The organism is Myxococcus sp. RHSTA-1-4, assembly GCF_020037125.1.
Taxonomy (GTDB): Bacteria; Myxococcota; Myxococcia; order Myxococcales; family Myxococcaceae; genus Myxococcus.
The window spans coordinates 55,814-111,887 of sequence record NZ_JAIQDG010000009.1 but is presented as its reverse complement, the minus strand read 5'-3'; the positions used below and the strand labels follow the sequence as shown (position 1 = coordinate 111,887).

At 71.4% G+C, this 56,074-nt stretch carries 54 protein-coding genes and 1 tRNA gene (1 of these 55 only partly in view); 9 read left to right on the top strand and 46 right to left on the bottom strand.

All coding sequences use genetic code 11. The features are described from left to right. Positions 1-247 precede the first annotated feature (247 nt). The 4 genes from K8638_RS14920 to K8638_RS14905 all read right to left on the bottom strand — a co-directional run bounded on the left by K8638_RS14920 (position 248) and on the right by K8638_RS14905 (position 3,574). Positions 248-322 (bottom strand) — tRNA-Gly (locus K8638_RS14920). A gap of 84 nt (positions 323-406) precedes the next feature. After that, entirely contained in the window at positions 407-1,096 is a 690-nt protein-coding gene (pgsA, locus tag K8638_RS14915) for a CDP-diacylglycerol--glycerol-3-phosphate 3-phosphatidyltransferase (protein ID WP_223755183.1), read from the bottom strand. 11 nt (positions 1,097-1,107) lie between these two features. After that, a complete protein-coding gene (locus tag K8638_RS14910) occupies positions 1,108-2,928 on the bottom strand; it encodes a tetratricopeptide repeat protein (RefSeq protein WP_223755182.1) in 1,821 nt (606 codons plus the stop codon). Further along, entirely contained in the window at positions 2,885-3,574 is a 690-nt protein-coding gene (locus tag K8638_RS14905; protein ID WP_223755181.1) for a transglycosylase SLT domain-containing protein, read from the bottom strand. The genes K8638_RS14910 and K8638_RS14905 overlap by 44 nt, the downstream gene beginning before the upstream one ends. Positions 3,575-3,663: 89 nt before the next feature. Between K8638_RS14905 and nadB the strand changes: the two genes are divergently transcribed. The 3 genes from nadB to K8638_RS14890 are packed head-to-tail and all read left to right on the top strand — an operon-like array spanning position 3,664 to position 6,592. Further along, positions 3,664-5,253, top strand: coding sequence for an L-aspartate oxidase (gene nadB / locus K8638_RS14900; protein WP_223755180.1), 1,590 nt, complete (start codon positions 3,664-3,666; stop codon positions 5,251-5,253). 6 nt (positions 5,254-5,259) lie between these two features. Then, positions 5,260-5,997 carry a rhomboid family intramembrane serine protease gene (locus K8638_RS14895; RefSeq protein ID WP_223755179.1) on the top strand — a complete coding sequence of 246 codons (738 nt, stop codon included), beginning with the start codon at positions 5,260-5,262 and terminating at the stop codon, positions 5,995-5,997. Between the two features lies 1 nt (position 5,998). Then, positions 5,999-6,592 carry a TIGR00730 family Rossman fold protein gene (locus tag K8638_RS14890; protein ID WP_223755178.1) on the top strand — a complete coding sequence of 198 codons (594 nt, stop codon included), beginning with the start codon at positions 5,999-6,001 and terminating at the stop codon, positions 6,590-6,592. Between the two features lie 31 nt (positions 6,593-6,623). On the opposite strand, the gene K8638_RS14885 is transcribed toward K8638_RS14890, so the two are convergent. The 9 genes from K8638_RS14885 to K8638_RS14845 form a co-directional block, all read right to left on the bottom strand. Then, positions 6,624-7,253 carry a hypothetical protein gene (locus K8638_RS14885; protein WP_223755177.1) on the bottom strand — a complete coding sequence of 210 codons (630 nt, stop codon included), beginning with the start codon at positions 7,251-7,253 and terminating at the stop codon, positions 6,624-6,626. After that, positions 7,250-7,816, bottom strand: coding sequence for an orotate phosphoribosyltransferase (gene pyrE / locus K8638_RS14880; protein ID WP_223755176.1), 567 nt, complete (start codon positions 7,814-7,816; stop codon positions 7,250-7,252). Before pyrE ends, K8638_RS14885 begins: the two co-directional genes overlap by 4 nt. A gap of 3 nt (positions 7,817-7,819) precedes the next feature. Continuing rightward, positions 7,820-8,890, bottom strand: coding sequence for a ParB/RepB/Spo0J family partition protein (locus K8638_RS14875; protein WP_223755175.1), 1,071 nt, complete (start codon positions 8,888-8,890; stop codon positions 7,820-7,822). A gap of 61 nt (positions 8,891-8,951) precedes the next feature. Continuing rightward, the gene (gene bacP / locus K8638_RS14870) at positions 8,952-9,638 is read right to left on the bottom strand and encodes a bactofilin BacP (protein ID WP_223755174.1); all 687 of its coding nucleotides are present in this window, start codon (positions 9,636-9,638) and stop codon (positions 8,952-8,954) included. Positions 9,639-9,641: 3 nt separating this feature from the next. Further along, positions 9,642-9,965, bottom strand: coding sequence for a polymer-forming cytoskeletal protein (locus K8638_RS14865; protein ID WP_370643985.1), 324 nt, complete (start codon positions 9,963-9,965; stop codon positions 9,642-9,644). A 55-nt stretch (positions 9,966-10,020) separates the two neighbouring features. After that, entirely contained in the window at positions 10,021-10,362 is a 342-nt protein-coding gene (bacN, locus tag K8638_RS14860; protein ID WP_223755173.1) for a bactofilin BacN, read from the bottom strand. A 58-nt stretch (positions 10,363-10,420) separates the two neighbouring features. Beyond that, positions 10,421-11,260: an alpha/beta hydrolase gene (locus K8638_RS14855; protein ID WP_223755172.1), complete on the bottom strand. Its 840-nt coding sequence runs from the start codon at positions 11,258-11,260 to the stop codon at positions 10,421-10,423. Positions 11,261-11,272: 12 nt separating this feature from the next. After that, positions 11,273-13,144, bottom strand: coding sequence for a tetratricopeptide repeat protein (locus tag K8638_RS14850; protein WP_223755171.1), 1,872 nt, complete (start codon positions 13,142-13,144; stop codon positions 11,273-11,275). 64 nt (positions 13,145-13,208) lie between these two features. Then, entirely contained in the window at positions 13,209-15,716 is a 2,508-nt protein-coding gene (locus K8638_RS14845; RefSeq protein ID WP_223755277.1) for an ATP-binding protein, read from the bottom strand. A gap of 505 nt (positions 15,717-16,221) precedes the next feature. Between K8638_RS14845 and K8638_RS14840 the strand changes: the two genes are divergently transcribed. Then, positions 16,222-17,799 carry a hypothetical protein gene (locus K8638_RS14840; RefSeq protein ID WP_223755170.1) on the top strand — a complete coding sequence of 526 codons (1,578 nt, stop codon included), beginning with the start codon at positions 16,222-16,224 and terminating at the stop codon, positions 17,797-17,799. A 57-nt stretch (positions 17,800-17,856) separates the two neighbouring features. On the opposite strand, the gene K8638_RS14835 is transcribed toward K8638_RS14840, so the two are convergent. The 28 genes from K8638_RS14835 to K8638_RS14695 form a co-directional block, all read right to left on the bottom strand. Continuing rightward, complete coding sequence (locus K8638_RS14835; protein ID WP_223755169.1) at positions 17,857-18,597, bottom strand: TlyA family RNA methyltransferase; 741 nt, start codon at positions 18,595-18,597, stop codon at positions 17,857-17,859. Then, on the bottom strand, positions 18,594-20,345 hold the full coding sequence (locus tag K8638_RS14830; RefSeq protein WP_223755168.1) for a 1-deoxy-D-xylulose-5-phosphate synthase: 1,752 nt from the start codon (positions 20,343-20,345) through the stop codon (positions 18,594-18,596). The genes K8638_RS14835 and K8638_RS14830 overlap by 4 nt, the downstream gene beginning before the upstream one ends. Continuing rightward, positions 20,345-21,238, bottom strand: coding sequence for a polyprenyl synthetase family protein (locus K8638_RS14825; protein ID WP_223755167.1), 894 nt, complete (start codon positions 21,236-21,238; stop codon positions 20,345-20,347). The genes K8638_RS14830 and K8638_RS14825 overlap by 1 nt, the downstream gene beginning before the upstream one ends. A 14-nt stretch (positions 21,239-21,252) precedes the next feature. Then, positions 21,253-21,633 carry a PleD family two-component system response regulator gene (locus K8638_RS14820; protein ID WP_223755166.1) on the bottom strand — a complete coding sequence of 127 codons (381 nt, stop codon included), beginning with the start codon at positions 21,631-21,633 and terminating at the stop codon, positions 21,253-21,255. A gap of 22 nt (positions 21,634-21,655) precedes the next feature. Next, on the bottom strand, positions 21,656-22,003 hold the full coding sequence (xseB, locus tag K8638_RS14815; RefSeq protein WP_223755165.1) for an exodeoxyribonuclease VII small subunit: 348 nt from the start codon (positions 22,001-22,003) through the stop codon (positions 21,656-21,658). A 48-nt stretch (positions 22,004-22,051) separates the two neighbouring features. Further along, entirely contained in the window at positions 22,052-23,806 is a 1,755-nt protein-coding gene (gene xseA, locus K8638_RS14810; RefSeq protein WP_223755164.1) for an exodeoxyribonuclease VII large subunit, read from the bottom strand. Beyond that, positions 23,803-25,554 carry an FHA domain-containing protein gene (locus K8638_RS14805; RefSeq protein ID WP_223755163.1) on the bottom strand — a complete coding sequence of 584 codons (1,752 nt, stop codon included), beginning with the start codon at positions 25,552-25,554 and terminating at the stop codon, positions 23,803-23,805. Before K8638_RS14805 ends, xseA begins: the two co-directional genes overlap by 4 nt. A gap of 36 nt (positions 25,555-25,590) precedes the next feature. Next, positions 25,591-27,045: an FHA domain-containing protein gene (locus tag K8638_RS44875; RefSeq protein ID WP_305071165.1), complete on the bottom strand. Its 1,455-nt coding sequence runs from the start codon at positions 27,043-27,045 to the stop codon at positions 25,591-25,593. 21 nt (positions 27,046-27,066) lie between these two features. After that, positions 27,067-27,951 (bottom strand): type II secretion system F family protein, encoded by an 885-nt coding sequence (locus K8638_RS14790; protein ID WP_223755162.1) that lies wholly within the window; start codon positions 27,949-27,951, stop codon positions 27,067-27,069. 10 nt (positions 27,952-27,961) lie between these two features. Further along, positions 27,962-28,807 (bottom strand): type II secretion system F family protein, encoded by an 846-nt coding sequence (locus tag K8638_RS14785; protein WP_223755161.1) that lies wholly within the window; start codon positions 28,805-28,807, stop codon positions 27,962-27,964. Positions 28,808-28,855: 48 nt separating this feature from the next. Continuing rightward, the gene (gene cpaB, locus K8638_RS14780) at positions 28,856-29,671 is read right to left on the bottom strand and encodes a Flp pilus assembly protein CpaB (RefSeq protein ID WP_223755160.1); all 816 of its coding nucleotides are present in this window, start codon (positions 29,669-29,671) and stop codon (positions 28,856-28,858) included. 188 nt (positions 29,672-29,859) lie between these two features. Beyond that, on the bottom strand, positions 29,860-30,567 hold the full coding sequence (locus K8638_RS14775; protein ID WP_223755159.1) for a hypothetical protein: 708 nt from the start codon (positions 30,565-30,567) through the stop codon (positions 29,860-29,862). Positions 30,568-30,733: 166 nt separating this feature from the next. After that, the gene (locus tag K8638_RS14770; RefSeq protein WP_223755158.1) at positions 30,734-31,447 is read right to left on the bottom strand and encodes a hypothetical protein; all 714 of its coding nucleotides are present in this window, start codon (positions 31,445-31,447) and stop codon (positions 30,734-30,736) included. 117 nt (positions 31,448-31,564) lie between these two features. After that, positions 31,565-32,296, bottom strand: coding sequence for a hypothetical protein (locus K8638_RS14765; RefSeq protein ID WP_223755157.1), 732 nt, complete (start codon positions 32,294-32,296; stop codon positions 31,565-31,567). 8 nt (positions 32,297-32,304) lie between these two features. Next, the gene (locus K8638_RS14760; RefSeq protein WP_223755156.1) at positions 32,305-32,541 is read right to left on the bottom strand and encodes a hypothetical protein; all 237 of its coding nucleotides are present in this window, start codon (positions 32,539-32,541) and stop codon (positions 32,305-32,307) included. Next, positions 32,538-33,353, bottom strand: coding sequence for a hypothetical protein (locus K8638_RS14755; protein WP_223755155.1), 816 nt, complete (start codon positions 33,351-33,353; stop codon positions 32,538-32,540). The genes K8638_RS14760 and K8638_RS14755 overlap by 4 nt, the downstream gene beginning before the upstream one ends. Further along, entirely contained in the window at positions 33,350-34,096 is a 747-nt protein-coding gene (locus K8638_RS14750; RefSeq protein WP_223755154.1) for a hypothetical protein, read from the bottom strand. The genes K8638_RS14755 and K8638_RS14750 overlap by 4 nt, the downstream gene beginning before the upstream one ends. Positions 34,097-34,121: 25 nt before the next feature. Then, positions 34,122-35,288, bottom strand: a complete 1,167-nt coding sequence (locus K8638_RS14745) for a TadE/TadG family type IV pilus assembly protein (protein WP_223755153.1) — start codon at positions 35,286-35,288, stop codon at positions 34,122-34,124. A 15-nt stretch (positions 35,289-35,303) separates the two neighbouring features. Continuing rightward, entirely contained in the window at positions 35,304-37,394 is a 2,091-nt protein-coding gene (locus K8638_RS14740) for a TadE/TadG family type IV pilus assembly protein (protein ID WP_223755152.1), read from the bottom strand. Positions 37,395-37,409: 15 nt separating this feature from the next. Next, on the bottom strand, positions 37,410-38,399 hold the full coding sequence (locus tag K8638_RS14735) for a TadE/TadG family type IV pilus assembly protein (RefSeq protein ID WP_223755151.1): 990 nt from the start codon (positions 38,397-38,399) through the stop codon (positions 37,410-37,412). Between the two features lie 103 nt (positions 38,400-38,502). After that, entirely contained in the window at positions 38,503-40,029 is a 1,527-nt protein-coding gene (locus tag K8638_RS14730) for a zf-HC2 domain-containing protein (RefSeq protein ID WP_223755150.1), read from the bottom strand. Beyond that, entirely contained in the window at positions 40,026-40,658 is a 633-nt protein-coding gene (locus tag K8638_RS14725) for an RNA polymerase sigma factor (RefSeq protein ID WP_223755149.1), read from the bottom strand. The genes K8638_RS14730 and K8638_RS14725 overlap by 4 nt, the downstream gene beginning before the upstream one ends. A gap of 80 nt (positions 40,659-40,738) precedes the next feature. After that, the gene (locus K8638_RS14720; RefSeq protein WP_223755148.1) at positions 40,739-41,146 is read right to left on the bottom strand and encodes a DUF2085 domain-containing protein; all 408 of its coding nucleotides are present in this window, start codon (positions 41,144-41,146) and stop codon (positions 40,739-40,741) included. Further along, positions 41,115-42,167 carry an ABC transporter ATP-binding protein gene (locus K8638_RS14715; RefSeq protein ID WP_223755147.1) on the bottom strand — a complete coding sequence of 351 codons (1,053 nt, stop codon included), beginning with the start codon at positions 42,165-42,167 and terminating at the stop codon, positions 41,115-41,117. Before K8638_RS14715 ends, K8638_RS14720 begins: the two co-directional genes overlap by 32 nt. Further along, positions 42,164-43,192, bottom strand: a complete 1,029-nt coding sequence (locus tag K8638_RS14710) for an ABC transporter ATP-binding protein (protein ID WP_223755146.1) — start codon at positions 43,190-43,192, stop codon at positions 42,164-42,166. The genes K8638_RS14715 and K8638_RS14710 overlap by 4 nt, the downstream gene beginning before the upstream one ends. Next, entirely contained in the window at positions 43,189-44,205 is a 1,017-nt protein-coding gene (locus tag K8638_RS14705; RefSeq protein ID WP_223755145.1) for a general secretion pathway protein GspE, read from the bottom strand. Before K8638_RS14705 ends, K8638_RS14710 begins: the two co-directional genes overlap by 4 nt. Before the next feature lie 9 nt (positions 44,206-44,214). Next, the gene (locus K8638_RS14700) at positions 44,215-44,967 is read right to left on the bottom strand and encodes a general secretion pathway protein GspE (protein ID WP_223755144.1); all 753 of its coding nucleotides are present in this window, start codon (positions 44,965-44,967) and stop codon (positions 44,215-44,217) included. Positions 44,968-45,028: 61 nt separating this feature from the next. Next, on the bottom strand, positions 45,029-45,880 hold the full coding sequence (locus K8638_RS14695) for a DUF4292 domain-containing protein (RefSeq protein ID WP_223755143.1): 852 nt from the start codon (positions 45,878-45,880) through the stop codon (positions 45,029-45,031). A gap of 43 nt (positions 45,881-45,923) precedes the next feature. Here K8638_RS14695 and K8638_RS14690 point away from each other — a divergent pair, with 43 nt between their 5' ends. Both K8638_RS14690 and K8638_RS14685 read left to right on the top strand, forming a co-directional pair. Then, positions 45,924-46,652, top strand: coding sequence for a MotA/TolQ/ExbB proton channel family protein (locus K8638_RS14690; RefSeq protein ID WP_223755142.1), 729 nt, complete (start codon positions 45,924-45,926; stop codon positions 46,650-46,652). Positions 46,653-46,670: 18 nt separating this feature from the next. Further along, positions 46,671-47,120, top strand: a complete 450-nt coding sequence (locus K8638_RS14685) for a biopolymer transporter ExbD (RefSeq protein ID WP_223755141.1) — start codon at positions 46,671-46,673, stop codon at positions 47,118-47,120. 110 nt (positions 47,121-47,230) lie between these two features. On the opposite strand, the gene K8638_RS14680 is transcribed toward K8638_RS14685, so the two are convergent. The 4 genes from K8638_RS14680 to K8638_RS14665 all read right to left on the bottom strand — a co-directional run bounded on the left by K8638_RS14680 (position 47,231) and on the right by K8638_RS14665 (position 51,368). Continuing rightward, entirely contained in the window at positions 47,231-49,075 is a 1,845-nt protein-coding gene (locus K8638_RS14680) for an acyl-CoA dehydrogenase (RefSeq protein ID WP_223755140.1), read from the bottom strand. 167 nt (positions 49,076-49,242) lie between these two features. Beyond that, positions 49,243-49,902 (bottom strand): MaoC family dehydratase, encoded by a 660-nt coding sequence (locus K8638_RS14675; protein WP_223755139.1) that lies wholly within the window; start codon positions 49,900-49,902, stop codon positions 49,243-49,245. After that, on the bottom strand, positions 49,902-50,351 hold the full coding sequence (locus K8638_RS14670) for a MaoC family dehydratase N-terminal domain-containing protein (protein WP_169349756.1): 450 nt from the start codon (positions 50,349-50,351) through the stop codon (positions 49,902-49,904). Before K8638_RS14670 ends, K8638_RS14675 begins: the two co-directional genes overlap by 1 nt. A gap of 15 nt (positions 50,352-50,366) precedes the next feature. Further along, a complete protein-coding gene (locus tag K8638_RS14665; RefSeq protein WP_223755138.1) occupies positions 50,367-51,368 on the bottom strand; it encodes a dihydrodipicolinate reductase in 1,002 nt (333 codons plus the stop codon). 240 nt (positions 51,369-51,608) lie between these two features. On the opposite strand from K8638_RS14665, the gene K8638_RS14660 reads away from it, so the two are divergent. After that, entirely contained in the window at positions 51,609-52,724 is a 1,116-nt protein-coding gene (locus K8638_RS14660; protein WP_223755137.1) for an HD domain-containing phosphohydrolase, read from the top strand. Position 52,725: 1 nt separating this feature from the next. On the opposite strand, the gene K8638_RS14655 is transcribed toward K8638_RS14660, so the two are convergent. Continuing rightward, a complete protein-coding gene (locus K8638_RS14655) occupies positions 52,726-54,888 on the bottom strand; it encodes a peptidylprolyl isomerase (protein ID WP_223755136.1) in 2,163 nt (720 codons plus the stop codon). Positions 54,889-54,972: 84 nt separating this feature from the next. Between K8638_RS14655 and K8638_RS14650 the strand changes: the two genes are divergently transcribed. Further along, entirely contained in the window at positions 54,973-55,896 is a 924-nt protein-coding gene (locus K8638_RS14650; protein ID WP_223755135.1) for a hypothetical protein, read from the top strand. A 62-nt stretch (positions 55,897-55,958) separates the two neighbouring features. Further along, positions 55,959-56,074 carry the 5' end (the start) of a MoxR family ATPase gene (locus K8638_RS14645; RefSeq protein WP_223755134.1) on the top strand. The gene runs 820 nt beyond the window's last position, so the window shows 116 of its 936 coding nt (coding positions 1-116); the start codon lies at positions 55,959-55,961; its stop codon lies off the right edge, out of view.

Below are 56,074 nucleotides of genomic sequence, written 5' to 3'. Positions count from 1 at the left end.
GGTAGCCCGGAGTCACGGGGGCCCACTTCGGGTGCGCCCGGATGACCGCCCGCCCTCGGGCCGGCCTTCCTCCCCCAGCTCCGTTTCGACGTGTTTCATCGCGCCCATGAACCGCGAGCCGTAAGCCGAATCTCCAACAGGCCCTCGAGCTCCACGGGCCCTTCGTGATGACCCGGGCACCCGCGACGGAGCGAATCGAGCGCCGGAAAACAAAAAGGCCCCCTGGTTTCCCAGGGGGCCTTCGTTCTGGAGCGGGAAAAGGGATTTGAACCCTCGACCCTCGCCTTGGCAAGGCGATGCTCTACCACTGAGCTATTCCCGCATCAGGTACCGCTGCTTCGTTTCCGCCGCCGCTTCAGCGCCGCGCCGAAAGTGAGGCTGTGTATACAGAGCCCTTCCGGACCCGTCAAACACTTTTCGCACTGCCCTGCTCGCCCCCACGCTTCGCGAGCATCGCGAGGAACGCACGGAAGTACACGACGGCGCTCCACACCGAGAAAGCGCCCGACAGGTAGACGAGCACCTTGCCCACGAGGTTGTAGTCCACGGGCACGGACGTGGACCCGATTTGCAGCGGGTGAACATAGTGGACGCAGAGTGAAATGATGCCCACGAGCTGGAGGGACGTCTTCCACTTCCCCTCCTGGCCGGCGGCGATGACCATGCCCTCGCTGGCGGCGATGGTGCGCAGGCCGCTGACGATGAGCTCGCGCGCCAGCAGGACGATGACGACCCAGGCGGCGATGCGCCCCAGCCGCACCATCATCACCAGGGCGGCCATGGCGATGAGCTTGTCGGCCAGCGGGTCCATGAACTTGCCGACCACGGTGATGAGGTTCCACTTGCGCGCCAGGTAGCCGTCAATCACGTCGGTGATGGAGGCCACGGCGAACACCAGCCCCGCCCACAGGGAGCTCAAGGGGTCCGCGTCGTACGTCAGCCAGACGAAGAGCGGGATGAGGAAGATGCGCCCCAACGTGAGCATGTTGGGCAGGTTCCAGAACTCCTGCACCAGCACGCTGGGCTGACGCGCGGCGCGCCGGCGCGCCCGCTCCTCCCGCTTCAGCTTCTTCCGGGTCGCTCGGTCCGAGGCCATGTGGGCACCTTCTAGCGGACCCCGAGGGCGATGAGGGCAAAACCTTCGCCACCCAGCTCCACCGCCGTGCGGAGCACCTCACCGGTGGGGGACTTGAGCAGGGGGACGACGCGGGGCGTGAGGTTGCCCTGCCAGCCCACCAGGTGTGTCAGGGGCACCGTCACCGCCTGCTCCGGGTGCACCGGCACCGAGCGCAGCGTCCCGGGCAGGCTCAAGAGGACCCTCCCCTGCCCCCGCAGGTGCACGAGGTCCAGGTCCGGGGCGATGTCGGACGGCACGCGTCCGTTCTCGAACATCACCGGCTCCTCGAAGGCGAAGACGCACTCGTCGCGGAAGTAGGCGGAGTCCTCGCCCAGGTCCACCGCCAGGAAGGTGCGCTTCTCGGACGGCTCCATATAGAGGATGCCGCGGCCCTTCGCGCGCACCATCCGCGCCGCGCCCTCGCCAAAGGCCTTGTCCGTGGCGCGGCCCCGGAAGCGCTTCATCTCCGGCTGGAAGGTGAGCGAGCCACTGAAGGCCACCATCCCCTCCAGCCGGGTGAGCAGCTCCCCATCCACCACCACCGAGAAGCTGCCATGTCCCAGCAGGAACGGGTGCGCGGCGTCCGCCCCCGACAGCGCCACCGCGGGCGCCAGCGAGGAAAGCGTCGGCACCGTCGTGCCCAGCGCCCACGCCGCGCCCTCGGGGGCCGCCGCCGGAGACGGAGGAGCCGCGATTGCAGGGCCCCCCTCCGGGACAGCCGGAGCCGCGGCGCCTGGACCGCCTTCCGGAGCGGCCGGAGCCGTGACGCCGGCGGCCGCGTCCGAAGGCGCCGGAGCCGCGGCACCCGCGCGCGCGAGAGCCTTGGCCTTCGCGAGCTGGGCGCGCGACAGCGGCACCGGCGTCAGCGGCACGCTGGAGGCGAGCGCCGCGGAGGTCTCCTCGAAGGCGGAGTCCGGAGACGGCCCGGCCGGAGGCTCGTGCTGGGCCTCCATGGCCAGTTCCTCCGCGTCCTCGGGCGTGGCGGTGAGCACCGGCATCTCTTCCCCACCTGCGGACAGGGCGCTGGGTCCCTCGTCCTCGGCGAGGCGGATCTCCTCCTCCTCGGGCTCCGGCTCCGCGCGGGCCGGAGCGGCGGCGGCCGCCGGGCGTCCCGTGTCGAGGCCGAACTGTGCGCCCCAGTCGCCCTCGGCGAGCCCGGCGGAGCGGGCCTGTGGGCGCGCGGGCTCGGCGGCCTTCGCGGGCGCCGGCGGAGTCGCGGGCGCTGCCACCAGCTCGCCGGCCTGCTCGCGCGCCTCGTCGCTGTCGTCCAGCTCGGCGAAGCCGCGGGCGCGGGCGGGCTGCGCGGGCGTGGGCCGGGAGAAGCCCTCGCCGGCGATGGCTCGCGACATCTTCTCCGCCATGGCGTCGCTGCCCGCCAGGAGGAAGTGCTCGCGCGCGCGGCCGTACTCGCCCATCTGCGCGAGCGTCAGGCCCAGGTAGTTCTGCGCCTTCTGGTGCTCGGGGGCCAGGTCGGTGGCCGTCTCGAACTCGCGGGCGGCGCGCTGGAGCGCGTTCGTCTTCAGGTAGACGAGGCCCAGGTTGACCCGCAGTGTCGGGTCCACCGGGTTGTCGCGCACCAGCATCTCGTACAGCTCCGCGGCCCGGTCGAACATGCCGAGCTTGAAGTAGCAGAGGCCCAGCAGGTTCTGCGCCTTCTCCTGGCGGGGCTGGAGCTGGTGGGCGCGCTCCAGGAACTCCCTCGCCTCCTTGACCTTCCCGGCGGCCAGCAGCTCGCCGCCGCGGTAGAGCTGTTGGAGGAACTCGTCGTCAGCGGGGCTCTTCTCCCCCCGCCCCTTCGCGCGCGTCGTCATTCTGGGATGTGGGCTCGCGGGGGCCGCTCTCGTCGGTCCGCTCGCGCTCCTTGTAGTGGAAGTAGAGCTGGAGCACCTTGCGCACGTACCCCTGCGTCTCCTCGTAGGGGGGCACCTTGCCGCCGTAGCGCTTCACCGCCTCGGGGCCGGCGTTGTACGCGGCAATCATCTTCACCATGTCGCCGTCGAACATGTTGGCGAGCACGCGCAGGTAGCGCACGCCGCCCTCGATGTTGTCGCGCTCGTCGAAGATGTCCTTCACGTACATGTCCGACGCGGTGGCCGGCATGAGCTGCATCAGCCCGCTGGCGCCCTTGTGGCTCAGCGCGTTCGGGTTGAAGTTGCTCTCGGTGTGCATGATGGCGCGCACCAGCGCCGTGGGGATGCGGTAGCGCTGCGCCGCGGCCTGGATGTGCGGGTCCAGCTCCGGCGGCGTCCGCTTGCGCCCCACCACCGGCGCCGTCTTCACCGGGGCATTGCTGAACGCGCCCTTCATCCGCTTCGCCCTCTTGGCGCCGGTGGGGGGGACATTCGTGTAGACGATGGTCCCGTCCTTCTCCACGTAGCGGTAGATGGACTCGGAGGCCCCCGCCGTCAGCGGCAGGGCCAGCAGGGCGGCTGCGAGGAGCGCGGGAATGGCACGCATATCGGCTGCCACCAACCTTAGACAACCGCCGGAAAGTCCTCAAGAAAACGCCTTGTTTCCGGCACTTACCACCATTAAGGCTGTCCACCATGCCCCATCGGTTCGATTTCCTCGTCCTCGGTAGCGGTGTGGCGGGTCTCTCGTTCGCCCTCCAGGCGGCCCGGCATGGCACCGTCGCGGTCCTCGCCAAGCGGGAGCGCGCGGAGAGCAACACCGCCTATGCCCAGGGCGGCATCGCCAGCGTACTCGCACCTACTGATACCTTTGATGCCCACATCGAGGACACCCTCGTGGCCGGCGCGGGGCTGTGCCACCGCGACGCGGTGGAAGTCACGGTGAAGGAGGGCCCCGAGCGCGTGCGCGAGCTGGTGGAGCTGGGCGCGGACTTCAACCGGCGCGCCAGCGGCGAGTTCGACCTGACGCGCGAGGGCGGCCACTCCGCCCGGCGCATCATCCACTCGGGGGACATCACCGGCCGCGAGGTGCAGCGCGCCATGCTGGCCGCCTGTGACGAGCAGCCCAACATCACCTTCTTCCCCCACACGGCCGCCATCGACCTCATCCTGGACCGGCGCACGCCCCACCCGGGCGCCCACCGGTGCCTGGGCGTGTACGCGCTCCTGGAGAACGGCGACATCGAGCGCTTCCTGGCGAAGGTGACGGTGCTGGCCACCGGCGGCGCGGGCAAGGTGTACCTGTACACCTCCAACCCGGACGTGGCCACGGGTGACGGCGTGGCCATGGCGTACCGCGCGGGCGCGCGGGTGGCGAACATGGAGTTCTACCAGTTCCACCCCACCTGCCTGTACCACCCCGAGGCCAAGAGCTTCCTCATCAGCGAGGCGCTGCGCGGCGAGGGCGGCAAGCTGCGGCTCAAGGGCGGCGCCACCTTCATGGAGCGCTACCATTCGATGGGCGCGCTCGCCCCGCGTGACGTGGTGGCGCGCGCCATCGACGCCGAGCTCAAGCGCACCGGCGACGAGTGCGTCTACCTGGACATGACGCACCTGGGCCGCGCCTTCCTCACCGAGCGCTTCCCCAACATCTACGCCACCTGCAAGGCCTTCAACATCGACATGGCCGTGCAGCCCATCCCCGTGGTGCCCGCGGCCCACTACATGTGCGGCGGCGTGGTGACGGACCTGGACGGACGCACCACCCTGCCCGGCCTCTACGCCATTGGCGAGGTGTCCTGCACCGGCCTGCACGGCGCCAACCGGCTGGCGTCCAACTCGCTGCTGGAGGGGCTGGTGTTCGGCCACCGCGCGGTGAGGAGGGCCGTCGAGGAGCTGCATGCCTGGTCCGCCCCGAAGGAGGACCCGCCGGCGTGGGACCCGGGCAGCGCGGTGGAGTCCGACGAGAGCGTCGTCGTCACCCACAACTGGGACGAGATTCGCCGGCTGATGTGGAACTACGTGGGCATCGTCCGCACGGACAAGCGGCTGATGCGCGCCCGGCGCCGGCTGGAGCTGCTGCGCGAGGAGATTCGCGACTACTACTGGCACTTCAAGGTGACTCGCGACGTCATCGAGCTGCGCAACATCGCCGAGGTGGCCTACCTCATCGTCGACTGCGCCAGCCGCCGCCGGGAGAGCCGCGGCCTGCACTTCACGCTGGACTACCCGCACACGGACGACCACCACTGGCTGCGCGACACCGTGCTCTCGCGGGAGCTCTGAGCCGCCATGACGTCCGGCCCGCGCCGCGGCATCCTGGATGAGCTTCCCCCCGGTCCTCCGGGGGCCCCGGGCGCGCAGCCTCCTCCCGGGCCCGGCGCTCCGCTGCCCCGGCCGTGGGTGTGCTACGTCCTCATCGCGGGCGCGGTGTTGTTGTTCGTGGTGGAGCGCAGCCTCCCCCTGTCGCGGCTCATCTTCGCGGACGGCAACGTGGTGGGCCGGCTTCCCCCGCTGGCGCTGTACGGGCCCGCCGTGCAGGCCGGCCAGTACTGGCGGCTGCTGGGCGCGGTGCTGGAGCACGGCAACCTCCTCCACCTCGTCTTCAACATGTCGGTGGTGGTGACGCTCGGCTTCACGCTGGAGCGGGGCATCGGCAGCCTGCGCTTCCTGGGGCTGTCGCTCGTCACCGCGCTGGGCGCGTCCACCCTGTCCCTCCTCTTCGACTTCGACGTGCCCACGGTGGGGGCGTCCGGAATGATTCTGGGGTGGGCGGGCGCCATGCTGCCCATCTCCACCAAACAGGGCCGGCAGGACCTGCTCATCTGGCTGGCGCAGGTGGCCGTCCTCAGCCTGCTGCCCTTCGTGAGCTGGTCCGGCCACCTGGGCGGCTTCCTCTTTGGCCTGCCCTGCGGGCTGGCCCTGCGGATGGGGCGCCAGGTGTACGCGCGCGCCCTGCCCATCCTCCTCTTCCTCAGCCTGGTGGTGGCGCTCTACGCGGCGCACCCCGAGCGGCGCGGGGGCCTGTGACATGGAAGTGAGAAGCGTCTGTGTGTTCTGCGGCTCGCGGCCCGGCAACCGGCCGGAGTACCTCGAGTCCGCCACGCGGCTGGGCACCGAGCTCGCCCGGCGGGGCCTCACGCTCGTCTACGGCGGGGCCAGCGTGGGCGTCATGGGCGCGGTGGCGGACGCCGCGCTGGCCGCCGGTGGCCGGGTGGTGGGCGTGCTGCCCGACTTCATGAGGCCGAGGGAGATTGCCCACAAGGGCCTCACGGAGCTGCACTCCGTGGGCTCCATGCACGAGCGCAAGGCGCTGATGGCGGAGCGCGCGGACGCCTTCGTCGCCCTGCCCGGCGGCTTCGGCACGCTGGACGAGCTCTTCGAAATCGTCACCTGGGCGCAGCTCGGCCTGCACCGCAAGCCCATGGGCCTTTTGGACACGCGCGGCTTCTTCCAGCCGCTGGTGGCCCTGGCGCGGCACATGGCGGCGGAGGGCTTCGTCCCGGAGGCGCAGGCCGTGCCCTTCGCCGTGAGTGACTCGCCCGCGGAGCTGGTGGACCGGCTGATGGCCGGCCCCACCCTGCCGCTGGTGGAGAAGTGGCTGCGGCGAACCGGCCAGACGTGAGGCCCGGCGCGAGGGGCCGGATGACCCGCGTCTACCGCGCGGACATCACCAGCTCGGCCTTCCCCAGGGACGAGGACAGGCGGAACATCACCTGCTCCGTGCCCGGAGGAATCACCGGCTGCCCGTCGGGGAGCGTGGTGGGGAACCGCACCCTCCAGCCCACCCAGAACATGCCCGCGTAGGGGTAGTAGGCCTGCGTGTCGAGGTTCACCCGGCCTATCCAGTCGATGCTCGTCGGCGTCACCTCGCCCGTGGGTGTCACCAGCGACAGCCGCCAGATGGAGCGCCTGGTGTCGAATGGAGCGTAGCGGTAGTCGTTGACGTGCACGCCCATGAAGAACTCGTGCACCTGCGCGGCCTCGGCGCGCTCGATGGCGAGCAGCCGCTCCACTTCGCTCTCCGGCAGCGTCTGGAAGGCCGCCCGGCGCCGCACCCGCGCCTCGCGGAAGGCGGGCGTCTGCAGGGTGGCGCCCACGAAGAGGCGGGTGTCGAAGCCGTCGTAGATTTCGTGCCGCCCCGAGTACTTCGCCAGGATGGAGCGGTAGGCCTGCTCGGCCTGCTCGTCCGGCAGGGTCGGCGCCGGCTCTCCGGCGCTGGGCGGGGTGGTGACGCAGCCGGCCAGCAGGGCCAGCAGCGCCACGGCGGCGAACGGCTTGCTCACGGGATGAAGTCCTTGCGCGTGAACAGGGTGAAGAGCCGGTGGCCCGCGGCTTCCACCGCCTCGCGGCCGCCCTCCAGCCGGTCCACCAGGGCGAAGGCGCCCAGCACCTTCAGCCCCTCCTCCTGCGCGCGCTCAATCGCCTTGAGCGTGGACGCCCCCGTGGTGACGACGTCCTCGACGATGGCCACCGCCGCGCCCGGGCCCACGCCGCTCAGGCCTTCAATCCACTGGCCGGTGCCATGGCCCTTGGGCTCCTTGCGGACGATGAAGGCCGCGAGCGGCTGGCCCGACAGGTAGCCGGTGAGGCTCACCGCCGACGCCAGCGGATCCGCGCCCAGCGTCAGCCCTCCCACGCCCACCGCCTGCGGCGCGTGGCGGAGGATGGACTGCAGCAGCAGGCGGCCGATGAGGAAGTGGCCCTCGGCCAGCAGCGCCGTGCGCTTGCAGTCGATGTAGAAGTCCGACTCCTTGCCGGACGAGAGCACCACGCGCCGACGCTCGAAGGAGCGCTCCGTGAGCAGCTCCAGCAGCCGGGCCCTGTCTCGCGAGAGCGGATCCGCCATGGCCTACAGTCCCTCCAGGTACGCCACCAGCTCCGACGAGTACCTCAACTGCATCAACAGCTCCGCCTTGCGCGACTCGTCCAGCGCGGCGAACACGTCCGCCAGCAGCGACAGGTCCTGGTTGATGGCGCCGAGCCGCTGCGACACGTCCGCCGCCAGCTCGTCCGCGTCGATTTCTTCTTCCACGCCCTCCGGCGCCAGCGTGTCCTCGGTGGCGAGCGCCTTCTCCAGCATGTCGCGCACCGCCGCGCTCAGCCGGCCCTGCGACTCGAGCTGCTCGCGCTTGGCCTCCAGCACCTCGGGCTCCACCGGCGTGGCGTGGATGGCCTCCGCCAGGGACATGAGGAGCGCGTCCTCGTCCGTCAGGCCCGAGTGCACGCGCGCCTGCACCGCGTCCCGCTTGAGGAAGCGCAGCGCGGCCACCCGGCGGAAGCCACACACCAGCTGGTAGCGGTCCTCCCCCACCGGACGGACGTCCACCGGGAAGAGCTGCCCCAGCCGGGCGATGTCCGTAGCCAGGCCGGACACATCCCCCTCCGGACGGAGCTGGAAGGTGGTGTCGTCCAGCAGCTTCTCCAACGGCAGCAGCATCAGCGTCACCCGTCCCGCCAGGCGCTCCTCTGGCGCGGCCAGCTCCTCCGGCTCGCCACCCTCGGCGCCCTCCTCCTCCATGGATTCTTCCTGTGCGGGCTCGGCCCCCTGGGGCCCGCCCTGCTCGGCAGCGGCCTGGGCACCCTCACCCTGGGCGGCGGCCTCACGCGCGGGCTCGGCGCCCTGTTCCGGCTCGCCACCCGCGGATGGAGCGCCAGTGTCCTGGGGCGGCGCTCCGCCCTCGGCGCGCTGCTCACCCGGGGGCTCGCCACCGCTGGGGCGCTCACCCTCGGCGTGGTGCTCTCCGCCGTTGGGGCCACGCTCGCCCTCGGTGCGCTGCTCACCCTGGGGCGAGCCCTCACCGTGGCCACCATCACCGGCGTGGGACTGCGTCTCGGTTGGCTCGGACGACGACGGCGAGCCACCCTCGGGCGCGTTGCCCTGCATCCCTTCCTGTCCGTCAACCCTGTGCTCGGCGTCCATGGCGGCACCCCTGGTCTGACCACCCCCGCGCCACCGACCCCGGTGGCGCGGGCGATGCTCTCTAGCGGGCCTTCTTCTTCACCACGACCTTCTTCTTCGCGCCAGCACCCATGACGGAGGGCGTTGGCGGTTCGGCGGCGGCCGGCTGCTCAGCCGGCGCGGGCGCCGGACGGGCCTCCACGCGCGTGGGCGGCGGAGGCGGAGGCATCGGCTTGGCCGCCGGGCGGGCGGGCGGAGGCGGCGCGGCGGCCGGACGCGGCGCGGCGGCCGGAGCCGCCGGACGCGGAGGCGGCGCGGGCGGACGCGCGGGCGCCGTCGGACGCGCCGGCAGGGCGGGACGCGCCACCGCCGTCGGGCGCGCCACCGTGGGGCGCTCCGCCGGCAGGCGGCCCGGCTCCACGTCGCCCATGTCCACGCGGCCGCGGAAGCTGGCGCCGTCCACGATGATGACGCGGGGGGCGCGGATGTCGCCCACCATGCGGCCCTCGCGGGTCAGCTCCACGCTTTCGGTGGCGTTGATGTTGCCCACCACCACGCCGCTGACGATGGCGTTCCTCACCGCCACGTTCGCCTTCACCACGCCGGAGGGCTCCACGATGAGCGTCCGGCTGAGCGTCAGCTCACCCTCCACGCGCCCGCGGACGGTGAGGTCCTCGTCGCCCGTCAACCGGCCGCTGATGAGGATGGAGGGCCCCACCACGGTGTTGTTGACGTTGTTGCTCCCTGAGAGCTCCTTCGCGGTGGCCACGAATCAGCGCTCCTTCATGTCCATGTCGACGTTGCCCTTGAAGGAGGCACCGTCGGCGATGAGGATGCGCGGGGCCTTGATGTCGCCCACCACGCGGCAGTCCGTCTTCAGCTCCACCTTGTCGCTGGCGACGATGTTGCCCGTCACCCGGCCGGCGATCTCCACGTTCTGCGTCTCGATGTCCGCCTCGACGACGCCGCTGCCTTCCACGAAGAGGCTCTCCTTGAGGGAGATCTTCCCCTTCACGGTGCCCTGGATGACCAGGTCCTCGTCTCCGGAGATCTCCCCGTCGATGACGATGCTCGAGCCAATGACCGTATTCGCCATGAGTGTTGTCCGCCCCTCTCGAAAGGTGTGTGCCGTGCGAAGCCCGGCGTGAGTCTCAGATGTCGTCCGGCAGCTGCACGTCCATCTCGATGGAGCCGTTGAACACGGCCCCATCCTCGATGACGACGCGAGGCGCCTTGATGTCGCCGGCCACCTTGGCCGAGGCGTTGATGGCCACGCGGGTCGAGGCGTCGATGTTGCCGCTCGCCTCACCGTTGATGGTCAGTTCCTCGGCCCGGATGTCCGCCTGCACCTTCCCGGTGCCTTCGATGGTCAGGTGGTTCTTCAGGGCAATCTGCCCCTCCACCCGCCCCTCGATGACCAGGTCCCCACCTCCCGTGAGGCTGCCCTTGATGACGATGCCCTTGCCGATGATGCCCGTTTCACCCGTTGCCATGCGGTGACCTCACCCAGCGCGCCGGCCCCTCACGCGGGAGCCGGGCGACCTGATTATGTCAGAGATGCGCGGAGATCCAGCCGGAGATATCCCGGAAGACTTCCGCCCGCCCCACCTCGTTGAGCGGCTCGTGACGCATTCCGGGGTACTCCTTGAACTTCTTGTCCACCGAGCCCGCCGTCTCGAAGAAGACCCGTGCCGCCGCCGGAGCGGCCACGCCGTCCTCCGCGCCGCACAGCACGAACAGCGGGGCTTGAATCTTCGGCGCCAGCAGCATCGCCTCGACCTGTGCCTTGGAAGACTCCAGGAACCAGCGCGGTGTGACGACGCGCAGGTAGAGCGGGTCCTCGCGGGTGGCGCGCTGCACCTCCGGGTCCTTGCTCAGGTCCTCGATGGCCAACTCCGTCTTGAGGGCCAGCCATGGCACCAGCTTCCCCACCGCGCGCGCGGCCATCACCTTCATGGCCGGGGGTGTAATCGCCAGCTTGAAGTAGGGGGCTGACAGCACCATGCCCGCCAGCCCCTCCACCTTGAGGCGGCCCGCCCAGTGCACGGCCATCAGCCCGCCGTGGCTGTGGCCCAGCAGGAAGGTCTTCTTCCCGCCCGCGTCCTTGCGCACCCGCGCCCAGAACGCCTCCAGGTCGTCCACGTAGTGGGGCCACTGCTCGCAGTAGGCCCGGCGCCCCTCGGCGCGGCCATGGCCGCGGTAGTCGAAGCCGTGCACCGCGAAGCCGTCCGCCAGCAGCGCGTCCGTGAGGTACTGGTAGCGGCCGAAGTGGTCTCCGTAGCCGTGGACCACGGCCACGTGCGCGCGCGGGTCGGCGTCGGGGAAGCTGGACCTCCAGAAGAGCCGGGTCCCGTCCCTGCCGCTGAAGAAGCCCTCGTCGTGACGCGCCATATGCGCCCCAACTTAGCGGCCCGACGCACGCGTGGGTAGCGCCTTGAGCTTGCGCTCCAGCACGGCGCGCTGCCCGGGGGGCTCGGCGGACTCAGGGTCCAGCGCCAGCACGTCCAGGGCCCGGCGCCAGGCGCTGGCCGCGTCCTCCATGCGGGAGGCTCGCTGGTAGGCGTCCCCCAGGTGCTCGAGGATGACGGGCTCGTCCGGGGACAGCGTGGAGGCCCGCTCCAGCGCCTCCACCGCGCGCAGGTACTCGCCGCGCCGGAAGTACACCCACCCCAGCGAGTCCAGGAAGGCCCCGGTATCCGGGCGCAACTCCAGCGCGCGCAGCACCTTGCGCTCGGCCTCGTCCAGGTCCCTCCCCGCCTGGGCCATGAGGTAGCCCAGGAAGTTCAGCGCCGGGGCGTGGTCCGGGTCCACCTCCAGCACCGCCCGCATCCGCGCCAGCGCGCCGTCCACATCGCCCTGCCGCTCGTGGGCCGCGCCCAGCACGTACAGCAACTCCTCGTCCCGAGGGGTACGCGCCACCACGTCGCGCAGCAGGGCCAGCGCCTCCGTCCCCCTCCCCTGCCGGTGCAGGGTTGCGGCGAGCGCGTCATACAGCGCGGCGGAGGGCGCGGCGGCCAGTCCCTCCTTCAGCACGGCCTCGGCCTTCGCGGGCGTGCCGGCGCGCTCCAGCGCCCGGGCGTACTGGGTGCGGACCTCCGCGTCCTCCGGGGCGTCCTGGAGGGCGGCGCGCAGCAGCGCCAGGGCGCGCGGGTGCTCGCCTCCGAGCGACAGGCAGCGGGCGCGGCGCACGCGCGCGTCGGGGAAGACGTCGTGGCCCGGGGGCACCGCGGCGAAGGCGGCGGCGGCCTCCGGGAAGCGGCGCATCCGCTCGTGCACCAGGCCCGCGTAGTAGGCCAGCCGGGGCTCGCCCTCCCCGGCGCGGCGGGCCGAGTCCAGCACCTCCGCCGCGGCGGCGGGCTCGCGCGCGGCCAGGTAGCTGAAGGCCACCCGCACGGCCATCTCCGGCTCGGTGGACAGCGACAGCAGCCGGTCGAAGTAGGCCCGGGCCCGCACCACCGAGCCGGCCTTGAGCGCGGCGCGGCCGGCGGCCAGCAGCACCTCCTGGCTGTCCGGATCTCTCCGCAAGGCGCTCGCCAGGGCCTCCTCGGCCTCGGCCGGCCGGCCCGTGGCCTCGTACAGCTTCGCCAGCGCGGACAGCACCTCCACGTCGCCCGGGTCCCTCCGGCTGGCCTCCACCAGCAGGCGCTCGGCGCGCGCCACATCGCCGCGCTCGGCCAGGGCCAGCCCCAGGCGCCGGTAGCCCGAGGCCTCACCGGGCAGCGCCAGCGCCAGCGCGTCCACCACCTTCACCGCCTCGTCCGGGGCGCCGGCCTCCAGGTGGAGCTGGGCCAGCACCAGGTACGCCTCCGGCTCGCGCGGCTTGAGGGCCACCGCGCGCCGCAGGTGCAGGCGGGCCCGGGTGTAGCGGCCGGACTCCAGCAGCACCCGCCCCAGCAGCACGTGGGCCGGGTAGTACGCCGGGGAGCGCTCCACCGCCCGGCGCAGCTCGCGCTCGGCCTTGTCCAGGCTTCCCAGGCGCGCGTACTCCTCCGCCAGCCGGGTGAGCAGCAGCGGGTGCCCGTCATCCGTGGCCAGCGACAGGCGCAGCGCGTCCACCGCGCCCCGGTGGTCCCCGGCATGGTGCAGCAGCCGCGCCTGGAGGTAGTTCGCGTAGCTGGCGGAGGACGAGAAGCTCTCCTCGTCCGTGGCCGCCGCGTCCATGGCCTCGCGCATGGCCTCGCGGTCCACCCGCGGGCGCTTCGGCGGGGCCGCGGAGGCACCTCTCGCCACGAGGGCGAGGAGCAACGCGGAGGCGAGGAGGCGGGAGGGGCTCACGCAAGGAGGATTCTAGCGCGGCCCCGCCCGGCGTGCAGGCGTGTCCCACCTCCCCGCGGGGTCGTCACGTCTCCTCGGGAGGCGGCGCCCCCAGCTTTTCCAGCAGCTTCTCCACCGGGTCGCTGTCCTGGCTCACGTCCGCCACCGCCGAGCGGTACTCGGTGTCCGTCACCTTCTCCACGTCCGGCAGCATGCGGCTGATGACGTTGCGCGCGGCGTCCGCCTGGCACTCGGGGAGGACGACCACGAAGACGCCGCCGCCCAGGTGGGACAGGGCGTCGGGGTGGCGCACCCGCTTGCGCATGACGTCGGAGATGGCGGCGGGCACGGGCTCCACCGGGCGGTCCGGCCGCAGCACCGCGAGGCTCAAGGGGCGGTGGTAGCGCCGGCTGCGCGTCAGCTCCTGCTCCAGCCGCAACAGCAGCCCGCGCCGGTCATGCAGGCCCGTGGCCGGGTCGCTGCCGGTGCGCCGCTGCAGGGCGCTGGCGCGCTCCTTCTCCTGCTGCTCACGCTCGCCCTGGCGCAGCTTGAGGGCGCGCTCGGTGCGGTTGAGGAGCTCCACCGCGTTGAACGGCTTGCTCATGTAGTCCACCGCGCCCAGGTTGAGCGAGCGGACCTTCTCCGCCACGCCCTGGTGGGCGGACAGGAGGATGACGGGAATCTGGGCCGTGTCCGACGAGGACTTGAGCGCCATGGCCGCGTCCAGGCCGTCCAGCTTGGGCAGGAACACGTCCATCACCACCAGGTCCGGCCGCTGCGCGCGCGCCTTGGCCAGGCCCTCCGCGCCGTCGCGCGCCACCTCCACCCGGTACTTGGAGCGCAGCACCTCCGACAGCACGGCGGCGATTTCGGGCTCGTCCTCCACCACCAGCACGCGCGGCTGCTCCTGCGGCGAGGTGACGGCGGGCTGCTGCGGCCGCGGGTTGCGCGGCGCCTCCTGCGCCAGCGGCAGGGTGAAGACGAAGATGCACCCCTTCTCCGGAGGGCTCTCCGCCCAGATTTCCCCGCCGTGCAGCTCCACGAACTCCTTGCAGATGGCCAGCCCCAGCCCCGTGCCCTTGCCGCCGTGGCGGTAGCGGTCGAAGACCAGGTGCAGCTCGTCCGGGGGGATGCCCACGCCGTCGTCCTGCACGCAAATCTTGGCCGCGTCCCCGTCCGGCCGCGCCAGCCGCTGGGTGCTCACCACCACCTCGCCGTCCTGGCTCGCATGGTGGATGGCGTTGGTGATGAGGTTCTGCAGCACCTCGTGCAGCTTCACCTCGTCGCCGATGAGCATCAGGCTGTCCGGGCACGCGGCGCGCAGGGACACGCCCCGGTCGGCGGCCAGGATTTCCAGCTCGTTGACCGCGTCCCGGCACAGCTGCGCCACGTCCAGCACCCGCGGCTCAATCGACAGCCGCGCCGCCTCGCCCTTCCCCTTCTCCAGCAGCGACTCCACCAGTCCGAGAATCTTCTTGCCCTGGCGAATCATCGCCTCGGCGGACTGCTTCTGCTGGGCCTCCAGCGGGCCCTCCTGCAGCAGCCGGCCGTGGCCCAGCAGGACCTGGAGCGGGGCGCGCAGGTCGTGGCTGCACACGGCGATGATTTCGTCCTTCAGCCGGTTCAGCTCCTTGAGGCGGCGGTTGGCGTCGTTCAGCTCCTGGTAGCGCTGCACGTACGCCAGCTCCAGGTCCTCGCGCTTCTTCTTCACCGCCGTGTGCAGGCGCGCGTTGCGGATGGAGTTGGCCAGCACGCCGGCCACCGCCTGCGCGAACTCCTGCTCGTCCCGGCCGAACGACGCGTCCACCCGCGACACGCGCAGGAAGAGCGCGCCCAGCAGGTCGTCCTGGCAGATGAGCGGCTGCACCAGGATGGACTTCACGCCCAGCGGGACGATGGAGGTGCGAACCTCCGCCATCAGCGGGTCGCGCTGCGCCTCTTCAATCAGCACCGGCTCCCGCGTCTCCAGCGCGCGGCGCAGCTCCGGGTAGCGGGCCACCTCGATGTCCAGCTCGACGAGGCTCGGGTCCTCCTGCGTGGCCACCACCCGGGCGGTGCGGGCATGGCTGCCCTCCACCAGCACCACGGAGCAGCGGTCCGTCCCGGTGACGCGGCCCACCTTGTCCACCGCGATGCGGAGGATTTCCTCCAGCTCCAGCGAGCTGGTGGCCGCCTGGGTGATTTCCAGCAGCATCCCCATCCGCAGCCGGATGCGCTCCTCCCTGTCCCGCAGCCGGCCCGCGCGCAGCGCCGCCTCCAGCCGGGGCACCACCTCGTCCGCGCTGCGAATCCAATCGTCCACTGCCAGACGTTTGAAGGCCTCCGCGGAGCGGGTGCGGCCCAGGTCCACCAGCACGGGGAGCCGCTGCAGGCGCTCCACCTTGCGCAGCGAGTCCAGCATCTCCGCCGCCCGCTTCGCCGTCACCGCCAGCAGCACCACCTCGGGCTGGAGCGCGTCGGCCACCTGGGACAGGCCGCTCTCCTGCTCCGTTGACGCACACTGGTAGCCGCTCGCCATGAGCCGCTCCATGAGGGCGTCACCCGCCTCCTTGGCGGCCACCACCAGCACGCGTCCCCGCTGATCCGGCTGCATCTCGACTCTCACGGTGAACCTCGGCCCCGCCGGCCGGAAACGGCCGGATGGAGAGGCTGCGAATACACACTGCGTGCGAAAAGGTACATGGTTCGGATTCGGATCATGCCGCTGAACAGGGCCGTGGGCCAGAGCGGCGGACTTCGGACAGGGGGAAGGATAAGAGGGCCTGTACGGCACACACCTGCTGGCTAAGCAATTCCCACGACACGTCCCGCCGTGGCCTCCCTCCGCGCCCGCTGGATGACCCGGGCTTCCTTATCACCCCCGGTCCAACTCCGCGCGAACACCTGGCGAGTGAGCCCCTTCCCTCCGGCAAGGGCGGGCCCGGCCGGCCGCCCCGCTTACCGTCGATCAGGCGCCAGCATGGCTGCAATTGCAACTCCCTGGCGCCCTCCCATGACCCGGGCTGGGGCCCCCCCCGCCCCCCGGCCGGGAGCCGGGAGCCAGGGAGGGCGCACCGCCAGTGGGGCTTCCCGGCGCGTCCGGAGTAGAGTGCGGCACCATGCCCCACACACCTTCGATGCGGCACGCATGGCGCGCCGCCCTCGCCCTTGCCACCAGCCTGTCCGCCGCCTGTGGCGGCGACCCCAAGCCCCCTCCCACGCCGGACCCGCCCCAGGTCCAGCTCAACGTGCCCGAGGCCATCGTCGCGGGGACGGGCCTCAAGTTCATCGTCACGGTGTCCGGCTGCGACACCGTGTCCAGCCTGAACGTCTATGACCGGGACACGTTCCTCAAGACGTTCCCCTACAGCAGCGGCACCGTCACCCTGGAGCTGCTCTCCGCGGACATCCCATACCGCACCGCGGGGCTCGCCGCGAACCTCTCGCTGAAGGCGGAGGCGGTGTGCGCGGACGGCCGGAAGAACTACTCCATGCCCCAGCCGGCCACGTTCTTCCCCGTGTCCCGTGTGCTGGACGACCCGCAGGGCGCGCAGCAGGTCTTCAACATGCCCTTCATCGTCGAGGGCACGGGCAGCAACACGACCTACTACAGCTGCGCCGGCCCCAAGAGCGGCATCCACACGCTCTACCGCCAGCCCACCAACGGCACGGTGCAGACGCTGACCATGCCCACCCTCTGCACCCCGGACACGGTCATCACCGCCCCGGTCAACGGCAAGCGCTGGGTGTGGACGCCGGGCTCCAGCGCCTTCGCGGTGGACTCCAGCTTCCAGATTACCGCCCGCTCGCGCTCGGACCTCGCGTTGGGCGCGCTGACGGTGCTGTCCGACGGCGACGCGCTCCTCCGCTCCAGTGACGGTGGCCGCGTCAGCCGCCAGGCGCATGGCGCGGACCTGGAGCGCTGGGTCTACCCCGGCGAGCAGGGGCCCGTGAAGGTGGGCACGCCCATCGCCCCGCCGGTGGTGCGCAGCGACGGCGCCTTGGTGTTCGCCACGCACGAGCCCACCGGGGACAACCGGGCGCAGATTGTCGTCACCGTCCTGGACGCCTCCTCGGGGACGCTCGCGAGCGAAATCGTCATCCGCGACCTCCTCACCGCCGGCGGGACGCCTCCCGCCCCCTCGGCGGCCTTCAGCGCGGATGGCCGGGTCCTGTACCTGGGCTTCCTGCAGGCGTCGAACCAGGGCCAGGTCCTCGCCTGCGCCGCGGATGCCCCGGGGTGCGAGGGCGCCAACCTGCGCTGGACGACCAACGTGCTTCCGGCCCCGGTGAAGGCGCTGGTGCCCTATGCGAACGGCTCGCGCATCGCCGCGGTGGGCGCGCAGCGCGTGTGGCTGTTGGACGCGTCGACCGGCGCCGTGCGCACCAGGGACGGCGCCTCCCTGGACGCCAACGGCGCGCTGAACGTGCTCTACGTCCAGCCGGGCCGCCCGCCCTCCTCGGACGTCTACTTCCTCGCCGGCCCCGCCCGGACCGTGGGAGGGGGCGCCACCCTGCCGGTGGAGATCTTCGGCGTGGACCAGGGCTCCAACGGCGACGGCCGCGAGCTCTTCCGCTTCCAGGTGCCCGTCAGCATGGGCGCCGCGGTGGATGACGAGGGCCGCCTGTGGCTGCGCACCGGCCTCAAGCTCATCCAGACGCTCCCTACCAGCCACTACCGGAGCGCCCGGCCGTAGCCGGAGCCCCCGCGCGCGGGGCGGTGCGTACCACCGCCCCCGCGCCCCACGCGGGCCTCAGGGCCTGTCGGCGACGAGCAGCGCCTCCACGTTGCCGGCGGGCCCGGGCACGGGCGAATCCATCACCCCGCGCACGGTGAGGCCCTGCTCACGCACGAAGGCCGTCACCGAGTCGATGGCCTCCTGCCGCGCGGCGGCGTCCCGCACCACGCCCCCCTTGCCCACCCGCTCCGGGCCCACCTCGAACTGGGGCTTCACCAGGGCAATCAGCAGCCCGCCCGGCTCCAGAAACGGCAGCACCGAGGGCAGCACCTGGGTGAGCGAGATGAAGCTCACGTCGATGACGACGGCGCCCACCTTCTCCGGCAGGTCCTCGTCGGTGAGGTAGCGCGCGTTGACGCGCTCCCGCGAGCGCACCCGCGGGTCCGTGCGCAGCTTCTCGTGGAGCTGCCCGTAGCCCACGTCGATGGCGTGCACGCGCGTGGCACCGTGCTGGAGCAGGCAGTCCGTGAAGCCGCCGGTGCTGGCGCCGATGTCCGCGCACACCCGGCCCTTCACGTCCAGGCCGAAGCGGTCGATGGCGGCCTTCAGCTTCAGCCCCCCGCGCGACACGTACGGCAGCACCTCGCCCTTGAGGCGCAGCTCCGCCTCCAGCGGCACCAGCGTGCCGGGCTTGTCCACACGCTGGTCGTCCACCACCACCTGCCCGGCGAGGATGAGCGCCTGCGCCTTGGTGCGCGACTCCGCCAGCCCGCGCTCCACCACCAGCACGTCCAGCCGCTCCTTGCGTGGCTTCACCGCCGGCCTCCTTCCAGCAGCTCGCGGCCCGCCTTCCGCAGGCCCGCCGCGTCCAGGCCCAGCTCCGCGCGCTGCACCCGCGCGTCGCCATGGGGAACGAAGGCGTCCGGCAGTCCCATCAGCCGCACCCGGGCCGGGACGCCGCGCGCCGCGTACAACTCCAGCACCGCGCCGCCCAGCCCTCCGCGCGTCGTCCCCTCCTCCACCACCACCACGTGGCCGCACGCGGCGGCCTCCAGCAGCGCCGCCTCGTCCACCGGCGAGGCACAGCGCGCGTCCAGCACGCTCCAACCTGTTTCCGCCCGCGCGGCCTCCAGCGCCGCCAGCCCCAGCGGGCCCAGCGTCACCAGCGTCAGCCGGGGCGCTTTGGCGCGCAGCAGCCACCGCGCGCCCTCCAGGGGCGCCTCGCCCGGGTGCACCTCCGGGGGCAGCGGCGGCAGGGTGCCTCGCGGGAAGCGGAGGACGGACGGGTACGGCGCCGCCAGCGCGGTGGCCAGCATGGGCGCCAGGTCCTCGCCCACCATGGGAGACCACAGCCGCAGGCCCGGGAGCGGGCGCAGCGAGGCCACGTCGTAGGTGCCCTGGTGCGTGGCGCCGTCCGCGCCCACCAGCCCCGCACGGTCCACCGCGAAGACGACGGGCAGGCCCGGCAGGCACACGTCGTGGATGACCTGGTCGTACGCGCGCTGGAGGAAGGTGGAGTAGATGGCGCACACGGGCCGCGCGCCCGCGGCGGCCAGGCCCGCGCTGAAGGTGACGGCGTGCTGCTCGGCGATGCCCACGTCGTGCACCCGGTCCGGGAAGCGCGCCTTCAGCTCGTTCATCGCCGAGCCCTCCAGCATCGCCGGCGTCACCGCCACCACGCGCGAATCCCTCGCCATGGCGTCCTCGAGCACCGCCGAGAAGGCCTCGCTGAAGGTGCGCTGCCCCTGGCGCGAGCGCACCAGCTTGCCGTCACGCCACTCGTACGGGCCCATGGCGTGCCCGCGCGTCTGCGCGTCCGCCTCCGCCGGAGGGAAGCCCTTCCCCTTCAACGTCAGCGCGTGCACCACCACCGGGCGCGAGGACGCCTTCGCCTCGCGCAGCGCGTGCACCAGCGCGCCCAGGTCATGTCCGTCCACCGGGCCCAGGTACGTGAAGCCCAGCCCCTCGAAGAAGGCGCGCGCTCCCCGCGTGCGCAGCAGGGCGGGAATGGCGCCCACGTTGGCGCTGATGGACATCTGGTTGTCGTTGAGCACCACCACCAGCGGCAGGTGGCTGCCCCCCGCGTTGTTGAGCCCCTCGAAGGTGAGCCCGCCGGTGAGGCCGCCATCGCCCAGCACCGCCACCACGTGCCCGCGCCTGCCCAGCACCCGGCGCCCCTCCAGCAGGCCCAGGGCCGCGGACACCGCCGTGCACGAGTGCCCCGCCAGCAACGCGTCATGCGGGCTCTCGCGCGGGTCCAGGAAGGGCCCCAGCCCACCGGCCTGCCGCAGCGTGTGCATCCGCTCGCGCCGCCCGGTGAGCAGCTTGTGGGCGTACGCCTGGTGGCCCACGTCGAAGAGGAGCGCGTCCACCGGCGAGTGGAACACCCGGTGCAACGCGACGATGAGCTCCACCGCGCCCAGGGACGCGCCCAGGTGGCCGCCCACGCGGCCGCAGATGGAGATGATGTCCTCGCGCAGCTCCTCGCACAGCCGGGGCAGCTCCGCCTCCGGAAGCGCCCTCACGTCCGCGGGCGAGGCGATGCGTGACAGCACGCCCGCCATCAGGACTTCCGCTCCACCGTGTACCGCGCCAGCGCCGCCAGCGGCCCGTCCTCGCCCTCCAGCGGGCGCACCGCCGCCACCGCCTGGGCCACCTTCTCCTCCGCCATCCGCTTCGACGCCTCCAGCCCCACCACCGCCGGGAAGGTGAAGCGCCCCGCCGCCGCGTCCGCCCCCACGGGCTTGCCCAACTGCTCCGGCGTGGCCGTCACGTCCAGCACGTCGTCCGCGATCTGGAAGGCCAGGCCAATCGCGTCCCCGTAGGCGTCCGCGCGGGCGAGCGCGTCCACGTCCCCGCCCCCGGCCAGCACGCCCATGCGGCAAGCGGCGCGGATGAGGGCGCCCGTCTTCATCCGGTGCAACCGGACGAGGTAGTCCAGCGCGGAGGGCCGGTCCTCGGCGATGTCCAGCACCTGCCCGCCCACCATGCCCGCCGCGCCCGCCGCCACCGCCAGCTCGCGGCACAGCGCCGCGCGCACCGGCTCCGTCCCGCCCGCCACCAGGTTGAAGGCCTCCGTCAGCAGCGCGTCCCCGGCGAGGATGGCCATCGCCTCGCCGTACACCTTGTGGTTGGTGGGCCGGCCCCGGCGGTAGTCGTCGTCATCCATGGCCGGCAGGTCGTCGTGCACCAGCGAGTACGTGTGCACGTACTCCAGCGCGCACGCCGCGTCCCCCGCCACGCCGGACGCGAGGCTGGCCCGCGCCGCGGCCTCCGCGAACGTCAGGCACAGCACCGGACGCAGGCGCTTGCCGCCGGCCAGCAACGAGTAGCGCATCGCCTCCGCCAGCTTCGGCGGAGTTCCGGACGGCACGAGCAGGTCCATTCGCTCGTGCAGCAGCGCCTCCACCCGCGCCTGCTGGGCGCTCAGGAAGGAGTCCAGGTCGAAGGATGACAAGAGTCGGTGCTCCTCTAGGAGGGCTGCGTGGCCACGAGCTCGCGGATGCGCTTGACGAGCTTTTCCATGTCCAGCGGCTTGACGAAGTAGTCCGCGGCGCCGACCTCCAGGCCGTGCCGCTTGTCCGAGGGGTCTCCCCGCCCGCTGATGAAGACGACGGGGATGTCCCGGAAGTTCTCGTTCTTCTTCACCGCCCGGCACAGCTCGAAGCCATCAATCCAGGACATATTCACGTCCAGGAGGATGACGTGTGGCCGGTGGAGCTGCAGCGAGGCAATCAACCGCAGGCCGTTGGCGGCCAGGGTGACGTCGAAGCCCTCGTCCTCGAGGGCCGCCGCGAGCAGCTCCCGCGTGTCGCGGTCATCATCGACGATGGTGATTTTCGGCTTCGCCATGCCGGAAGGGCGCCCGAACGGTTCAGAACGGGACGTCATCCTCCGGCGGAGGCTTGGGGGGAGCAGGCACCCGGGGGGCCGCCGGGGAGGCCGCACGCGACGCCGCCGACAGCGGTGCCACCACGTCCTTGCCGTCCTCGTCCATCAGGAGTTGCTCGATTCGCTGCTCCGCCTCGGTGAGCAGCTTCTCTCCGCGGCGCACCAGCCGGATGCCCTCCTCGAAGGCCTTGAGAGAGTCCTCCAGGGACAGGTCCCCGCTCTCCAGCCGGTTCACCGTCTCCTCGAGCCGCGCCACCACGTCCCCGTACTGCTCGGGAACCTCGGCCTCCGTCACCTTGTCCGCCTTGGACGCCTTGTCCGACTTCGCCACAGCCTTCCACCTCCCCGTGTGGGGCGCGGGACTCTAGAGGGTGGCCCGTTAGCAGTCCACCGGCCCTTTCACCCCTGTCACGGTGGCTTCGACTTCCTCACACCCCGCGAGCGTCTTCGCCCCGTTCATCGCGAGCTTGATGCCCAGGCGCTCTCCCACCTGCACGTCCGCGCTGGTGCGCACCACCGCGCCGTCGCGCTGGCGGAAGACCACCGAGTACCCGCGCGACATCACCTTCAACGGACTCATCGCGTCCAGCCGTCCCTCCAGACGCTGGAAACGCCTCTGCGCATCCGCCAGGGCCCCCTGCTGGAGCGCCAGCAGCCGCGCCCGGTGCGCGGCCAGCCGGGCACGCTCCTTCGCCACCCGCGCCGCGGGGGACGCCCGCTCCAGTCCCAGGCGCGCCGTGGCCAGCGCCGCCTGCCGCCCCGCCACCCCCGAGCGCGCCGCCTCGGACAGCCGCATCGCCAGCTTCAGGAGGTGGGCCCGCTGCTCGCCCACCCGCGCCTGGGGCCGCGCCCGCTGCAGGCGCTCCGACAGCCCCCGCAGCCGCTCCCGGTGCTCGCGCACCGCGGGCCGCAGCACGCGCATCATCGCCTCCACCTGCTCGGACAGGTGCAGCCGCTGGTGGTTGATGGCCCGCCGCGGGTCCTCCATCCGCGCCTCGAGCCCGCCCAGCTCCTCGCGCAGCTCCAGCACCCGCCGCTCCATGGCGCGCCGCAGCCGCCCGGCCTGCGTGGCCAGCGTCAGCTCCAGGTCCGCCAGCACCGGCGCCAGCCGCTCCGCCGCCGCGCTGGGCGTGGGCGCCCGCCAGTCCGCCACGAAGTCGGAGATGGTGAAGTCGATTTCGTGGCCGATGGCCGACACCACCGGCACCGGCGACGCGAAGATGGCGCGCGCCACCACCTCCTCGTTGAACGTCCAGAGGTCCTCGACGGAGCCTCCGCCGCGCGTCACCACGATGACGTCCACGTCCGTGCGCGACAGCCGCTCAATCGCCCGCGCCACCTCCACCGCGGAGCCCTCGCCCTGCACGCGCGCGTCCGCCAGCAGCACGCTCTGCCGCGGGTTTCGCGAGTGCAGCACGCGCAGGAAGTCCTGGAGCGCCGCGCCGGTGCGGCTGGTGACGATGCCGATGCGCCGGGGCAGGAAGGGCAGCGGGCGCGGCGGGCGCACGCGCCGGTCTCCGATGAGCCCCTCCGCCGCCAGCCGCTCCTTGAGCTGCTCGAAGGCGAGCGCCAGCGCGCCCTCCCCCACCGGCTCCAGCCGCTGGACGATGAGGCTGTAGCGCCCCTGCGGCTCGTACAGGTCCACGCTGCCCTCGGCCAGCACCTCCATGCCGTCGCGGAGCATGAAGCGCAGCCGGGCCGCCAGGGACGCCCACACCTTCGCGTCGATGGCGGCGGAAGGGTCCTTCAGCGAGAAGTACCAGTGCCCGCGCGCGTTGGGCCCGCGGAAGCCCGTCACCTCGCCGCGCACCAGCACGCGCGCGAAGCGCGACTCCAGCGTCTGCTTCAACTGCCGCGTCAGCTCCCCCACCGACAGCACCGTGCGCTCCGGCTTCGGCGGCGGCGGCGGCCCGCCCTCCAGCGGCCCGAGCAGCGACGTGCCGTCCGAGTCCACCGGAGGCGGCGGCTTGCGGGGCATGGCCACCACGCGGGCGCCGGGCCGGTCCGCGCCCGCCGGCATGGGGGCCGCGGCCCCGGACTCCCGGGGCGGGACGGCCGGCGTGCCAAACAAATCCCCTTGCAGGCCAGGGGTGGCCGGTGGCGGAGGCCCGCCCGAGCCCTTGGATTTCTTCATCGCGACAGCTTCTCGACCCAGGTCTGCGCCTTCTGGTGGTACTCGTCTTCGGGCGGCGTCATCGCCACCACGTCCTTGAACTTGGGCAGCGCGTCCTCGGGGGCCGAGTCCTTGATGGAGTAGGCGGAGAGGTACAGGTCCTTCGCCTTGGTCTTCATCTCGCTGATGATGTTGTTGGCGCCGGCATGGCCCGGGTCCGCCTGCAGCGCGCGCCGCGCATACTCCATGGCGCGGCCCCACTGGCCGGCCGCCTTCGCCGCGGTGGCGCCCCTGTAGAAGATGGTGGCCGCGCGCGTGCCGGCGTTGCGCGCCATCTTGCTCGGCCGCCCGTCGGTGATGTCCTTGTCCAGCGCCAGCAGCTTCGACAGGCCCTTGGCGTCCAGGTCCTCCAGGCGCTTGTACAGGTTGCTGAAGTCGTTCATCTGCCCGAGCAGCTTCTTGCACTGCGGCGTCTTGGACATGCACGCGTTGAGGATGGCCACCGCGCCGGACACGTCGCCGTCGCGGTAGCGCTCCACCGCGGGCTCCCACGGCTTGGGCGCGGGGCCCTGGACGACGACCTTCGGCCTGTCGCGGTACTCGATGGCCTGCACCGCCTGCTCGTTGATGAGCTTCGCGTCCCGGTGCTCCGGGAAGGCCACCAGCACGTCGTCGGTGATGGCCTTCGCCTCGTTGAGCTGGTTGCCGTCCAGCGCCGTGCGCGCCTCGCGGGTGCGCTTGTCGGCCGCGTCCTGCAGCGCGCGCTTCGCGGTGCGCACCTGGTCGTCCAGGAACTGCGTCTTGCTCGTCCGGGCCAGCGCGGCGGAGGCCTTGCCCAGCTCGTTCTTCGCCAGCGCCGCCTGCACCTCCGCCAGGTCGCGCTGGATGGGAATCTCGCGCTCCGCGTGCCCGAGGTAGTCCGTCACGCCCGGGTAGTCCGGCGCCTGGGCCTGCAGCTCCTCCAGCTTCGCCTGCGCTTCAATCCACTTGCCCTCGCGCACCAGGTTCTTCGCGTCCTGGAACAGCGCGCCCAGCATCTCCCGCCGGCTCTTGCTCTCCTGGGCCCGCGCGGCCTCGGCGGCCTGCTGCTGGCTCACGTTCATCCGCACCACGCCCAGGCCGGCGAAGAGCAACACCACCACGGCGGCGGCGGCCAGCTTGATGCGCAGCTTCTTCTTCGCCGCCGCGGGGTCGGGCGGCGTGGCGGCGGCCGTGCGGGCGGTACGCACGCGCCCACCCTCCGGACGCGGCGGCGGGCGGGCAGGCACCGCCCCCCGGCTGCCGCTGCCTCCCGCCGAGGGCCGGGCCGGCCGCGGCGGCGGCGCGGCCACCTCCATCGTGGAGTTGGCCACGTCCTCGAAGCGCAGCTCCGTGTCACCCAGGGTGATGACGTCACCGTTGGCCAGGGGCGTCTCGTCGCTGATGACGTCACCGTTGACGAGCGTGCCGTTGCCCGAGCCCAGGTCGCTCACCGCCCAGCCCGAGCCCATCTGGCGCAGCATGACGTGCTTGCGCGACACGGACGTGTCCGGGATGCAGATGGGGTTGTCCGTGGCGCGGCCGACGACGTACTCGCCGTCCGTCAGGGTGAACTCCTCACCGGCCTTCGGGCCGGCGATGCAGACGAGCCGCGGGGAGACGGTGGTGGGGGCGGGCCGAGCCGGGGCGGCACCGGGGGACGTCCTGCGCGCGGCGGGGCGGGCCCCGGTTCCGCCCGAGGGCGTCCCGGAGGTGGGCCTGCGGCGCGCCGGAGGGGAACCGTTCGACATGGGGGTCACCGACTTCCTACGAAGGGGGGCACGGGCCTACAGCTCGTGCTCATATGCCAATTCCAGGGCCCGATTGTGGCAGCGATGCTCGGCGGTAGGGAAGCGCCTGCTGATGTCCTGCAGGGCGGCCCGGGCCTTCCTCGCGTTCCTGAACTGCACGGCCCGTTGGAAATCGAGCATCAGCTGGCTGCACTTGTGGTCCAGCTCGACCGTCACCTGACCGAGCTGGAAGCGCACGTCCTCGTACAGGTCCGGCTTCTCGTCCAGGGCCTCGAGGGTAATCCACGCGAAGCGGTACTGCTGCCACGCCTTGAAGAGGTTCTCCGCGCCCACGGCCTTCGTCTCGTAGAAGCGGGCGGCGGCCACCGAGTACTCGCGCGCCCTGGCCAGCAGGTCCTCCCGGGACAGCTCCGGCACGGGGATGACCTCCAGCCGCAGGTTCCACACCCGCCACGTGTCGCTGCCGGGCGGGTTGCGCACGTTGTCGAAGACGAGCGAGTTGAGCTCGTTGCGCCTCAGCGAGAGCGCCGGGAGGATGTGCTCCAGCTCCCGCTCCGCGGTGGACGTCGTGTCCGGGGGAACCCAGCCCAGGTTGGCCCCGTTGAGCACCAGCGCCACCTCCTCCTTGGAGATGCCGCTGGCCTGGTAGTGCAGCACCGCCACCGCCCGCGTGGGCGTGACGAACTGGAAGTCGAACGCCTTCTGGTCCGGGCGCTCCCACCGCACGTCCTCGCCCAGGCCGAACGAGTCCGGCACCGTCTCCCTCCCGAGCACCACCGGCTCCGGTCCGCCCGGGCCGCCCAGGCCCAGGCGGGGCATGAATACGACGCCCAGCGCCCCCAGGCCTCCCAGCACCACCAGCACCATCACCAGCCCCACCACCACGCGGCCGCCCAGCGATAGCTCGCTCCACCACAGCTTCACCTGCCCACCACGGCTCCGGGCCAGCTCGCGGCGGAGGCGGGCGCGCTCGGCGGCGGTCAGCGCCTGCGTCCTCTCCTCGTCCGGCTCCACCCGGGCCGGCACCGGCGGCGGCTCCACCTTCGCCAGCGCCGGCGACGGTTGCGGCGGCGGCGGAGGCGGGTCCGCGGGGGGCACCGGCGCGAGGGCGGGCAACTGGCTGGTGGGGATGAGCTCCGTCATCTCCTCCGCGGGGGGCGGCGGAGCGTTGCGGCGGATGGGCCGCGTGGCGTCCTCGTCCCCTTCCGGCGGCACCCAGACGAAGGTGAACTCCACCGGCCCCACGGTGATGCGGTCCCCGTCCCGGAGCTGCTGCTCGCCGGGCAGCGGCGCGCCGTTGAGGGAGGTGCCGTTGGAGCTGCCCACGTCCGCGGCGAAGTACAGCCCGTTGCGCTCGACGATGCGGGCATGCCGCCGGGACACGCCGTGGTCGTGCAGCACCAGGTCATTCTCCGAGGTGCGGCCGATCTTCACCTCGGCCTGCTCGAAGACGAGCTCCCTTCCCTCCTGGAGCCCCTTGGTGATGGTCAAACGGATAGGCAGGGCACGACCTCAGGCGAGCTCACCGAAGAAGAACTGGAACACGATGGGCCCGAACAGCACCATGAACACCGTCGGGAAGATGCAGGCGATGAGCGGGAAGAGCATCTTCACCGGGGCCTCGCCGGCCAGCTTCTCCGCGCGCTGCGTGCGGTCGATGCGCATCTGCGTGGACTGGATGCGCAGCACCTTGCCCAGGCTGGTGCCCATCTTGTCCGCCTGGATGAGCGCGGTGACGAACGTCGACAGCGCCGGCAGGTCCACGCGGACGATCATGCTCTTGAGCGCCTCTTCGCGCGTCTTGCCCATCTTCAGCTGCTTGAGCACCAGCTGCAGCTCCTCGCGCAGCGGGCCCGCCTTGCCCTTCTCCACCACCTTCGCCAGCGCGGCGGTGAAGTCCAGGCCCGCCTCCACCGACAGCGTCAGCAGGTCCAGGTTGTAGGGCAGCGCGCGGCTGATCTGCAGGTGGCGCTTCTTCACCTGGTCGTTCAGCCACATCAGCGGGTAGTACATGCCGAGCAGCATGACCGCCAGGGCCCACACCAGGTTGAAGCCGATGCCGTTCATCAGGACCAGGCCCATCAGCAGGCCAATCACCGCGCTGACCTCCTGCAGCGCCATGATGTCCTCGGGCTTGTAGCCCTGCGGCTCACCCGCCTTGATGAGGTTGCGGCGCGCCTTGGCCTCGTAGCCCGGCCACATGAAGCGCCGGTTCATGGCCCCCAGCCGGCGAATGGCCACCGAGCCGGCGCCCTTCACGCCACCCGTCGACTCCTCGCGCACCTCCGACAGGAAGCGCTCGAAGAGCTGCTGGTACAGGCCCAGGCCCAGGAAGCCCACCGCGCCCGCGAAGAGCAGCGCCGAGCTGCCGACCAGCACTTGCGTCAGGACATCCACGGTGCACCCCTCAGATATCGATGTTGACGATGCGCCGGATGATGAGGATGCCCATGATTTCCATGATGGCGATGATGACCACCAGGATCCACCCGAACAGGTGGTTCATCATGGGCTCCATCAGGTCCGGCCGCATGTAGTTGAGCACCATGCCCAGCACCGCCGGCATGGCCGCGACAATCCACCCCTGCAGCTTGCCCTGCGCGGTGAGCGCGTCGATCTTCCCTTCCAGGCGGAAGCGCTCGCGAATCACCGTGGAGATGGTCTCGAACATCTCCGCCATGTTGCCGCCGAGCTGCCGGGCGATGTTCGTGGACACCACCACCAGCTCCAGGTCGTCGCTGCCCACCCGGCGCCCCATGTTGATGAGCGCCTCCTCCAGCGGCACGCCCAGCTTCACTTCCTTCACGAACAGGCCGAACTCCTGGGACAGCGGAGGCATCGCCTCGCGCGCCACGTGTTCGATGGCCTGCGGGAAGGTGAGGCCCGCCTTGAAGGCGTTGGCCATGGCCTGCAGCGCGTCCACGAGCTGGACGTTGAACTTCTTGATGCGGCGCTTGCGGTAGTGCTTCACCAGCAGCATCGGCACGAAGAAGCCGAACACCGTCGCGATCACCGCCAGGATGGGGTTGAAGATGATGTACGACAGGATTCCCAACAAGCACATGCTCGCGATGTTGAGGATCAACATCTGGCGCGCATCGATGAAGAGGAACATGTCGCTCAAGTCGTTCATCGACTTGGCGACGTAGCGCTCCTGGTACTGCTCATACGCCTTCGACAGGACGCTGAAGATCACCAGGCTGAAGAAGAAGACCGACCCGGTGACGAGGAGGAGGACGATTCCGGCGAGCATGGGCGTGCGTCCCTTGGAGGTGGGGGGACCGAGGCGCGGGGCGCGCCGCTACGGCACGCCGGCGCCCGCGGCCTTCTCGCCGCCGCCCTTGATGATCTGGATGATCTCCCGGCGCTTCTGCTCCAGCACGCGGGTGCGCTCGCCCGACAGCAGCGTGCTGATGGTGGCGCGGCCACGCTCCTCGATGAGGTCCACGTCGTCCTCGTTGCGCAGGGTGAGCGTGAGCTGGCCCAGCTCCGTCGCCAGGACGAGGATTTCCGCCTCCTCCGGCAGCACCATCAGCGAGATGTTGTTGTACTCGCGCTGGCCCTCGGGGATGAGGTTCACGTTGGTGGTACCGGTGATCTTGCCCGTGGCCACCACGATGACGTTCTGCAGGAGCGTCACCGCCACGCTCTCGTCCGTCTGCGGATCCCGGAACGTCCCGATGACGTCCACCTTGTCGTTGGGGCGGATCCACCCGCCCACCGACGTGGTGTTCTTCGCCTCGATGGTGATGGCGCGCGCCTTCTTCTGCACCTTCGAGGACAGGCGCTCGGCCGCCTTCGTCGTCTCGAACTGGCTCCACAGCAGCGGATCACCCGCCTGCAGCGCGACCAGCACCTTCTGGTTCACCACGTAGGACGCCGAGTCCGGACGCACCACCGACGAGGTGACGAACTGCTCCGGCACCGAGCGCTGGGAGATCATCTCGAAGGTGATGACGGTGCCCTCGGGGATGTCCTGCGCGGCCACCACCACCGGCACCAGGTTCCATCCGCGGCGGACGTCCGCCTCCTTCTTCTTGATGGCGGAATACGCGATGACGCCGGCCAGCAGGCCCAGCACGAGCGCGACGACGAGCGGAGTCTTGCCCTTCAGCATGGTTCAGGAACCTCCAAAACGGGGGGGCGCCGTTCGGCGGCGTGGCAGTCCAGAGGGGGTGTTTGAATACAAGATGGCACAACTGGCCAGAATGGCGCGGGATGTTAGCCGTGGGATACACCGGGTGTCAAAACCACCTCTCGTGACAGCTCTGTATCCCGCGCCATTCCAGGACAACCGTCCCGGTCCTACTTGATGTCCGCGAGGTCGGCGCGGTCCCTCGACGTCAGGCCGGTGCGCTCGGTGATGCTGTAGATGGCGTGCTGCACCGCGTCCACCTCGTCGTCGGTGTCGATGTTCTTGCCCTTCACCAGGCCGAGCAATTCGGTGATGGCGGCGTCGTCCGTGACGTTGCCCAGCTTGTACGGGGTGCCCGTGTCACTGGGGGTGCGCTCCTCGTTGAGGCAGTAGGTGAAGAGGGGCACCACATAGGCGTCCGGGTCCGGGCCGCCGTCCGGCAGGCCCCCGGGGCCGCCGGGCGTGGGCGGCACCTCCACCACCACGCGCTCCACGAGCAGGCCGTTCTGGTAGCCCTCGGAGCGGGTGATGAGCGTCAGCCCGGGAGGAAACTCCACCTGTATCGGCCCGCCGGTGGTGTTACGCAGCGGCACGCAGACCCGCACGTACTCGCCGGAGCCGTTGCCGGGCTCCTGCTTGCCACAGTCGTCCGTGATGTCGTTGGCGCCGTACAGGTCGCCGCTGATGACGATGCCCGCGGGCAGGTTGAGCGGCTTGCCGCGCGGCTCGCCCTCGTCCTCGCCCATGCCGGGCCGCACCACGTTCGTCCCCTCACCGGTGGGGTTCCCGTTACCGTCGTCATCGTCGTCGCCGCACGCCAATACCCCCACTCCGACTCCTGCCGCGACCACCAGCCACTTCCAGGCCACATGCGCCATTGCGCACTCCTGTCCGAGGGCGGCCCCTTCCGGCCCTGGGCCGCCGCGTCATGAGGTGTCCCGAGACTCGCCGAGTCCCGGGTCCCGGGCAACCCCGGAGTTTCCGGAGCGAGTCCGGGCCGCCGGAAGGGGGCGCCGCGCCCGGGGAGGCGGGTGCCGGAGCGGACTACAAATCCCGGAGGGCCGCCCGGTCGTCCTCGGTCAGCCCGGAGTCCTCGGTGATGCTGTAGATGGCCTCCTGGACGACCTCCACCCGGTTGCCGTCACCCGCGACGTCCTTCCCCTCCAGGAAGGTGAACACCTCCCGCATCTGGGGGTGGTCCGTGACGGGCCCCAGCGTGTAGCGCACGCTCGGCGCGGACGGCCCGGCGTTCTCGTTGATGCAGTAGAGGTGGAGGGGAATCTTCACGGGGACGGGGTCCGGGGTGCCGGCATCGGCGCCGCCAGGGCCCGGGGGCGTGGGCGGCACCTCCACCACGACGCGCTCCACCAGCATGCCGTTCTGGTACGTCTCCGACGTGGAGACGATGACGAGGCCCGGGGGGAAGGTCACCTGGACGGGGCCTCCGGTGGTGTTGGTCATCTCCAGGCAGGCGCGCACCATGAAGCCGCTGCCCACCGGCTCCAGCTCCGGGTCCCCGCACCGGCCGTCATCATCCGCGCCCGGCAGGGTGCCCGACACCACCTGCACCCCCGCCGGCAGCGTCAGGGGCTTCCCCGTCGGCTGGCGCCGGTCCTTGCCGAAGCCGGGCTGTGCCCCCGAAGCCGTGCCCCCCGCGTCCGGCGTGTTGCCGTCCGGGTCCTTGCCGCCGTCCTCACAACCCGCCACCCCCGCCAGGGCGGCCGCAACCACCAGCCACGTCCACCGCGCCTTTGCCATGTGCGCTTCTCCCTCGAGCAGCCAGCGGGACTCCCTCGTGGGGGCCCCGCCGGGTCAACGTGAACCCGGAGCCTTGCCGAGCCTGCTTGCCCAGGCAACCCCGCTGGCGGGGCCGCGTCAAGGGAGCAGCGGAGCGGAGGGCTCCGCGTCTGGCAGGTCGGGATTGAAGAGGCCCCGGAGGACGAGCGGCCCGCCGGTGTCGTCGCGCAGCAGCACCGGCTGGCCCGCCTCCAGGCCCACGACGCGCAGGGAGAAGGAGACGCCGTCCGGGGTGACGAAGAGCCAGAGGTCTCCCGGGACGGCCCGCTCGGCCCGCGCCTCCGGCTCCGCGACGCGCACCACGCGCGGCGGCACCGGCTGGAAGGCCCGGTCCCTCACCCGCGCGTCTTCGCGCCAGGCCCGCTCGAGCGCGGCCTGCCACGGGCCCGGCTCCACCGGCACCTCGGCGCTGTCCTGAAGCTGGCGCACCATCTCCAGGTGGACGCTCCGGGCGGAGGCGAGGAAGGCCAGGTTGGCCCGCTGCTCGGAGCGCTCGGCCGGTGGCGTCCGGCCGGTGGCGAGCGTCACCGCCACGCCCGCGAGCACCGCCGCGGAGGCCCACAGCGGCGCGGAGCGGCGCCCCGCCAGCCCCACGAGCAGCCGCGCGGCGCCCACCGCCGCGGACACCGAGGCCACGAGCAACAGCCACCGTGGAGGCTCACCGGCGTGGAAGGGCCGCGACAGCGCGCCCAGCACGTGCCGCCACTCGGGGAAGGCGGCGCCCAGCGGCACCGCGGCCAGGGCGAGGAAGACGCCCGCGTGCACCAGCCTCAGTCCCCAGGGGGACGTGTCCCCTGCCCTGCCCCGCACTCCCGCCGTCATGGGAACGGCAGGTTGAGCACGAAGTAGAACGAGTCGTAATAGACTTGGTAGGCCTCCATGAAGAGGTCGATGACGTTGGACTGCTTGTCCTCCGTCCAGCGAATCCTCACCGAGGCGCCGACGACGAGCGCCACGACGAGGACCCAGTTGAGGATGGAGTACTCCACCATGGCCTGGCCCCGCGCGGCGCGGCGGGTGGAGCGCTGCGGCTTCGACCTGGGAGTCGGCGTCATGGGCTCTCCTCTTCGGCTTCGTCCTCCGCCTGTGCCCAGGGGAGGTTGGCGAACTTCTGCTCCGCGTACTCCATGCGGATCTGCGGCTCGTTCGGCAGGGGCATGCGGATGCGGGACTTCGCATCCACGCCGTACTCCGCGACCTCCATCGACTGGCCGATGCCGGGAATCTCTATCTTCGCGAGCTGGATGACGGGAATCTCCCGGCTCATCCACATGCGCTTGAGGACGGTGGAGCGAAGCACGACCTCCACCGGCACGGCGGTGACGGTGCCCGCGTGGGTCATCAGCCGCGCCTCCTTGCCGGCGCGCACCACCGGCGTGGGCGGGGGACCCCTGGGCGGAGCGGACGGCCGGGGTTCGTCGTCCTCCGTCTTCCGGTTGCGCTGCTCCGTCAGCACGTGCTCCAGCGCCTCCTGCGAATACTCCTGCGGCTTGCCGTAGCCCGCGGAGGCGATGAGGCGGGTGATGGCGTGCCGGGCCGGGTGCTCCTCCCCCAGGGCCACCAGCATCTTCATCTGCCCCAGCGGCGAGCGCATGGCGGGGTGCGTTCCGAACTCCACCTCCAGCCACACCGCGTCCCGCTCGTACCGGTCCTTCTCCTGCCCGACGACGGCCATGCGCCAGTAGTGCACACGCGCGCCGCCCCCATCCATCCGGTAGGTGACCCAGTCGCCGACCTTGGAGGCCCGCGCGCCCCGGGCCATGTGGTCCATCAGGGCCTTCATCGCGGGCGGAGGCCCTCCCGCCGCGCGGGCCGGAGCCGCGACGAGCAGCGCGGCGAGCACCCAACACGTGGCGAAGGTCTTCACGGCGTCTTGCCCTCCCGGGGCGTCTGCTTCGAGCGCTGGTGCTCCTGGCGGCTCTCCTGCACGGCGATGTTGTTGGGCATGCCGTCGGGCCGGTCCGAGCCCACCCACATCTGTACCATGGCCGTCAGCCCTTCCTCCACGGGCCGCAGCGTCGTGAGCACCTGCTCGCCCTTCCGGGCATGCTCCAGGGTGAGCTGCGTCTCGCCGCCCAGCTTCATGGCCGCCTGGCGCACCGGCGCGTAGCCCTGCTTCGTCAGCTCGTCGCTGACGCGCTGGCGCACCTCCTCCAGGCTGCCCCGCACCAGCGAGGAGCGGTTCTGCGAGCTGCCGGGCGCGTCCCGGGTGGCCAGGTCCTGGCTGTACAGCATGCCCTCCAGCTTCACCAGGCCGGGGGCCGGGTTCCGGGGCGCGCTCACCCACAAGTCCCTCAGCACGGTGAAGCCCACCGTCTTGCCCAGGTGCCGGCGCAGCACCACCCCGCGCTGGAGCCCCTCGCGCGTGTAGAGGGCGGACACCACCGCCTCGTTCTCCAGGTCCCCATCCACCGCGGTGGGGTAGCCCTGGGAGCGCCAGTGCTTCGTGAAGTAGTCCGCCACCTTCAGCAGCGAGTCGCCGGTGGTGAAGTACGCCATGCGGTAGTACTCGCCCGCGATGACCAGGTCGTTGCCGATGCGCGTGTGCACCGTGCCCGGGTAGACGGGCAGCTCCTGCTGGGCGTGGGCGGCGGACGCCCCCAGAAGCACCAGCAGGCCGAGCCGGGCGACCGCCCTACTCGCAGTTGATGATGTCCTCGTTCTTGTCACCCTGGGTCGCCTCGGTGCTGGTGGGTGCGGACGGGTCCTCGGCCTGCGGGTTCTTGCAGCCCATGAAGTGCTCACCGCGTGCCTCGAAGATCTTGATGTACTGCGAGTCCGCCAGCTCGTTGTCCCGGAACGGCGCGGTGTCGAAGCACTGGGGCCGCTCGAAGTCGAGCAGCTCCTTGTCGTTCGTCATCTGGTCCTGCAGGCCGTGCGCGGCCCCCGCGGGGAAGGTGTTGATGCCAACGCAGTTCAGCGTGTCCGGCAAGCCGTAGTTCTTGGAGACGACGAAGGTCCCCAGGAAGGCGGGCGAGAAGGCCTTGAAGAAGTCGAGGACGGCGCCGAGGGGCGAGCTCTCGATGCGCTCCTTGACGCCCAGGAAGGTCATCCGGTTGACCTGCACGTAGAGGCCGTGGGGGTCGTCGCCCCCGGTGTGCGCGCCGGAGCGCCGGCCCTTGATGATGGCGTCGCTGCCGTCCGGCAGGTTCCACCCCGTGGCGTACATGGAGTGGTGGGTGTTGAGCTGCAGGCTGTTGAGGTCCCTGCCGCCGAACATGTTCTCCTTGAAGAAGCCCCCCTGCCCGCCCGTCTCGTCCAGGTAGCTGCGCGGGAGGATGGCGTTCTGGAAGCGCATCCCCACCCGCGACTCCACCCAGCCCTTGGTGTTGAACTTCCAGAAGCCCAGCAGCCCGTTGGCACCGCCGTTCACCGCGCCGAGGATGGAGTCGGCATAACCGTCGCCGGAGTGGCCCAGCACCAGCCCCGCCTCGATGAAGGGCACCTCCTTGTTGACGAGGTCCGCCTGGATGTCCGTGTAGCGGGCGATGAAGGTCCCCGCGGGGGCGTTGCTCTCCACCGAGTCCATGTCCCGGAAGCGCTCACGCACCTCGTCCAGGGCCTCGCGCTTCGCGTCCTCGAAGGCGGCGTCGTGGTCCGCCTTGCCGAAGTCGCTCAGGGTGTAGCTGGTCATCTCCCAGGTGGCGTAGCGCGCCATCTCCAGGAGCTTCAGCTTCGCGCGCACCAGCTCCGTCAGGTACATGCTGAAGAGGAGGATGGTGACCAGCAGCGGGACGGCGACTGCGAACTCGACGGTGGCCGCGCCGCGGCGAAGGGCCTTGCGCTGTCGTGTCAGGCTCATCGGCGGGACTCCGGCTCAGTGGGTGATGATCTTCGGCGCGAGGCCCTTCATCGGGCCCGGCAGGCGGTCATTCAGCTCGCCCACCAGCGGGAGGTTGTGGCGGCCCTGGAACACGGACGCCAGGCGCGGCCGCCAGTAGGGGTTGAAGAAGTTGGGGTGCTCCGTCCAGTTGCCGGGCCGGTGGTAGTACGTCTGCCCGCGGGTGATGACGTTGAGGCCCTCGGAGAAGGACAGGAACTTCTTGCGGTTGTTCTTCATCTCGAGGTCGTCGTTCTCCTCGGCGAAGCCGAAGCGGATCTTCCCGTCCGGGTTCAGGAGCGCGGGCGCGTTGGTGCCGGCCTCCTTCTCCTTGAGGTCCCTGTTGATGATTTCGTCCGGGCTCTTGTTGAGCGCCACCCACGTGGAAGGCTGGTTGAAGTCGAACCTGTAGCGCGGGGCGGCGCCCGCGCCCGCCGTGCGGCCGCACACGCCCTCGAACTGGCCGGGCTCGAAGTGCATGAAGGGGATGACGCCCTTCCACGGGTGGTTGCCGTCCTCCGCGGCGTGCACGTTGGCGGTGTAGACGTCCATCTCGCCGATGCCGAGGAAGCAGGCGCCGCCGGGCATGGCGCAGACCTTGGTCCGAGTGACGCCGACATCCCCGTCCGGGCCGCGGGGCCTCCGGTGGGTGCGCCAGCTCCCGTCTCCCGTGGGGAGCGTCTGGGGGTGCACGCGCCAGTGCACGCCGCCGTCGCGGAACGAGCCTTCAGACGCATTCATCGCCCAGATGCTCGTCTTCATCATGTGCTTGTAGGGCATCTTGACGGCGTTGCCGTCCTCCAGCCCCTTGCGCGGGTCGCCCCAGCACCGGGTGACGTCCCGCTCGTCGTCCTTGCACGCCAGGGGGTTGGTGAACGGACCGAAGCTCTCCGGACCGAACTTCATCCAGTAGAGGTCATCCGAGCCCATGTTGTCGCCCTGGGCCATGCTGGCCAGCGACGGGGCGATGCCCTCCCTCCAGTCGCGGATGAAGTTGCGGGGCTTGCGCGGCGCCGTCACCTTGTCGCGGTTGGGGTTGTTGTACGTCAGCAGGCGCGTCTGCCCCAGCTTGCCGAACTGGAAGACGAGGGGGATGTCCACCTCGTTGTTGAGCCACTCGCCGATGATGCCCAGCCAGCTCGGCAGGGGGATGAGGTCTCCCAGGCGGCGCGAGGTGATGAACTTCTCCTGGCACTCCAGCAGCGACATGCCGCCGATGGCCAGCCCGCCCGACGTGTCACAGGCATAGCGGGTACCGTTGGAGATGCCTCCCATGGCGCGCTTGGCGCGCGCCTCCTTCTCCGTGTGACGCCACGCCTCCGGATTGATGGGCTCGAACGGGTTGCGCGGCGTGCTCAGGGGGCGGCCTCCCGCCTCCTCCATGTGCGCCTGGTCGAAGAGGCACTGGCTGATGGCGCCGGTGATGCCCTGACTGAAGAGCGAGTTGATGTTCTTGTCGTTGTCGGCGATCACCGTGTCCGTCGTCTGGAGCACGTGCGTGGACGCGGACATCATCACCGCCTGCGACGCGAAGAACAGGACGCTGTTGAGCACCCAGTGCGTGGGGATGATGAACTTCCCCACGAGCTTGTCCGGGTTGAGCCCGCGTATCATGTTGTGGAAGAGCAGCACCACGGTGCGCCAGGCGTTGATCGCCGTCTCGATGACCTTCAGCACCTGCCCCACCACGGGTATCAATTTCAGGATGGGACAGGCGACCTTCCAGAAGGCGTTCTGTTTCCCCACGCATGGGTTCAACGTCTTCATGAACCCGTAGGTGTCCGCCAGGAACGCCTCGGTGAAGTAGATGAGTGACAGCAGGGACTGCCACAGCATCGCCGAGACGTAGTGGGACACCTGCGTGCGGTTGGCGTACGCGTAGAAGTTGAACGCGCGCGCCTCCATGGCGGCCATGGAGTAGGCGGCCGAGTCCGCCGTGTTCTGCAGGCGGATGCGCTCATGCACCGTGTGGCCGATGTTGACGGTGGTCAGCACGGCGACGGACATGACCAGCATCATCAGCGCGGCCAGCACCAGGGCCTGGCCTTCCTGGCGGCGGAAGCTCTGTCGGAGGGTCCGGGTGAACATGGTCGGTGCCGCCCCTTACAGGCCCCAGTCGGGGTTGAGGTGCATGATCCACTTCCGGTGGAAGTTGGACTGCATGCGCATGGTGTGCGTGGCCGTCAGCGGGATGAAGTAGCGGCGGCCCGTGAGCTCGGAGACCAGTGGGATGCTGCCGGTGGCCAGCCCCCAGAGCACCGCCATCTCCAGCGGGTAGACGGAGTCGTAGCCCTTCTCGTGCCGCATGCCCTTCACGGACGCGGCGGCCAGCGCGTCCAGGTTCCCGTCGGCCATGATGTTGGCGCGCGGGTCCAGCGTGGCCCGGTCGATGGCGCCGTGCAGGGCCACGCCCGCGTTGGAGGCGAACCACGAGGTGAAGATGATCCAGTTCGCGAAGGGCACCCGCAGCTCGTACCAGTAGCGCAGGCGGATGGTGAGCCGCGTGGACTTGCGGAAGACGAGCTCCGCGTCATCCGGCTCCGGCAGGTTGAAGAACTTGCGGATGTGGGTCTCCAGCGCCGGCACTTCCGGGAAGCTGTCCGCCCCGTCGAAGTCCAGCTCCTGCCAGTTGAAGCCGCTGCGCAGCTTCCAGATGGTGTCGATGGGCGTGAAGTACGCCGGGCTGATGGTATCCACCCGGACCTGCCCGAAGAGGTTGGAGCCGTTGAGGGTGCGGGGCACCACGCCGCCGCCGAAGTTCAGCGCCGTCAGGCCCTTGTCGTAGACGAGGTGCAGGGCGAACGTCTTGCCCAGGTTCTCCAGGTCGTTGGTGGCGCCCATGGTGGGCAGGAGCGCGACGATGGCCGCGTCGTGCATGCGCTCGTTGTTGCCGTTCCACACGATGCCGGCCCGCGCCGCCTGGTACGCGGCGTACTCGGTCATCAGCTTCGCGTGCTGCATCATGGTGAGCTGGATGATTCCCAGCGTCATGAAGACGGTCAGCGGCATGATCATCGCCGCCTCCACCGCGGCCTGACCCGACTGCCGGCCAGACGCCCCCCTCGCCCGCCATGCCTGTGCTGCCTGTCCCATGGTGGCCATTATCTGGTGGGAATCCACCAGAACGCATCGGTCAAATGGACAGAGGCGGGGCCGGCGCTCCCCACGGCCCCATTTGCTCAGAAACCGCGCACCGCTACTGCGCGGGCTGCGAGGCCGCGGGGGCCTCCTGGCGGATGCCCTCCCTGGAGAGCCGGCTGCGGGCCGCCCTGGCGGCGGGGCTGGAGGCCGGAGCCTCGGCAAGGACCTGCATGCAGGCGTCCTCTCCCGCCGCCCGGTGTTCGAGCGCGAACCGCGCGTCACACAGCCGGTTGAGGAGGTCCCAGCGCTCGGTAGGGGACGGGCCGGCCTTCAGCGCCTGGTCCAGCAGGCGCGCCTCCAGGCCGCGGTTCCCATCGCGCTTCGCGGCCAGCGCCTGCCGAGACAGCTCCGAGACGGAGAGTCCCGGCTCCCGGGCCACCGCCATCTGGGGAGACGGCGGGGGCATTGCCGCGGCGCTCTCGGGCTTCCGCGCCTTCTTCCTGGGAGCCTCCGTGTCGACGGAGGCCGCCACGGAAGCGCGGCGCTCGGCCGCCGGGGCGTCCAGCTCCGCTTCGCTCTTCGAAGGGGCCTCCGCGCGGCGGGTCGCGGGGGCCGCCATGGGAGCGGAGGGCTCCGCCATGGCGGCGGGCGGCCCCGATGCGACGGCCACGGAGCCCACGGCCCGGGCCGGAGCGAGCTCTTCATCGGGCGCGGGCGCGGTGAGTCCGTCAGCGTCCTCGGCCTCGTCGGCGGCGAGCTCCATCGCCGGGGGCGTGCCCCCCAGCTTCAGCTTGTCGCTCATGAAATCCGTCTTCTTCGAGGGCACGGCCCCGGACGTGACGGGCTCCGCCAGGGCCATGGACTCCTCGTCCCGGTCGGCCTTCCTGGCCGGAGCGGACTTCGAGGGAGCGGGCGCCTTCGCCGTCATCGCCTTGCCCAGGTCGCCCCGCGCGCGCGCCGTGCCACCCCGGACGCTGGCCTGCTTCGCCTTCGCTTCCGGCACGGGGCGGTTGTCCATCGTCCCCCCGCTGCCGTCGTCGAGCCCACCCTGGGCGTGCCCCGCCTGACTCCCGGCGCCCTCGCCCTTGCCGGACTCCACCGCCTGCGCGGGCGCGTCCTTCTCGGACGTGCCCTGCTGCGCCATGAGCAACTCCTTCGGGGCGGCGGGCTCGGGGGGCGCGGCCGGAGCCGGCGCCACGGGCACGGCGGCAGGCACGGCCCCCGAGGGCGGGACCGGGACCCCCTTCTCCTGCGCCACCGAGGCCTCTTTCAAGCTGGGCTCCGTCAGCGAGAGGTCCACCGCCTGCACGGCGAGGATGCCGAAGGTGGTCACCGAGGCCAGGCCCACCACGGGCAGCAGCCAGCGGCGCCAGCGCGACGGTTTGGGCGCGGGGCCTGCCGCGGCACGGCGCGCGGCCTGCGCCGCGTACGCCATCAGCGACTCCAGGCCGGCGTCCGGCGCGGGCTCCTGGGAGAGCTGGGACATGGTGGCGCGCACGCCTCGGATGTCGCGCAGGGCCTGGGTGCAGCGGGCGCAGCCCTGCAGGTGCGCCTCCACCACCCGGGCCTCGGGGACGGGCAGCTCGCCATAGGCGAAGTCGAGGAGCCGGTCCTCGTGCGCATGGAGGTTCTGCGGATTCATCCCGTCACCGTCCTTCCATCGTCGGCGAGGTCGCCGTCCACGCCCATCTCCCCCAGGCGTCGCCGCAACCCGTCGAGCGCGTAGCGCATCCGGCTCTTCACCGTGTTCTCGGACACGCCCGTCACCTCAGCGATGTCCTTGAAGGGGATGCCGCTGTACTCACGCAGGATGAACACTTCTCGCTGCTCCTCCGGAAGGGCCGCCAGGGCACGCTCCAGCAGCGGCCTCAGGCGGGCGTTGTACGCGCCGCGCTCGGGGCTGGCCCCCGGGTCCGGCAGCCCCTCGCCCAGCGGACGCCCCTCCTCCCCATCCGCCCCCGCGGAGGGGGCCTCCAGGGATGACGCCTGGCGGTAGCTCTCTTTGCGCGCGCTGTCCACGCAGAGGTTCCTCGCGATTGTGTAGAGCCAGGTCGTGAACTTCGCCTTGGGCGTGTATTCGCCGGCGCTCCGTACCACCTTCAGCCACGTCTCCTGCAGCACGTCCTCCGCCCGTGCCCGGTGCCCGACGAATCGCAGGACGAAGTTGAACACCGGCGTACGGTGCTTGCGCACCAACGCCTCGAACGCGCGCGCGTCCCCCGCCTGGAAGGCGAGCATCAGCCGCTCGTCTGAGGTCTCCGGTCCCAACACTCCCCCGTCTCTCCTGGAGCACCCGACACCCGACCCCTCCTCAACCCGTGCCGTCATAACGCGCGACGGGCCGCGAAGGTCTACTCCGGGCGTGGTCTCCGGTAAGTGGCGAGAATGACAGGGACCGCCACGGCTGTCACGAGGGCGGCCTGGGCCAGCAGCACCGTCGGGAGGGGCCGCTGGACGTGGACATGGAGCGAGCGGGCGAGCGCCAGCCCCAGCAGCACCCCGGTGAGCGTGCGCACGGCATTGGAGCCGGAAGCCGGGCGGAAGCGGCCCACGGCCCAGTCCACCAGCGCCGGCAGGGTGAGGGCGAGCACCACCGGCACGTCCCACCTCCAGTGGAGCGGTGCGCGCAGGGCGAAGAGGCCCGTCAGCGCCGCCAGCATCACCGGGTACGTGCCCAGGCAGCGCGCGCATATCCGCACCCCGCCCAGCACGTAGGTGCGGTTGTACTCATCCGGGTGATGGTGGCTGAGCCAGAACACCGGACTCACCTCCAGAGGTGGGGGCGGAGGAGACCTCCCGGGAGTCTCCCTCCGCGAGAAAACAAGCGGCCGAGTGTCCCGAGCCGAGCGGGTACAGCGGCGGCGTCTCGCGCCGGCAGCGCTCCATGGCGTGGGGGCAGCGCGGGTGGAAGGCGCACCCGGCCGGCGGGTTCAGCGGGGACGGCGGCTCGCCCGGCACCAGCAGGCGGGTTCGCGCGTGGCCCGGGTCCGGCACCGGCACGGCGGACAGGAGCGCCTGCGTGTACGGGTGGCGGGGGCGCCGGTAGAGGCCGGCGGCGGGCGCCAGCTCGACGATGCGGCCCAGGTACATGACGGCCACCCGGGTGGAGACGTACTCGACGATTTTCAGGTCGTGCGCGATGAAGACGTAGGTGAGGCCGCGCTCGCGCTGCAGGTCCACCAGGAGGTTGACGATCTGCGCCTGGATGGACACGTCCAGCGCGCTGATGGGCTCGTCGGCCACCACCAGGTCCGGACGCAACGCGATGGCCCTTGCAATGCCGATGCGCTGGCGCTGTCCGCCGGAGAACTCGTGGGGGTAGCGCTCCAGGGCCTCGCGGGGCAGGCCCATGGCGTCCACCAGGGCGGCCACCTCGCGCTCCCGCTCGCCCTTCCCGCGCGCCAGGCCGTGGATGGCGAAGGGCTCGGCCAGGATGTCCCGCACCGTCATGCGGGGGTTGAGCGAGGCGTACGGGTCCTGGAAGACGAGCTGCATGCGCCGGCGCAGCGGCCTCAGCCGGCGCTGGGACTGGCCGGTCAGCTCCTGCCCGTCGAAGCGGATGGAGCCGGCCGTGGGCTCCACCAGCCGCAGCAGCGCGCGGCCCAGGGTGCTCTTGCCACAGCCGCTCTCCCCCACCAGCCCGAGCGTCTCCCCGCGGACCACGTCGAAGCCCACGCCGTCCACGGCCTTCACCGCGCCGCGCGCGCGGCCCAGCAGCCCCCCGCGCACGGGGAAGTGGACCTTGAGGTCTCTCACCTGGAGCAGCGGCCCGGACGTCATGGCGCGGGCACCGGGTTGTGGCAGGCGGCGAGCTGCCCGCCGCGCTGGGGCTCCAGCGGCGGCACCACGCGCGCGCACACCTCCAGCGCGCGGTCGCACCTGTCGCGGAAGGCGCAGCCGGAGGGCGGCTTGCGCAGCGAGGGCACCATGCCGGGAATGGCCTGGAGCCTCCGGCGGGACGCGGCGCCGCCCTCCCCCGTCGCCACCTGCAAGGAGGGAATGGAGCGCAGCAGGCCCGCGGTGTACGGGTGCGCCGGCCGGGAGAACAGCTCACGCACCGGAGCGCGCTCCACCACGCGGCCGGCGTACATCACCACCACGGTGTCACAGCTCTCCGCCACCACGCCCAGGTCGTGCGTAATCAGCATCACCGCCATGCGGCGCTCGGCCTGGAGCCGCTTGAGCAGGTCCAGAATCTGGGCCTGGATGGTGACGTCCAGCGCGGTGGTGGGCTCGTCGGCGATGAGGAGCGCGGGGTCACACGCCAGCGCCATGGCGATCATCACCCGCTGCCGCATGCCGCCGGAGAGCTGGTGCGGGTACGCGTCCACGCGCTCGCCGGGGGCGGGGATGCCCACCTGCCGCAGCATCTCCACCGCCCGCTCGCGCGCCTGCGAGCGCGACGCGCCCAGGTGCAGCCGCACGCCCTCGCCAATCTGTTCCCCCACGGTGAAGACGGGGTTGAGCGACGTCATCGGCTCCTGGAAGACCATGGCCGCGTGGCGCCCGCGCACGCGCCGCAGCTCGGCCTCGGGCAGCTCGAGCAAGTCCCGCCCCTGGAAGAGCACCTCGCCGCCCACCACGCGCACCGGAGGCTGGGGGGCGAGCCGCAGCACGGACAGGGCGGTGAGGCTCTTGCCGCAGCCGCTCTCCCCCACCACGCCCAGCGTGCCGCCCGGGGGCACCGTGAAGGACACGCCGTCCACGGCGCGCACCGGCCCTCCCTCCAAGGACAGCTCGGCGGTGAGCCCCCGCACGTCCAGCAGGGGCCCCTCGGCGGCGGGCTGCACGGCGGCGGCCGTCACTTCCGGGCCAGCTCCTCCAGGAACTCCACTTCCTGGATGAGGCCCTTGCGGATGAGCAGCCGGATGAGGCTCGCCACCATGCGGGCCGGCTTCACCTTCTCCGTGTCCAGCGTGGCCTCGTCGCCCCGGGAGATGCGCTCGATGTCGTCCAGGACGGCCAGGTCCTCGTCGGAGAACTGAGGCGCCGGCGTGAGCGGCACCGACGGCTTCGAGCCCTGCGCGGCGCCGCCGAACATCACCACCGGCACGCGAGGCTTGCCCCCCGCCCCGTCCCCGTCCGGCACGGGCGGAGGCCGGGCCGGAGCCGAGGGCTGCACGTCCAGCAGGTCATCCGGCACGGGCGGCGGCGGAGGCCGGGCCGGGGCCGCGGGCTTCACTCCCAGCAGGTCATCCAGCACGTCGGTGCCCGGCGGGGGCGGCGGCGTGGCCTGCCCGCGCGGCGCGGCCTTGGCGGGAGACGGCGGGGGCGCGGGCTTCGGCGGGGGCTTCGGAGCCTCGGGGAAGTCCCACTCCAGCGACGCGCCGGCCGTCACGGGCGGCTCCTCGTCCAGGGGCTCGGCCTCCACGATGTCCAGCGGCTCGCCGCGGGCGCGCGCCAGGGCGGTGTCCAGGTCGTCCGAGGCGACGACGAAGACGCGCACCTGCTTGCGGAGCTGGAAGCGCAGCTCGTCCACCAGCGTCAGGTCGCCCGGGTCCTCCACCGCGACGTGGATGCGCTCGCTGCGGCCCTCCACCTCCAGCCGGAAGGGCATCACCCGGTGCTCGGCCTGGAAGTCCAGGGACACCAGCGCGGTGACGGCGGGGGGGATGTCCTCGGGCAGCTCCGTGAAGGGCAGGCCGTGCTGGGTCGCCAGGGCGCGGGCGATGTCCGTGGGCGTGCACAGCCCCTGGGACATCAGCACCTCGCCCAGCTTCTGGCTGCCGGGGGCCCCGCGGCGCCCGAGCGCCGCCCGTACCTGCTCCTCGGTCACCACTCCGGCCGCGATGAGCAGCTCGCCAATCTTCTTGCGCATGGGGCAGGACTACCGCTTGACCTTGGCGAGGTACTCCTCGCGAGAGAACACACCCTTCTCGATGAGCAGCTCGACCATCGCCTTGAGGGCGGCGACCTCCTTGCGCTGCACCTCCTCCACGCTGCGCAGCAGGTCCGCGGGGCTGCCGCTGGACGGGCGCACGGCGGGAGTCTCCGTGCTCGGGCGCGTGGCGGCGGGCGCGGGCTTGGGCGCGGGGGCGGTCGCCACGGCGGCGGCCGGGTCCAGGTCCTTCAGGTTCTTCACCACCGTGCGGCCCTGGGCGTCCACCACCTTGAAGTTGGTGTCCGCGTCCTCCAGCTCCGCGTTCGCCTCGTAGATGCGCGAGAAGGCGCGGGCAATGGAGCTGCGGCCCGCCACGTTGGGGACGATGCGGCACTTGGTGACGGCGCGCAGCTCGTCCAGCATCCGCACGTTGAGCGGGTCGGACATCGCCACCACCAGCGTCTTGCCCTCGTCTCGCAGCTGAAGCGGCAGCACGGAGAAGTCCCGCGCCATCTGCGAGGAAATCTTCGCCTTGACGTGCGGCGGCACCATCTGCACCGCGTCCAGGTTCACCGCCGGCATCCCGAGCTGCTTGGACAGCGCGCGCACCAGGATGTCCTCGGAGACGAGGCTCATCCTGACCAGGATTTCGCCCAGCTTTCCGCCCCACTTCGCCTGTTCGGCGAGCGCGGCCTTGAGCTGGCTCTCCTGCAGAACGTTCGCCTTGATCAGCAGTTCACCGAGCTTGATCTGTGCCATGTCGTGGGGGCCACTCTAGATCGACTCGGACGTCGGCGCCCCTTCTTCCGCGCCTGCCCGCTCAGGAACCCGGCACCGCATGAGGCGAGGACGACACCGGGGGCTCCGGTGGCACGGCGCTTCCGGCCGGCAGCTCCCGGCCCCGCTCGTCCACCTCCACCACCTTGGCCCCCTCGGGCACGACCAGCTCGTACAGGGTGAGGTCCGGCCGTCCGTTGAGGGAAATCTGCTGATAGCGCACCTGGAGCTTCGTGGCGGCCTGCTCGGCCACCAGCTCCACCTTCCCGGGGAAGATGACGGAGCCCTTCTCCAGGAAGTCATCGAAGGACAGGTCGTACCCGGGGATGCCGCGCACCTGGCTCTTCAGCACGCGGAGGTATTTCGTGTGGACCTGGAGCACCTGCGTGGCCGGCCCCCGGTACAGGGTCAGCACGTAGGCGCCCTTGTCGCGGTCCAGCTCCAGTGTCATCCGCTCCGGGGGAATGAGCGGCACCTGGCCGAGCATGATGGCCACCAGCTCCTCGCCCGGCAGCACCACCGGCAGGAAGCGCGACACGTTCTCCGCGCTCGCCGGCCCCTGGTACCAGGTGTTCGTCTCGGACTGGTACAGCCCGAAGCGTCTTCCATCCGACGCCAGGGAGGCGAGCGGACGGTTGAAGAAATCGAACGTCTCGAAGTGCAGCAGGGCCGGCCGGGTGATGGCCACGAACATGCTGAGCGTGCCGCTCGCCTGGGGAGATTCGACGCGCAGCTTCGCATCACCCTCCAGGGACACGATGTTGTCCTGGTTCTCCTTGACGCGCTGGTAGACGGCCTGGGCGTCGGTGAGCTCGCCCTCCGGGCCGAACTCGATTCGCTTGGGGCAGGCAGAACAGAGGACTGCCAGGAAGATTGCGGCGGCTGCGCGGTTCATATCTCCTAGTCTGGGCCATGCCGCCCTGCCTGGTCACCCACCAATGAGCCTGAACGACATCCTCCATTACCTCCGCCTGGGTGGCGTCACCCTGGCCCTGCTGCTGCTGGCGTCCGTCGCCGCGCTGATTGTCGCCGTCGAGCGGCTCATCGCGCTGTGGGGGGTCAGCGAGCGCTCCCGCATCCTGGGCGAGACGATCAACAAGCACCTGCTGCGCGGCGACGTCGCCGCGGCCCGCACCGCCGCCGAGCGCTCGGACGTGGTGGTCGCCGACATCTTCCTCGCCGGCTTCGACCGGCTGGAGCGCTCCCGGGCCTCCGGGGGCGCGGGCGTGGAGGCCGCGGTGGAGCGCGAGCGCGCCCAGGTGGGCCTCAAGCTGCGCCGCAACCTCTGGATGCTCGCCACCATCGGCTCCATCACCCCCTTCGTGGGCCTGTTCGGCACCGTGGCGGGCATCATGCGCTCGTTCAAGGACCTGGGCCTGGACGTGGAGGCCGGCGGCACCGGCGGCAGCGCGGCGGTGATGACGGGCATCTCCGAGGCGCTCGTGGCCACCGCCGTGGGCATCCTCGTCGCCGTGCAGGCGATGGTCTTCTACAACTACTTCCAGGCCCGCCTGTCGCGCGTGCTGGTGGAGCTGCGCCTGCTGGGCGACGAGTTCGTGGAGCTGCTCAAGGAGCGCGCCTCGGCCGCCCCCGCCCCCGCCGAGCCCTCCCCCACCCGCGAGTCCCCGCCGCCCGCCGGGACGCGCCCGGACCCGAAGCCCGCCTGAGCCCGGAGGACACCCGCCATGGCCATGGGAAAGACACCGGGGGACAACGAGGGCGAAGAGGGCGTCTTCGCTGAAATCAACATCACCCCGCTGACCGACATCTTCCTGGTGCTGCTCATCATCTTCATGGTGACCAGCTCCGTCATCGTCCAGCAGGGGCCCGGGGGCGGCGCCAAGGCCGGCCTCAAGGTGAACCTGCCCAAGGGCGGCGCCGCGGACGTCACCGCGCGCTCCACGGACCTGGCCGTGGCGGTGCTCGCCGACGGGCGCTTCGTGCTCGCCGGCAACGTCGTCTCCGAGGACGAGCTGCGCAAGTCCTTCGACGACGCCAGGGCGAAGGACCCCGACACCGTCGTCATCGTCCAGGCGGACGAGGGCGTCCCCCACGGCACCGTGGTGCTCGTCATGGAGATGGCCAAGAAGGCCGGCCTCGGCCAGCTCGCCATCGGCGTGCGCGAGGGCGAGTAGCCCCTCTCTTCCGGAAACACGAAGGCCACCCGGGACACGAAGAGTCCCGGGTGGCCTCTGGCGTTTCAGGCGCCCCCGTGTGTCAGGGGCGCCGGCTCACGAGAAGCGGCTCAGTTGGAGGCGAAGGCGCCGTCCGGGATGTCCATGGGCGAGGTGTCCTCGGAGGAGATCATCTTCGCGGCCTGCTCCACGCCGGGCAGCACGTTCCGGGCGAAGTAGAGGGCGCTGTACTTCTTGCCCTCGTAGAAGGCGCGGTCCGGGTGCTCCGCGGACAGCGAGCCCTTGGCCTTCTCCGCGATGACGGCCGCGTCCAGCAGCAGCCAGCCCACCGCCACCTCGGACATCATCTGCAGGAAGCGGTTGGCGGACAGCGGAATCAGCGGGAACTTGCTGCCGTCCTGCGACCAGCCGAACAGCGTCATGGCGCTGGACATCAGCGCCTCCTGCGCCGAGGCCAGCGTCTTCACCGCCTCGCCGTACACGGGGTTGTCGCGGTTCGCCTCGATGAAGGCGCCCACGTCGCCCATGAACTGCTGGAAGTGCATGCCGCCCGCCTGCCCCATCTTCCGGCCCACCAGGTCCATGGCCTGGATGTGGTTGGTGCCCTCGTAGATGGAGAAGATCTTCGAGTCGCGGGTGTACTGCTCCACCGGGTAGTCCTGGATGTAGCCGGCGCCGCCGTAGACCTGGATGGCCTGGGCGCAGATGCGGAAGGACTGGTCCGAGCCGAAGGCCTTCACCAGCGGGGTGAGCAGCTCCACCTGGCCGCGGTGGTAGGTGGCCGCGTCATCGTCCTTGCCGGTCAGCTGCTTCGCCTTGTCCAGGTGCATGGCCAGCTTGATGATGAGCGAGCGGATGCCCTCCACGTGCGCCTTCATGTCCAGCAGCATCCGGCGGACGTCCGGGTGCTCGATGATGGCGGCGCGGGGCGCGGTGGGGTCCTTCCACTTGGTGAAGTGCGAGCCCTGCTTGCGGTCCTTCGCGTAGTCCAGCGCGTTGAAGTACGCGGCCGACGCCAGCCCCAGGCCCTGGATGCCCACGGCGATGCGCGCGCCGTTCATCATCTTGAACATCTGGCTCATGCCGACGTGCTCGACGGTGCCCACGAGCTCGCCCACACACGCGTCGCTCTCACCGAAGTTGAGGACACAGGTGGCGGAGCCCTTGATGCCCATCTTGTGCTCGATGGAGCCCACGCCCACGTCGTTGGGCTGGCCCGAGCTGCCGTCCGCGTTGATGCGCAGCTTGGGGACGATGAACAGCGACAGGCCCTTGGTGCCCGGCGAGGCGCCGTCGATGCGCGCGAGCACGAGGTGGATGACGTTCTCCGCCATGTCGTGGTCGCCGCCGGAGATGAAAATCTTGGTGCCGCGGATGTTGTAGGTGCCGTCCGCGTTGCGGCGGGCGGTGGACTTGGCCGCACCCACGTCGGAGCCGGCGTGCGGCTCGGTGAGGCACATGGTGCCGCCCCACGTCCCGTTCAGCATCCGCTCCACGTACATCTTCTGCTGGGCGTGCGTCCCGCACTCGGCGATGACTTCCGCCGCGCCGAAGGCCAGGCCGGGGTACATGTTGAACGCCGTGTTGGCGCCCGACAGCAGCTCCTCCACCGTCACCTGGAGCATCATCGGCGCGCCCTGGCCGCCGTGCTCCGGATCCACCGCTACCGTCTTGAAGCCCTGCTCGTAGAGCTTCTTCCACGCGTCCTTGAAGCCGGCGGGGGTAAAGACGGCGCCGTTCTCCACCCGGCAGCCCTCCCGGTCTCCCACCGAGTTGAGGGGCCCGAGCACCTCACGGGCGAACCGGTACGTCTCCGTGAGCACCGCCTTCGCCTCGTCCGGGCCCCAGGCCTCGTACGGCGCCTGGCCGGACACCTGGCCGAAGCCGAACTGCTCGAACAGCGTGAAGAAGATCTCTCGAAGGTCGGTCTTGTAGGTGTTGATGCCGGCGGACATGGCCACTCCTGCGTGATGGCTCGCTGCCAGCCCCTCAAGAGGGCAAGTCGGGTCAGCGGCGCGAATGAGACGCAGGAAGTGTGGCGGCGACTGATTTTTGAGTCAACCCTGAATGACACCGCGCGTTGATGAGCGGTCGGAACCGCCCATCAAGCCAGGGAAAACGCCTACTTCTTCGCCTTCTTGGCGGTGGGGAGCGTCGCCGTCTTGGCGGCGGGCTTCTCGCGGGGGGCGGTCTTCTTGGAGGAGGCGCCGGCGCGGCGCTCGTCTCCCTCCTCGCCCTCCTCGGGAGCCGCCTGGCCGGTGGCGGCGCTGGCGGTGGCCGTGGCCAGGCTCTCGCGCGGCACCTCCACGACGATGGGCGACTGGCCGGAGCGCTGCCGGTTCTCGTCCTCGAGCGAGTAGAAGAGCTGGATTTGTGAGCTGCCCTTCATCACCAGCTCGCCGCGCTGGTTCTCCGCCCAGAGGTCGATTTCGACGAAGTAGCGGCCGCCGGTGCCGTGCCTGTCGCTGACGCGGCCCTTGCAGACCACGGTGTCGCCCGGCCACACCATCTTGATGAAGCGCACGTTGTAGCGCCGCATCTGGCCGCCGCGGGCCCAGTCGCTGATGAGCTGGCCCAGCATGCCCATGACGAGCATGCCCGGGGCGTAGACGCTCGGCATGCCCACGCTCTTGGCGTAGACCTCGTCCACGTGGACGGGGTTGTAGTCACCGGAGGCGCCGGCGTAGCGGGACAGCTGCACCCGGTCGATGGGCGCCTTGGCCAGGGCCGGCAGCTCGTCGCCGACGCGGATGGCCTCGAAGTAGAGCTTGCGCGCGGGCATCACGGGGTCTCCTTGGCGGCGCGGACCACCAGCGTCCGGCGGGCGCGGAACACGAGGTTGCCCTCCTCGTCACGGCCCTCGTCCTCGATGACGGCGATGTCCATGCGCCCGGAGATGCCGGGGCGCTCGAAGACATCCGACACGCGGGTGGACACGTAGATGCGGTCGCCGGCGAAGATGGGCCGCTCGTAGTCGAAGCCCTGCTCGGCGTGCAGGAGGCTCTTGATGCCCACCCCCAACAGCTCCCGCAGGTCCGCGGCGGAGTGGAAGGACGCGGGGAACGTGGGGGGAGCGATGATGGTGGGATAGCCGGACGCCCGCGCGTACTCCTCGTCGTAGTAGATGGGGTTGTAATCGCCAATGGCCTCCGCGAAGCGGCGGATGGCGCCCTTCTCCACCTCGTTCAGCGTCGGCGGCGAGGCGCGGCCGATCGCATTCTTGTCCAGCATGACCCTCTCCTGACTCTAACGTCCGGCCGGAAGCTCGAGCACCGTGAGGAGACCCGCTTCGGCAGCCGTCAAGCGTGGCGCGGCATTCACCAGCGCATTCGCGGTGGCCCGGTCACCCGCCACTCCCCCCGGGATTTCCAACACCAGCCTCGGGTCCGCGTCGATTTCGATGCGGTCCTTCGGGTCGTCAGCCCCCACGGCGATGGTCAGCTCCAGCCGTACCCGCTCCTGCCCCTCCTCCAAACCCACCACGGACTGGAACATGCCCGCCACCCGTCCCTTCTTCACGGGGAATGCGCCGCCGGAGATGTCCTCCTCCGCGAACACGGGGGCTACTTCTTCTTCGTAGTCGTCGCAATCCAGCCCGAGTCCGAGGGCCGCCAGCGCGGCGGACTCCACCAGGCCCACGTGGCCCAGTTGCTCGCCGTCCACCAGCTCGAAGAACTCCTCCTCCGTCAGCCCCGCGCCCACCTTGCGCTGCAGGGCCTCGCGCCGGGTGCGGGCGTCCACCACGCGGGTGGCGACGGCGCGGCGCACCGGCCCGCACACCTGCCCGGCGACGGCCACCAGCCTGTCCAGCACGAAGCCCGGGTTGACGCCGGTGCCCACCACCGCCACGCCCGCGCGCTCCGCGGCCTCCTCCAGCTTCTCCGCCAGCTCCGGGTACTTGAGGTACGGGAAGGCCAGCTCCTCGCACGTGCTGGCCACCGGCAGCCCCAGCTTCAGCGCCGTCAGAATCTGGTCCATCACCTGCGGCAGCCGCGAGCCGGTGGCGTGCAGCAGCACCGCGCCCCTGCGCTTGCCCACCGCCTTCTCCAGCGAGTCCATCACCTTGACGCGGGGGGCGGGCCCTCCCAGCACGTCACCCAGGGGACGCCCGACCAGCGACGGGGACATGTCCACCGCGCCAATGAGCTCCACCTCGGGCGAGGACATGGCGGCCCTGGCAATCTCCTGCCCGATGAACCCCAAGCCCATCACCACCACCGGCACCGGCCCTTCGGGGGCTCTAGCCATCGGAGATTGCTCCCGGATTCCAAGGGGTTACGATTCAACGAGGCCTGCGGGCGCACCATAAAACACACCTTGGCGGGCAGGCAAGCGTCACTTGGATGTGCGACTCTTCCGGACTGGTGGAATCTCCAAGGATTTCCAGGGTTTGGAGGCGCACCTGCCCCGGAGGGGCCCTGTATTGGCGGCGAGGGACGCGTGTATAAGGGAGGCAGGCACGCCTCCCTCCCTGGAGACTCCGTCGATATGGACCGCATCCTCGTGGTGGATGACGACGTACTCATCCTCGCCGCGCTGTCCCGCATTCTCCAGGCGGAAGGATACGAGGTCGTGACACACAGCGACCCGGCCCTGGCTGCGCGCGAGGTGGGCTTTCACGTCGTGCTGACGGACTTCATGATGCCGTACCTCAACGGCATCGAACTGCTGGGGGCGCTGCGTGAGCGCAACCCGAGGGCGGTGCGGCTGATGCTGACGGCGGCGGCGGACTTCCGCACCGCGTCCGAGGCCGTCAACCGGGGCGAGGTGTTCCGCCTCCTGGGCAAGCCCTGGTCCCTCAGCGAGTTGACGAGCAGCGTTCGCCAGGCCTTCGAGCACTACCGGCTGGTGGAGGCCAACGAGCGGCTGACGCGCGAGGTGGCGGAGAAGAACGCGGAGCTGGTGGCCATCAACCGCGACTTGGAGCGGCGCGTGGTGGAGCGCACCGCGGGCCTGCTGGACGGGCTCATCAGCGCGCTGGACTACCGGGACACGGAGACGCAGTGGCACTCGCGCCGCGTGTCGCTCTTCTCGCGGCGGCTGGCCCAGGAGGTGGGGCTGTCGGGAGCCGCGCTGGACGTCATCGAGCAGGGAGCGCTGCTGCACGACATCGGCAAGATTGGCGTGCGGGACTCCATCCTGCTCAAGCCCGGGCCGCTCACTCCGGATGAATGGGTGGAGATGCGCAAGCACCCGGAGTTCGGCTACCGGATGCTGGCGAAGATGCCGTACCTGCACGAGGCGGCGCTCATCGTCCTGCAGCACCAGGAGCGCTGGGACGGCAAGGGCTACCCGCAGAACCTCGCGGGCGAGGACATCGTCATCGGGGCGCGCATCTTCTGCATCGCGGACACGGTGGACGCGATGACGTCGGACCGGCCCTACCGCAAGGGCCGGCCCATGTGCGTGGCCCGGGAGGAGATCCGCCGCTGCGCGGGCACGCAGTTCGACCCGGCGCTGGCCGAGGCCTTCCTGAGCGTCCCCGAGACGGAGTGGCAGCGCATCCGCCAGGAGGTGGAGGCGATGGAGGAGGCGGAGAACGGGCGCTGGAATGGCCACCCGCTCGGGCCTCCGGTGCCGCTGGCCCGCGCCAGCGGCGCGTGAGTCACGGGGCCAGCGTCACCGCGCGCACCTCGCGGATGATGTCCCCCTCCAGCAGCGCGTCCACGACGTCCATGCCGGCCACCACCTCGCCGAAGGCCGTGTAGCGGCCGTCCAGGTGGGGCTGCGGCGCGTGGGTGAAGAAGAACTGGCTGCCTCCGGTGTCCTTGCCCGCCAGCGCCATGCCCAGGGTGCCGCGGCGGTACGGCCGGCGCGTCATCTCGCAGCGGATGGAGTAGCCCGGGCCGCCCTCCCCGTCTCCGCGCGGGTCTCCCCCCTGCGCGACGAAGTCCGGCACCACGCGGTGGAAGGAGATGCCGTTGAAGTAGCCGCGCCGGGCGAGCGTGTAGAGGTTGCCGGAGGTGAGGGGCGCCTCGTCGGCGTCCAGCCGGACGGTGATGTCGCCCTTGGCGGTGTGGAACACCAGCGCGGCCCCGGCGGGCGCGGGCTCCGGGCGGAAGGTGTCCGCCGGCAGCTCCACGCGCTCGGAGCGCACGGGCTGGCCGGTGAGCTGGGTGAGGGCCTCGGCGGCCACGCGGCGCACGTTGGCGTGCGGGTGCTTCAGCCACTCGTGGAACCGGGGCTCCGCGGCCTTGCCCTGGAGCGCGACGAGCGCGCCGGCCACCGGCTCGGCCAGGTCTCCCGGCTCCCTCGGCACGCGCGCGGCGAGGGGCTCGAGGGCGGGCGCGAGGGCCTGGGCCTTCATCTTCCCCAGGGCCGCCGCGGCGGCTCCGGCCACCACGAGGTCGTCTCCCTCCAGCAGGGGACGCACCGCCGTGGCCGCGCGGAGCACCGGCCGGGAGCCCACGGCCTCCACCGCGGCCACGCGCACGCGCGCGTCCCGGTGGCTGAGGTAGCCCACCGCGAAGTCCGCGGCGCCCTTGTCCTGCGCCAGCGCCGTCTCACGCAGGCCCAGGGCGAGCCGCCGCTCGTCCTGCACGCGGCCGAAGCCGCAGTTCGTCGTGTCCGCCAGCCTGCCGCGCTGCCGGTCCAGGGCCGCCGCCAGCCGGCAGTCCAGCCATCCCAGGTCCGCGCGCGCCAGGTCCGAGGCCGCGCCCCGCTCCGCGTCCGCCAGCGCCAGCCGCAGCGACACGAGGAGGGGGGCGGCGAACCCGGGCAGGCCCTGCTGGGCCACCGCGAGAATCGCATGGCCATCCGCGGACCGGGCCAGCGTCTCCACCGGTGCGCCCGCCGGGCCCACCGCCGTCGGCGCATCCGGCGTCTCCATCCCCCGCCCCACCCGCTTCGCGCGGGGCACCAGCGCCTCCAGGGCCTCCACGGCCGTGCACGGCCCGCTGCACATCGCCGCCAGCTTCGCCAGCGAGCGCGCCGTCTCCGCCGCCACGCGCGGCACCGGGTCCTCCAGCAGCCGCCCCAGCACCACCGAGTCCTCCGGCCCGCCCACGTCCCCGAACGCCTTCGCGCACAGGCCGCGCACGTCCGGGTCCGCGTCCCCCAGGCAGCGGCGCAGCGCGGGCAGCGCCTCCGGCCGCTTCGCCGTCGTCAGGAGGTAGGCGCCTCCATGGCGCGCCTCCACCGGCCGCTCCGCCGCCAGCAGCGCCTCCGCGGGCGCCAGCGGCACGCCCGCCACCAGCGCCGCCCCACCGCGCCGCGCGGCCACGCCGAGCGCCAGTGCGGCCCGGCCCGCCACCGCCACGTCGCCGCCCTGGAGCAACTCCGCCAGCCGCGCCAGCGCGGCCGGAGTGCCCGTCCTCCCCAGCGAGTCCAGCAGCGTGGCGCGCACCCGGGGCTCGCGCTCCGCGGCCTCCGCCGCCAGCAGCGCCTCCGTCAGCGCCGAGCGCTCCGCGTCCGTCAACGGCTCCCACGACAGGGCCAGCTCGCCGGCGGCGAAGGCGGCCTCGTCACGCACGTCCGGCTCGGCGTCCTTCAGCCCCGCGAGCACCGCGTCCCGCGTGGCCACGTCCTGGATACGGGCCAGCGCCCGCTGCGCCCGCGCGCGCACCCGTGCGTCCGGCGCGCCGGTGGCCAGCGAGACGAGCGCCCCATCCCCCAGCGAGCGCCGGTCCTCCCAGTCCCGGATGCGCGCGAGCGTCGCCGCGTCCACCGGCTCCCGCTCCGGTGAGGGGCCGCCATGGACACAGCCGGCGGACAGCGTCAGGACGGCGAGACAGGCGGACAGTGCACGGGCGGTGTGCGGTCGGCTCATGCGCTGGGGCGTAGGCCAATTTCCCGCGAAAATCCAGGGGTTAGGCCGCATCTGGTTTGACAGCCCCGGGCCGGGGCTCCGAAGATGCGAGCGTTTCTCTCCGCGGGAGTGCTGGTCCTGAACTGCCCTGGCTGCGGCTCGAAGGTAGCCGCCAACACGTCCATCTGCTCCGTCTGTGACTACATCATCGACGGCTCCTTCCTGTCGGACGAGCCCCCCGCCGACAACGCCGAGGAGTACGACGACGCGCCAGAGGAGCCCCGCCGCGCGGCGAAGCCCGCGGCCGCCGCGCGCCCCAAGGGGAAGTCGGGCGCCCGGACCGCCGTTCCGGACTCGGACGCCACCAACATCCGGAGCATGGACGAGATTGCCCGCTCCGCGCCGCCGCGCCCGGCCCGGGCCGCCGGAGGCTCGCGCTCGGCACCGGCCGCCCGCCCGGCCCCGCCCCCCCGCCGCGCGCCGGAGCCCGTGGTGCCGCCCGTCGACGACGGGCCGGACCCGTGGGACCGCTCGGCCCGGGCCAGCAGCAGCGAGGACGGCGTCGCGGACCCCGAGGAGCTCATCCGGGACGCGAAGGAGCTGTTCGGCCTCCTGGCCGGTGGAGACAAGGTCGCCTTCTGGGGCGCCGCGGTGGTGGTGCTCTCGTGCTTCCTGCCGTGGAAGGAGACGGCGACGGAGGGTGACATCCTCGGGCTGATGAGCATGGGCGCCGGCGCCTTCGCGCTCTCCATCTTCGTGATGACGGCCATCGGCATGCGCGTGAAGGGCTCGCTGGAGCGCCTCAACCCGGTGGTGCCCTGGATGGGGCAGCTCATCTCCTCCTTCGTGTGCCTCGTCTGGTGCCTCATCTTCATCAAGATGGCGTCGGACTCGACGCGGGTGCCCTCGGAGTTCGGCAACGCGGAGGTGATGAACTCGACGCCCAGCATGGGTGTCTTCATCGCCGTGCTGGGCTCGCTGGCCTCCCTCGGTGGGACGCTGCTGGGCCTGAAGAGCAAGCCCCACTGAGACGCTGAGCCTCACGAAACCGCTGCCGCGCCTCGCGGCGGCGGGCTACCTTCCCCGCCACCATGTCCGACGCCTCTCCCCTCTCCCGCCTCACCGCCGCGCTCGGCTCGGTCGTCTTCGGACAGCAGCAGGTGCTGGCCGACCTGGTGACGGCCTTCCTGGCGCGGGGCCACGTGCT

Excerpts from the sequence above, each read along its gene's own strand:
- cpaB (WP_223755160.1), bottom strand. The coding sequence starts at position 29,671 with ATGCTGAAGGGCAAGACTCCGCTCGTCGTCGCGCTCGTGCTGGGCCTG.
- K8638_RS14735 (WP_223755151.1), bottom strand. The coding sequence starts at position 38,399 with ATGGGACAGGCAGCACAGGCATGGCGGGCGAGGGGGGCGTCTGGCCGG.
- K8638_RS14895 (WP_223755179.1), top strand. The coding sequence starts at position 5,260 with ATGACGTCCGGCCCGCGCCGCGGCATCCTGGATGAGCTTCCCCCCGGT.
- K8638_RS14760 (WP_223755156.1), bottom strand. The coding sequence starts at position 32,541 with ATGACGCCGACTCCCAGGTCGAAGCCGCAGCGCTCCACCCGCCGCGCC.
- K8638_RS14700 (WP_223755144.1), bottom strand. The coding sequence starts at position 44,967 with ATGGCACAGATCAAGCTCGGTGAACTGCTGATCAAGGCGAACGTTCTG.
- K8638_RS14905 (WP_223755181.1), bottom strand. The coding sequence starts at position 3,574 with ATGCGTGCCATTCCCGCGCTCCTCGCAGCCGCCCTGCTGGCCCTGCCG.
- K8638_RS14730 (WP_223755150.1), bottom strand. The coding sequence starts at position 40,029 with ATGAATCCGCAGAACCTCCATGCGCACGAGGACCGGCTCCTCGACTTC.
- K8638_RS14910 (WP_223755182.1), bottom strand. The coding sequence starts at position 2,928 with ATGACGACGCGCGCGAAGGGGCGGGGGGAGAAGAGCCCCGCTGACGAC.
- K8638_RS14715 (WP_223755147.1), bottom strand. The coding sequence starts at position 42,167 with ATGACGTCCGGGCCGCTGCTCCAGGTGAGAGACCTCAAGGTCCACTTC.
- K8638_RS14740 (WP_223755152.1), bottom strand. The coding sequence starts at position 37,394 with ATGTTCACCCGGACCCTCCGACAGAGCTTCCGCCGCCAGGAAGGCCAG.
- bacN (WP_223755173.1), bottom strand. The coding sequence starts at position 10,362 with ATGGCAACGGGTGAAACGGGCATCATCGGCAAGGGCATCGTCATCAAG.
- K8638_RS14775 (WP_223755159.1), bottom strand. The coding sequence starts at position 30,567 with ATGGCGCATGTGGCCTGGAAGTGGCTGGTGGTCGCGGCAGGAGTCGGA.
- K8638_RS14820 (WP_223755166.1), bottom strand. The coding sequence starts at position 21,633 with ATGGCGAAGCCGAAAATCACCATCGTCGATGATGACCGCGACACGCGG.
- K8638_RS14670 (WP_169349756.1), bottom strand. The coding sequence starts at position 50,351 with ATGCTGGACAAGAATGCGATCGGCCGCGCCTCGCCGCCGACGCTGAAC.
- K8638_RS14660 (WP_223755137.1), top strand. The coding sequence starts at position 51,609 with ATGGACCGCATCCTCGTGGTGGATGACGACGTACTCATCCTCGCCGCG.
- K8638_RS14805 (WP_223755163.1), bottom strand. The coding sequence starts at position 25,554 with ATGTCGAACGGTTCCCCTCCGGCGCGCCGCAGGCCCACCTCCGGGACG.
- xseA (WP_223755164.1), bottom strand. The coding sequence starts at position 23,806 with ATGAAGAAATCCAAGGGCTCGGGCGGGCCTCCGCCACCGGCCACCCCT.
- K8638_RS14655 (WP_223755136.1), bottom strand. The coding sequence starts at position 54,888 with ATGAGCCGACCGCACACCGCCCGTGCACTGTCCGCCTGTCTCGCCGTC.
- K8638_RS14770 (WP_223755158.1), bottom strand. The coding sequence starts at position 31,447 with ATGGCAAAGGCGCGGTGGACGTGGCTGGTGGTTGCGGCCGCCCTGGCG.
- K8638_RS14865 (WP_370643985.1), bottom strand. The coding sequence starts at position 9,965 with ATGGCGAATACGGTCATTGGCTCGAGCATCGTCATCGACGGGGAGATC.
- K8638_RS14685 (WP_223755141.1), top strand. The coding sequence starts at position 46,671 with ATGGCCATGGGAAAGACACCGGGGGACAACGAGGGCGAAGAGGGCGTC.
- K8638_RS14650 (WP_223755135.1), top strand. The coding sequence starts at position 54,973 with ATGCGAGCGTTTCTCTCCGCGGGAGTGCTGGTCCTGAACTGCCCTGGC.
- K8638_RS14695 (WP_223755143.1), bottom strand. The coding sequence starts at position 45,880 with ATGAACCGCGCAGCCGCCGCAATCTTCCTGGCAGTCCTCTGTTCTGCC.
- K8638_RS14890 (WP_223755178.1), top strand. The coding sequence starts at position 5,999 with ATGGAAGTGAGAAGCGTCTGTGTGTTCTGCGGCTCGCGGCCCGGCAAC.
- K8638_RS14690 (WP_223755142.1), top strand. The coding sequence starts at position 45,924 with ATGAGCCTGAACGACATCCTCCATTACCTCCGCCTGGGTGGCGTCACC.
- K8638_RS14665 (WP_223755138.1), bottom strand. The coding sequence starts at position 51,368 with ATGGCTAGAGCCCCCGAAGGGCCGGTGCCGGTGGTGGTGATGGGCTTG.
- K8638_RS14785 (WP_223755161.1), bottom strand. The coding sequence starts at position 28,807 with ATGCTCGCCGGAATCGTCCTCCTCCTCGTCACCGGGTCGGTCTTCTTC.
- K8638_RS14675 (WP_223755139.1), bottom strand. The coding sequence starts at position 49,902 with ATGCCCGCGCGCAAGCTCTACTTCGAGGCCATCCGCGTCGGCGACGAG.
- K8638_RS14845 (WP_223755277.1), bottom strand. The coding sequence starts at position 15,716 with ATGCAGCCGGATCAGCGGGGACGCGTGCTGGTGGTGGCCGCCAAGGAG.
- pgsA (WP_223755183.1), bottom strand. The coding sequence starts at position 1,096 with ATGGCCTCGGACCGAGCGACCCGGAAGAAGCTGAAGCGGGAGGAGCGG.
- K8638_RS14680 (WP_223755140.1), bottom strand. The coding sequence starts at position 49,075 with ATGTCCGCCGGCATCAACACCTACAAGACCGACCTTCGAGAGATCTTC.
- K8638_RS14705 (WP_223755145.1), bottom strand. The coding sequence starts at position 44,205 with ATGCGCAAGAAGATTGGCGAGCTGCTCATCGCGGCCGGAGTGGTGACC.
- nadB (WP_223755180.1), top strand. The coding sequence starts at position 3,664 with ATGCCCCATCGGTTCGATTTCCTCGTCCTCGGTAGCGGTGTGGCGGGT.
- K8638_RS14855 (WP_223755172.1), bottom strand. The coding sequence starts at position 11,260 with ATGGCGCGTCACGACGAGGGCTTCTTCAGCGGCAGGGACGGGACCCGG.
- K8638_RS14875 (WP_223755175.1), bottom strand. The coding sequence starts at position 8,890 with ATGGACGCCGAGCACAGGGTTGACGGACAGGAAGGGATGCAGGGCAAC.
- K8638_RS14840 (WP_223755170.1), top strand. The coding sequence starts at position 16,222 with ATGCCCCACACACCTTCGATGCGGCACGCATGGCGCGCCGCCCTCGCC.
- K8638_RS14830 (WP_223755168.1), bottom strand. The coding sequence starts at position 20,345 with ATGGCGGGCGTGCTGTCACGCATCGCCTCGCCCGCGGACGTGAGGGCG.
- pyrE (WP_223755176.1), bottom strand. The coding sequence starts at position 7,816 with ATGGCGGATCCGCTCTCGCGAGACAGGGCCCGGCTGCTGGAGCTGCTC.
- K8638_RS14745 (WP_223755153.1), bottom strand. The coding sequence starts at position 35,288 with ATGAGCCTGACACGACAGCGCAAGGCCCTTCGCCGCGGCGCGGCCACC.